The 48,596-nt window shown below is 72.5% G+C and carries 43 protein-coding genes, 1 pseudogene and 1 riboswitch; of the genes and pseudogenes, 34 read left to right on the top strand and 10 right to left on the bottom strand.

Going from position 1 to position 48,596, the window contains the following annotated elements; translation table 11 throughout:
- Both ACZ6SQ_RS35965 and ACZ6SQ_RS35960 read left to right on the top strand, forming a co-directional pair.
- The coding region (locus tag ACZ6SQ_RS35965) for a hypothetical protein (RefSeq protein ID WP_469569789.1) at positions 1-201 on the top strand (201 nt) is incomplete at its 5' end.
- A gap of 177 nt (positions 202-378) precedes the next feature.
- Positions 379-1,692 (top strand): glycoside hydrolase domain-containing protein, encoded by a 1,314-nt coding sequence (locus ACZ6SQ_RS35960; protein WP_469569786.1) that lies wholly within the window; start codon positions 379-381, stop codon positions 1,690-1,692.
- Between the two features lie 13 nt (positions 1,693-1,705).
- Here the strand turns inward: ACZ6SQ_RS35960 and ACZ6SQ_RS35955 are convergent, their stop codons facing one another.
- Positions 1,706-2,410 (bottom strand): MerR family transcriptional regulator, encoded by a 705-nt coding sequence (locus ACZ6SQ_RS35955; protein WP_469569784.1) that lies wholly within the window; start codon positions 2,408-2,410, stop codon positions 1,706-1,708.
- Positions 2,411-2,529: 119 nt separating this feature from the next.
- Here ACZ6SQ_RS35955 and ACZ6SQ_RS35950 point away from each other — a divergent pair, with 119 nt between their 5' ends.
- The 3 genes from ACZ6SQ_RS35950 (at position 2,530) to ACZ6SQ_RS35940 (ending at position 5,880) form a co-directional block, all read left to right on the top strand.
- Entirely contained in the window at positions 2,530-3,009 is a 480-nt protein-coding gene (locus ACZ6SQ_RS35950) for a macro domain-containing protein (protein ID WP_469569781.1), read from the top strand.
- 167 nt (positions 3,010-3,176) lie between these two features.
- A complete protein-coding gene (locus ACZ6SQ_RS35945) occupies positions 3,177-4,226 on the top strand; it encodes an oxidoreductase (RefSeq protein ID WP_469569779.1) in 1,050 nt (349 codons plus the stop codon).
- A 13-nt stretch (positions 4,227-4,239) separates the two neighbouring features.
- The gene (locus ACZ6SQ_RS35940; RefSeq protein WP_469569777.1) at positions 4,240-5,880 is read left to right on the top strand and encodes an ABC-F family ATP-binding cassette domain-containing protein; all 1,641 of its coding nucleotides are present in this window, start codon (positions 4,240-4,242) and stop codon (positions 5,878-5,880) included.
- Positions 5,881-5,898: 18 nt separating this feature from the next.
- On the opposite strand, the gene ACZ6SQ_RS35935 is transcribed toward ACZ6SQ_RS35940, so the two are convergent.
- Positions 5,899-7,086 (bottom strand): serine hydrolase domain-containing protein, encoded by a 1,188-nt coding sequence (locus ACZ6SQ_RS35935; protein ID WP_469569775.1) that lies wholly within the window; start codon positions 7,084-7,086, stop codon positions 5,899-5,901.
- Positions 7,087-7,635: 549 nt separating this feature from the next.
- Positions 7,636-10,008 (bottom strand): Tex family protein, encoded by a 2,373-nt coding sequence (locus ACZ6SQ_RS35930; RefSeq protein ID WP_469569774.1) that lies wholly within the window; start codon positions 10,006-10,008, stop codon positions 7,636-7,638.
- Between the two features lie 153 nt (positions 10,009-10,161).
- Here ACZ6SQ_RS35930 and ACZ6SQ_RS35925 point away from each other — a divergent pair, with 153 nt between their 5' ends.
- Positions 10,162-11,124, top strand: coding sequence for a GlxA family transcriptional regulator (locus ACZ6SQ_RS35925; protein ID WP_469569772.1), 963 nt, complete (start codon positions 10,162-10,164; stop codon positions 11,122-11,124).
- Between the two features lie 44 nt (positions 11,125-11,168).
- Entirely contained in the window at positions 11,169-11,804 is a 636-nt protein-coding gene (locus tag ACZ6SQ_RS35920) for a DJ-1/PfpI family protein (RefSeq protein WP_469569769.1), read from the top strand.
- A gap of 13 nt (positions 11,805-11,817) precedes the next feature.
- Here ACZ6SQ_RS35920 and ACZ6SQ_RS35915 read toward each other — a convergent pair whose 3' ends face one another.
- Positions 11,818-12,567, bottom strand: a complete 750-nt coding sequence (locus ACZ6SQ_RS35915; RefSeq protein WP_469569767.1) for an enoyl-CoA hydratase/isomerase family protein — start codon at positions 12,565-12,567, stop codon at positions 11,818-11,820.
- A gap of 291 nt (positions 12,568-12,858) precedes the next feature.
- On the opposite strand from ACZ6SQ_RS35915, the gene ACZ6SQ_RS35910 reads away from it, so the two are divergent.
- Positions 12,859-13,368: an ATP-binding protein gene (locus ACZ6SQ_RS35910; protein ID WP_469569795.1), complete on the top strand. Its 510-nt coding sequence runs from the start codon at positions 12,859-12,861 to the stop codon at positions 13,366-13,368.
- A 48-nt stretch (positions 13,369-13,416) separates the two neighbouring features.
- Here ACZ6SQ_RS35910 and idi read toward each other — a convergent pair whose 3' ends face one another.
- The 3 genes from idi to galE form a co-directional block, all read right to left on the bottom strand.
- The gene (gene idi / locus ACZ6SQ_RS35905; RefSeq protein WP_469569764.1) at positions 13,417-14,010 is read right to left on the bottom strand and encodes an isopentenyl-diphosphate Delta-isomerase; all 594 of its coding nucleotides are present in this window, start codon (positions 14,008-14,010) and stop codon (positions 13,417-13,419) included.
- A gap of 174 nt (positions 14,011-14,184) precedes the next feature.
- On the bottom strand, positions 14,185-15,123 hold the full coding sequence (locus tag ACZ6SQ_RS35900; protein WP_469569763.1) for a cation diffusion facilitator family transporter: 939 nt from the start codon (positions 15,121-15,123) through the stop codon (positions 14,185-14,187).
- Between the two features lie 188 nt (positions 15,124-15,311).
- Positions 15,312-16,283, bottom strand: coding sequence for a UDP-glucose 4-epimerase GalE (gene galE / locus ACZ6SQ_RS35895; protein ID WP_469569761.1), 972 nt, complete (start codon positions 16,281-16,283; stop codon positions 15,312-15,314).
- A gap of 455 nt (positions 16,284-16,738) precedes the next feature.
- Here galE and ACZ6SQ_RS35890 point away from each other — a divergent pair, with 455 nt between their 5' ends.
- From ACZ6SQ_RS35890 to ACZ6SQ_RS35795, 20 genes are all read left to right on the top strand, one after another.
- Complete coding sequence (locus ACZ6SQ_RS35890; RefSeq protein ID WP_469569759.1) at positions 16,739-18,541, top strand: DUF5941 domain-containing protein; 1,803 nt, start codon at positions 16,739-16,741, stop codon at positions 18,539-18,541.
- Positions 18,538-19,299, top strand: coding sequence for a phosphocholine cytidylyltransferase family protein (locus ACZ6SQ_RS35885; protein ID WP_469569757.1), 762 nt, complete (start codon positions 18,538-18,540; stop codon positions 19,297-19,299). Before ACZ6SQ_RS35890 ends, ACZ6SQ_RS35885 begins: the two co-directional genes overlap by 4 nt.
- Entirely contained in the window at positions 19,287-20,348 is a 1,062-nt protein-coding gene (locus ACZ6SQ_RS35880; RefSeq protein WP_469569755.1) for an iron-containing alcohol dehydrogenase family protein, read from the top strand. Before ACZ6SQ_RS35885 ends, ACZ6SQ_RS35880 begins: the two co-directional genes overlap by 13 nt.
- Positions 20,326-21,105, top strand: coding sequence for a CDP-alcohol phosphatidyltransferase family protein (locus ACZ6SQ_RS35875; RefSeq protein ID WP_469569753.1), 780 nt, complete (start codon positions 20,326-20,328; stop codon positions 21,103-21,105). The genes ACZ6SQ_RS35880 and ACZ6SQ_RS35875 overlap by 23 nt, the downstream gene beginning before the upstream one ends.
- Complete coding sequence (locus ACZ6SQ_RS35870) at positions 21,102-21,986, top strand: glycosyltransferase family 2 protein (protein WP_469569751.1); 885 nt, start codon at positions 21,102-21,104, stop codon at positions 21,984-21,986. The genes ACZ6SQ_RS35875 and ACZ6SQ_RS35870 overlap by 4 nt, the downstream gene beginning before the upstream one ends.
- An 85-nt stretch (positions 21,987-22,071) precedes the next feature.
- The gene (locus ACZ6SQ_RS35865; protein WP_386378306.1) at positions 22,072-23,001 is read left to right on the top strand and encodes an ABC transporter permease; all 930 of its coding nucleotides are present in this window, start codon (positions 22,072-22,074) and stop codon (positions 22,999-23,001) included.
- Complete coding sequence (locus tag ACZ6SQ_RS35860; protein ID WP_386378305.1) at positions 22,994-23,761, top strand: ABC transporter ATP-binding protein; 768 nt, start codon at positions 22,994-22,996, stop codon at positions 23,759-23,761. Before ACZ6SQ_RS35865 ends, ACZ6SQ_RS35860 begins: the two co-directional genes overlap by 8 nt.
- A gap of 341 nt (positions 23,762-24,102) precedes the next feature.
- Positions 24,103-25,035, top strand: coding sequence for a squalene synthase HpnC (gene hpnC / locus ACZ6SQ_RS35855; protein ID WP_469569748.1), 933 nt, complete (start codon positions 24,103-24,105; stop codon positions 25,033-25,035).
- Positions 25,032-25,982, top strand: a complete 951-nt coding sequence (hpnD, locus tag ACZ6SQ_RS35850; protein ID WP_469569746.1) for a presqualene diphosphate synthase HpnD — start codon at positions 25,032-25,034, stop codon at positions 25,980-25,982. The genes hpnC and hpnD overlap by 4 nt, the downstream gene beginning before the upstream one ends.
- Positions 25,982-26,167, top strand: a complete 186-nt coding sequence (locus ACZ6SQ_RS35845; RefSeq protein WP_469569744.1) for a DUF6380 family protein — start codon at positions 25,982-25,984, stop codon at positions 26,165-26,167. The genes hpnD and ACZ6SQ_RS35845 overlap by 1 nt, the downstream gene beginning before the upstream one ends.
- A complete protein-coding gene (hpnE, locus tag ACZ6SQ_RS35840; protein ID WP_469569742.1) occupies positions 26,164-27,600 on the top strand; it encodes a hydroxysqualene dehydroxylase HpnE in 1,437 nt (478 codons plus the stop codon). Before ACZ6SQ_RS35845 ends, hpnE begins: the two co-directional genes overlap by 4 nt.
- A 68-nt stretch (positions 27,601-27,668) precedes the next feature.
- Positions 27,669-28,733: a polyprenyl synthetase family protein gene (locus ACZ6SQ_RS35835; RefSeq protein ID WP_469569792.1), complete on the top strand. Its 1,065-nt coding sequence runs from the start codon at positions 27,669-27,671 to the stop codon at positions 28,731-28,733.
- Between the two features lie 121 nt (positions 28,734-28,854).
- Positions 28,855-30,858 (top strand): squalene--hopene cyclase, encoded by a 2,004-nt coding sequence (gene shc, locus ACZ6SQ_RS35830; protein ID WP_469569740.1) that lies wholly within the window; start codon positions 28,855-28,857, stop codon positions 30,856-30,858.
- Complete coding sequence (locus tag ACZ6SQ_RS35825; RefSeq protein WP_469569739.1) at positions 30,858-31,499, top strand: phosphorylase family protein; 642 nt, start codon at positions 30,858-30,860, stop codon at positions 31,497-31,499. The genes shc and ACZ6SQ_RS35825 overlap by 1 nt, the downstream gene beginning before the upstream one ends.
- A gap of 5 nt (positions 31,500-31,504) precedes the next feature.
- The gene (gene hpnH, locus ACZ6SQ_RS35820; protein WP_469569737.1) at positions 31,505-32,527 is read left to right on the top strand and encodes an adenosyl-hopene transferase HpnH; all 1,023 of its coding nucleotides are present in this window, start codon (positions 31,505-31,507) and stop codon (positions 32,525-32,527) included.
- A 4-nt stretch (positions 32,528-32,531) separates the two neighbouring features.
- Positions 32,532-33,689 carry a flavodoxin-dependent (E)-4-hydroxy-3-methylbut-2-enyl-diphosphate synthase gene (ispG, locus tag ACZ6SQ_RS35815; RefSeq protein WP_469569735.1) on the top strand — a complete coding sequence of 386 codons (1,158 nt, stop codon included), beginning with the start codon at positions 32,532-32,534 and terminating at the stop codon, positions 33,687-33,689.
- A gap of 27 nt (positions 33,690-33,716) precedes the next feature.
- Positions 33,717-35,639, top strand: coding sequence for a 1-deoxy-D-xylulose-5-phosphate synthase (gene dxs, locus ACZ6SQ_RS35810; RefSeq protein ID WP_469569733.1), 1,923 nt, complete (start codon positions 33,717-33,719; stop codon positions 35,637-35,639).
- On the top strand, positions 35,636-37,045 hold the full coding sequence (locus ACZ6SQ_RS35805; protein ID WP_469569730.1) for an aspartate aminotransferase family protein: 1,410 nt from the start codon (positions 35,636-35,638) through the stop codon (positions 37,043-37,045). Before dxs ends, ACZ6SQ_RS35805 begins: the two co-directional genes overlap by 4 nt.
- Before the next feature lie 130 nt (positions 37,046-37,175).
- The gene (locus ACZ6SQ_RS35800; RefSeq protein ID WP_469569728.1) at positions 37,176-37,802 is read left to right on the top strand and encodes a helix-turn-helix domain-containing protein; all 627 of its coding nucleotides are present in this window, start codon (positions 37,176-37,178) and stop codon (positions 37,800-37,802) included.
- Positions 37,799-37,918, top strand: coding sequence for a DUF6126 family protein (locus tag ACZ6SQ_RS35795; RefSeq protein WP_386378290.1), 120 nt, complete (start codon positions 37,799-37,801; stop codon positions 37,916-37,918). The genes ACZ6SQ_RS35800 and ACZ6SQ_RS35795 overlap by 4 nt, the downstream gene beginning before the upstream one ends.
- Before the next feature lie 63 nt (positions 37,919-37,981).
- Here the strand turns inward: ACZ6SQ_RS35795 and ACZ6SQ_RS35790 are convergent, their stop codons facing one another.
- Positions 37,982-38,779 carry a tyrosine-protein phosphatase gene (locus ACZ6SQ_RS35790; RefSeq protein WP_469569726.1) on the bottom strand — a complete coding sequence of 266 codons (798 nt, stop codon included), beginning with the start codon at positions 38,777-38,779 and terminating at the stop codon, positions 37,982-37,984.
- Positions 38,780-39,385: 606 nt separating this feature from the next.
- Positions 39,386-39,545, top strand: a riboswitch (cyclic di-AMP (ydaO/yuaA leader).
- Between the two features lie 4 nt (positions 39,546-39,549).
- Here ACZ6SQ_RS35790 and ACZ6SQ_RS35785 point away from each other — a divergent pair.
- The 3 genes from ACZ6SQ_RS35785 (at position 39,550) to ACZ6SQ_RS35775 (ending at position 42,690) form a co-directional block, all read left to right on the top strand.
- Positions 39,550-40,524 (top strand): peptidoglycan DD-metalloendopeptidase family protein, encoded by a 975-nt coding sequence (locus tag ACZ6SQ_RS35785; RefSeq protein WP_469569724.1) that lies wholly within the window; start codon positions 39,550-39,552, stop codon positions 40,522-40,524.
- 204 nt (positions 40,525-40,728) lie between these two features.
- On the top strand, positions 40,729-41,514 hold the full coding sequence (locus ACZ6SQ_RS35780; RefSeq protein ID WP_469569790.1) for an SGNH/GDSL hydrolase family protein: 786 nt from the start codon (positions 40,729-40,731) through the stop codon (positions 41,512-41,514).
- A 414-nt stretch (positions 41,515-41,928) separates the two neighbouring features.
- Positions 41,929-42,690, top strand: a complete 762-nt coding sequence (locus ACZ6SQ_RS35775) for an SIMPL domain-containing protein (protein ID WP_469569723.1) — start codon at positions 41,929-41,931, stop codon at positions 42,688-42,690.
- A 70-nt stretch (positions 42,691-42,760) separates the two neighbouring features.
- On the opposite strand, the gene ACZ6SQ_RS35770 is transcribed toward ACZ6SQ_RS35775, so the two are convergent.
- Both ACZ6SQ_RS35770 and ACZ6SQ_RS35765 read right to left on the bottom strand, forming a co-directional pair.
- Positions 42,761-43,372, bottom strand: coding sequence for a TetR family transcriptional regulator C-terminal domain-containing protein (locus ACZ6SQ_RS35770; protein WP_469569721.1), 612 nt, complete (start codon positions 43,370-43,372; stop codon positions 42,761-42,763).
- Between the two features lie 96 nt (positions 43,373-43,468).
- A complete protein-coding gene (locus tag ACZ6SQ_RS35765) occupies positions 43,469-44,656 on the bottom strand; it encodes a Glu/Leu/Phe/Val dehydrogenase dimerization domain-containing protein (protein WP_469569719.1) in 1,188 nt (395 codons plus the stop codon).
- A 276-nt stretch (positions 44,657-44,932) separates the two neighbouring features.
- Between ACZ6SQ_RS35765 and ACZ6SQ_RS35760 the strand changes: the two genes are divergently transcribed.
- The 3 genes and pseudogenes from ACZ6SQ_RS35760 to ACZ6SQ_RS35750 all read left to right on the top strand — a co-directional run.
- Positions 44,933-46,153 carry an MBL fold metallo-hydrolase gene (locus ACZ6SQ_RS35760; protein WP_469569717.1) on the top strand — a complete coding sequence of 407 codons (1,221 nt, stop codon included), beginning with the start codon at positions 44,933-44,935 and terminating at the stop codon, positions 46,151-46,153.
- A 180-nt stretch (positions 46,154-46,333) separates the two neighbouring features.
- Positions 46,334-47,737 (top strand): glycoside hydrolase family 5 protein, encoded by a 1,404-nt coding sequence (locus tag ACZ6SQ_RS35755; protein WP_469569715.1) that lies wholly within the window; start codon positions 46,334-46,336, stop codon positions 47,735-47,737.
- 294 nt (positions 47,738-48,031) lie between these two features.
- A pseudogene (locus tag ACZ6SQ_RS35750) lies at positions 48,032-48,517 on the top strand (ATP-binding protein); the annotation flags it as partial.
- Positions 48,518-48,596: the final 79 nt, after the last annotated feature.

The raw sequence follows: 48,596 nt of genomic DNA, 5'->3' as shown, positions 1-48,596 counted from the left end.
AACATCGGCTCCGTCCTCGGCATCGGCTTCCCCGGCTGGACCGGCGGCGTGCTCCAGTACATCAACGGCTACGAAGGCGGCCTGCCCGGCTTCGTGGCCCGCGCACGGGAGCTCGCCGAGCGCTACGGCCACCGCTTCACCCCGCCCGCGCTGCTCGTCGAGAAGGCCGGCAACGGCGAGACCTTCACCGACGCGCGCTGACGCGACGCACCGTCGCGGCCCCGGCGACCACCTCGCCGGGGCCGCAGTGCATCAACTCCGTAATAGGGCTGGAACAGGACGGTACGACCTCTTGCCGCGAGAGGGACAAAGGCCAACTCTGAGGCCAAAATCCATCGCGCGCCCTGGGGGGCCGTCATGTCGCATCTGCGCCCTGCCATGCGAAGACTCACCGCCGTCCTCGCCGTCTGCGTGCTGGGCCCGGCCGCCGTTCTGGTGGCCGCCCCCGCCGCCTCTGCCGAACCGGCAACTCCCGTCACCTATCCGGCGGGCGCGACCGCGACCCGCTACTCGGGCCTCGCCTTCGACGCGTGCACCGCCCAGCCGCTCGACTCGATCAAGGCCTGGAACGCCTCGCCGTACCGCGCCGTCGGCGTCTATGTCTCCGGCGTCAACCGCACTTGCCAACAGCCCGAGTTGACGCCCTCCTGGGTTGCCTCGGTGTCCAAGCTGAGGTGGCGGCTGCTCCCCATCCACAAGGGACTGCAACCGCCCTGCGGAGCCCGCCCGAGCGACGCCAAGATCAGCAGGACCCCGGCCACCGCCCGCTCCCAGGGCATCGCCGCCGCGACCGAGGCCGTCAAGGCGGCCAAGGCCCTCGGCATGCTGCCCGGCAGCGCCCTCTACAACGACATCGAGCACTACAGCCAGACCGACAGCACCTGCCGCACGGCCGTCCTCACCTACGTCTCCGCCTGGACCAGGGAACTGCACCGCGTCGGCTGGGTCTCAGGCGTCTACATGAACCTCAACCTCGGGGCCAAGCAGCTCTCCGACGTCTACACCTCCACCGCCTACGCCCGCCCCGACGCCCTGTGGATCGCCCGCTACGACGGCGTCGACTCCCTCAAGGGCTGGACGAACATCGCCGACTCCAAGTGGGCCCGCCACCAGCGCGCCAAGCAGTTCCGGGGCAGCCACGACGAGACGTACGGCGGTGTCACGATCAACATCGACACCAACCGCCTCGACACACCCGTCGCCACCGTCGCCCACTCCTACAAGGTGACCAGCGCGACCCCGCTCAACGCCCGCACCGGCCCAGGCACCGCCTACCCGGTGGCCGCCACCTACGCCCCGGGCGCCACGGTCAAGGTCGTCTGCCAGACACCCGGCACCAAGGTCGGCACCACCAGCGTCTGGAACAAGCTCAGCAGCGGCCAGTACGTCACCGACCACTACGTCGACACCCCGTCCACCACCGGCTACAGCGCCCCGCTGCCGCGCTGCGCCTACCCCTACCAGGCCACCGCCACGGGAGGCCTGACCGAGCGCAGCGGCCCCGGCAACGGCTACGCGGCCGTCGGCACCCTGCCGAACGGCGGCCTCGCCTGGGTCACCTGCCAGCGGGCCGGCACCCGGGTCGGCACGTCCTCGGTGTGGAACCGCCTGGACAACGGCCACTACGTCGCCGACCACTATGTGGCGACGCCGAGCTCCACCTCGTACAGCAAGCCGGTCCCGCGCTGCTGAACGGGCCGGCCGATCACGCGCGTGGCTCGCTGAGCCACGCGCGCAGCTCCTCCCGCAGCGACCGCTGAAACGTCGTCAGCAGAGCCTGCACGACCAGCGGATGCATGTGCGCGGACAGCGACTTCACCTCCTGCGGGGCGCGTTCGGCGACCGCCTCCCGCAGGAGCCGCGACAGTTCACCTGCCGCCGCCCGCGAGTGGGCGATCAGCGCGGTGCGCGCGGCCAGGATCGTCTCCTGCGACAGCGGTACGTCGAGCATCTCCACGCCGAGCCGCAGCAGCCCGGCGTCCACCCGGAAACGGCCGTCGTCCCCCCGGGCGAGCACATCCAGCGCGATCAGCCGCTCCACGTCCTCGTCGCCGAGCTCCCGGCCGGCCAGCCGCCCCAGCTCCTCCCGGGACACCGACTCCACGGACTCCGGGGCCCAGGAGGCCACGACGGCCCGGTGGATGGCCAGGTCGTGTGCGCTCAGGCCGGGCGGCAGCGTGCTGAGATGGCGCTCGATCGCGGCCAGCGTCATGCCCTGGCGCTGGAGCTCCTCGATCAGCGCCAGCCGCGCCAGATGCTCGGGACCGTAGTGCCCCACCCGGCGCGGACCGATCACCGGGGGCGGCAGCAGGCCCTTGGTGCCGTAGAACCGCACCGTGCGCACCGTGACGCCCGCGCGTGCGGCCAGCTCGTCGATGGTGAGGGCCGGCTCCCCGGCGTCCGTGGTCATGTGGAGCAGTATCGCTGTCACACCGGTCGCTGTGACACCAGTGGCTGTCCCCTCGGCGAGGTGGAGCCCGCGGGCGGCGTACCAGGGTCACTGTCAGTGGCACCCTCTACGGTGGCGTCATGTCGGGGATCACCTACGTCCGAGGCGACGCCACCCTTCCGTCCGTCAAGGGCGTGAAGATCATCGCCCATGTCTGCAACGACATCGGAGGCTGGGGCAAGGGTTTCGTCCTCGCCCTCTCCCGCCGTTGGCCGGAGCCCGAGGCCGCGTACCGCGCCTGGCACCGCGAGCGCGCGGGCAACGACTTCGCCCTCGGCGCGGTCCGACTCGTCCAGGTAGACCGGTATGTGCGGGTGGCCAACATGGTCGGCCAGCGCGGCATCCGCACGGGAAGCAAGGGCGTCCCCGTCCGCTACGAGGCGATAGCCACGGCCCTGGACCGGCTGGCGGCCCACGCCCTCGGACTCGGCGCGTCCGTGCACATGCCGCGGATCGGCTGCGGGCTGGCCGGGGGCAGGTGGTCCCGCGTCGAGCCGCTGATCGAGGACCGGCTGGCCGCACGGGGGATACCGGTCACGGTCTACGACCACGACGGCTGACGCCGTGCGTCGCGGCTTCCGCCCGCGGCCGGGATCAAGCGCCGCCTCGCGGCGTTTCCTTCTCCCGCCCATGCACCGCCCGTAGCTCTCGCTCAGGGACTCCTGCTCGTCGTCCGTCGTCGTCGGCTTTCCGTCTCGGTGGGCCGATTGGTGGGAATACTCCCTCCATGCCCGCCGCCCACGCGACTTTCGCCCTCGCCCCCGCGATCCGCGCCGGTGGGGTTCTGCCCGACGGTGCCTACCAACTGCACAGGGACTTCGTGGACTTCATCGTCGACGGCCGTCCGCTGCTGTTCCAGCTGTCCGACCTGGACGCGGTGTCCCCGCTCGCCTCCGACGTACCGCCCGCGATCTTCACCGCGCAGGTCCGCGCGCTGCTGCTGGAGCCGGAGGCCTCCGCGCCGCTGCCCGGCGGCAGATACGTGATCTACGGCTGCCCCGAGTGCGCGGATCTCGCCTGCGGTGCGGTCACCGCGGTGATCGAGCGCGACGGAGAGGACTACGTGTGGCGGGACTTCGCCTGGCAGACCGAGCCGGAGCCCGACCTGGAGCGCAACGGCTACCACGGCATCGGCCCGTTCCACTTCGCGGGCGAGGAGTACCGCGCGGCACTGGACGCCCTGACGCACACCGGCGACCGCCGCCGCGTCCTGCTCATCGGCGCCCGCGTGGCCGTCCTGGCCAGGCTCGCTGCGGCCCTGCGCGGCATCGGCATCGGTGCCGACATCACCCGGGACGCCGAGCACGTCCCCGACGAGGAACTGAGCGCCTACGGCGCCGTCGCCTTCGGCCGCGCGGTCGGCGAGCCGGAGCGCGCCGCCGTACGCGCCGCCTTCGACCGGGCCGGGGCCGACGTGGCGTACGTCGACGGTCTCGCCCCGGTCGTCCCCCTTCTCGTCGCCCAGATCGAGCAGGCCCTGGACCGCGGCCCGGTCGCCCGGCGGCGCCTGAACCGGCTGGAGGCGGCGGACGGCCACCTCTGCGTCGAGGTCGGCTCCTCCTGCCGGGTCCGCGTCACGGCGTACCGCCTGGACCGGCTCCACCGGACCCACACGCACGAGATCTTCGACGGCGTACTGGAGCCCGGCCCGCACCGCATCCCGCTGGACGCGAGAGCGACGCGCGGCGAGGCCTTCGTGGTGGCCCGCACCGCCGGGAACGTACTGGTCGCGGCGGTGCGGGCCACGGCGGACGGGCGGTCCGGCGCCGCCCATTAGGATCGGCCCCCTGATGACTGCCACCCTCGTCGCCAAGAATCTCGCCGCCGGACACGGCGACCGCGCCCTCTTCACGGACCTCGACCTGGTCGTCGCACCCGGGGACGTGATCGGCCTGGTCGGTGCCAACGGCGCGGGCAAGTCCACCCTGCTGCGCCTGCTCGCCGGGCTCACCGCGCCGGAACAGGGCGAACTGCGCCTCTCCCCGCCCACCGCCACGGTCGGCCACCTCCCGCAGGAGCCGGACCGCCGGCCGGGCGAGACGGTCCGTGCCTTCCTGGCCCGCCGCACGGGCGTCGCCGAGGCCCAGCGCGTGATGGACGAGGCGACGCAGGGCCTGGTCGACGGCACCCCCGGCGCGGACGACGCCTACGCGGCGAGCCTGGAGCGCTGGCTCGACCTCGGCGGCGCCGACCTCGACGAACGCGCGGAGGAAGTCGCCGACTCGCTCGGCCTCGCCGTGGACCTGGACCAGCCGATGACCGCGCTGTCCGGCGGCCAGGCGGCCCGCGCCGGCCTCGCCTCGCTGCTGCTCTCCCGCTACGACGTGTTCCTGCTGGACGAGCCCACCAACGACCTCGACCTGGACGGCCTGGAACGCCTGGAGCGGTTCGTCACCGGCCTGCGCGCGGGCACCGTCGTCGTCAGCCACGACCGGGAGTTCCTCACCCGCACGGTCACCAAGGTCCTCGAACTCGACCTCGCCCAGGGGCAGATCAACCTCTACGGCGGCGGCTACGACGCCTACCTGGAGGAACGCGCGACGGCCCGCCGGCACGCCCGTGAGGACTACGAGGAGTACGCCGACAAGAAGGCCGCCCTCCAGGACCGCGCGCAGATGCAGCGCGGCTGGATGGACAAGGGCGTGAAGAACGCCCGGCGCAAGGCGGGCAACGACAACGACAAGATCGGCCGCAAGTTCCGCAGCGAGGCCAGCGAGAAGCAGGCCGCGAAGGCCCGCCAGACCCAGCGCATGATCGAACGGCTGGACGTCGTCGAGGAGCCCCGCAAGGAGTGGGAGCTGCGTATGGAGATCGCCTCGGCGCCGCGCTCCGGCGCGGTCGTCGCGACGCTGCGGGACGCCGAGGTGCGCCGCGACGGCTTCACCCTCGGCCCGGTCTCCCTCCAGATCGACTGGGCCGACCGCGTCGCCGTGACCGGCGCGAACGGCGCGGGCAAGTCCACCCTGCTCGGCGCGCTGCTGGGCCGCGTCCCCCTCGACGCGGGACACGCGGCCCTCGGCTCGGGCGTCCTGGTCGGCGAGGTGGACCAGGCCCGCAAGCTGTTCCACGGCACCGAGGCCCTGCTGGACGCGTTCTGCGCTGCGGTGCCGGACACCGAGCCGGTGGAGGTCCGCACCCTGCTGGCCAAGTTCGGCCTCAAGGCGGACCACGTGGTGCGCCCGGCCGCCACCCTGTCACCCGGCGAACGCACCCGGGCCGCCCTCGCCCTGCTCCAGGGCCGGGGCGTCAACCTCCTCGTCCTCGACGAGCCCACCAACCACCTCGACCTGCCCGCCATCGAGCAGCTGGAGTCCGCGCTCGACGCCTACGAGGGCACCCTGCTGCTGGTCACCCACGACCGCCGGATGCTCGACGCCGTCCACGTCACCCGCCGCCTGGAGGTCGCCGACGGCAAGGTGACGGAACGTTAGGGCCCTTCCGGACGGTACCTACCGCTTGTCCTTCAGCAGGGCGCAGACGAAATCCTCCTGCACGGACCGCAGCAGCCGGAGCAGGTCCGGGGTCTGCGTCTGGTTGATCTGGCTGGTCGCGGAGAAGGACAGCGACCGGCGCCCGTCCGGCGTGGCCGCGATCAGCTGGGTGTAGCCGGCGGTGTTTCCGGTGTGCCCGAGCACCACGCCGCAGCGGGTGGTGTAGCGGAAGATCGCCAGCCCGGCGTCGTTGCGGCCGGGCCCGGCGGGTTCCGACGCGCCTCCGGGGATCCAGCGCCGCTGCTCGCGTACGACGGCCGGGCCGTACAGCCGCCCGCCCGCGTAGCCCCCTACGAACCGGGCCATGTCGGCGGGTGTCGAGACGATGCCGCCCGAGGCCCAGACGCCGGACATGCCGATCAGCTCACTGACGTCCTCCGGCGGCGGGGGCGGGCTGGTGTCGTAGCCGTGCAGATAGGGCCGCGGCATCCGGAACCCCTGCGGCAGGCTCGTGCGGTGCAGGCTGAGCGGGCGGTACACCAGCTCCGCGAGCAGCCGCTCGTAGCGCGTCCCGGTGACGGCCTCCGCCATCAGCGCGACGGCGATGTTGTCGGAGTTGGAGTACTGGTACCGGCTGCCCGGCGGGAACAGCAGCGGCTGGTCGGCGACGAAGTCGAGCAGTCTGCGCGAGTCGAACCGGTGGTGCGGGTCGGCGAACAGCAGGGAGAGGAAGCCGGGGCTCTTGGAGTAGTCCGGCAGGCCGCTGGTGTGGTTGAGCAGCTGGCGCAGCGTCACCGCGTGCCATGCCCGCGGCAGCCGGGGGAGGCGCTCGCCGATCGTGTCGTCGAGCCGCAGGTCGCCGAGCTGCACGAGGGACAGGGCCACCGCGCCGCTGTACGCCTTGGCCGTGCTGGCGATGCGCATATGGTCCTGCGGCTGGGGCTTGCGTCCCGTCTCCAGGTCCGCCACCCCGGCGCGCACGACCCGGCTGTGCCGGCCGTCCCGCAGTACGGCGATCACCCCGGGCGGCCCGCCCGGCGCCTTGACCAGCTCCTCCAGCCGCTGCTGCAACCCGGCGTCGCCGTACGGCGGTCCGGGGTGCGCGGCGGCTTGCGCGGGAGCGGGGGAGACCAGGGCCAGACAGACCGCGATCAGGGAGACGGCGGCCGGCCGGGACCGGCCACGGGCAGAGCGCTGGAACTGCATCGGTCACTCCGGAGGGGGGACGACGGGGCGTCCAGCTTCACCCGCCCCTCCCCGACCCGTCCGCCGCGACTGCTGCACATGGCTCAACCCCCACGCGGTCGCCTCCGGCGCGGAGGGAACCGGGATCGGGCAGGTCCGCAGCGGTCGCCCGGACCGGTTACCCCGGCCCGGTGCCGCCGGGCGGAAGCCGGAGGCAGCGGGCTCAGCGGTCGTCCCGGTCCGGGAACGCCGTTCGGGAGCCGGGCGCGCGGTCCCGGCCGACTCGGTCACGTCGGCCCGGTCACCCACATCGGGGCCTCCGTCCGGGAGCCGGACGAGCGGGCGCGGTCGCCCCGGCCTGGTCACGTCGGCCCGCTCGTGCGGCCTCGTTCGCCGGCGCCCAGTTGCCCGGCTCGCTCACGCGGGCCCCGGCCCGCTGCCGCCCGGGCGGGAGCCGGAGCAGCGGGCCCGGCAGTCGCCGCAGCCCGGTTCGCCGGGCCCCGGGTCACCTCGGCCCGGCCTGCCCCGGCCCAGGTCACCCCGGCCCGGGGACTCCGTGCGGGCGGCTGATCAGCGCTTGCCCTTCTTCGGGTCCAGCAGTCCCGCCTTGCGCAGTGCGTCCGCCATCGCGCTGTTGGCGGGCGGCGGGGCCTGGCGGGAGCCGCCGCCACCGCCGCCGGCGCGGTTCTGGCGCTGCTGCGGGGGCCGTCCGCCGCCGCGCTGCTGACGGCCGCCGCCGGAGGGCTGGGCGCCCTGCGGCGCGGCCTCGTCGTCCAGCCGCAGCGTCAGGGAGATCCGCTTGCGCGGGATGTCCACGTCGAGGACCTTCACCTTGACGATGTCGCCCGGCTTGACCACGTCCCGCGGGTCCTTCACGAACGTCTTCGACATGGCCGAGACGTGCACCAGCCCGTCCTGGTGGACACCGACGTCGACGAACGCGCCGAACGCGGCGACGTTGGTGACGACGCCCTCCAGCACCATCCCGGAGACGAGGTCGGAGATCTTCTCCACGCCCTCCTTGAAGGCGGCCGTCTTGAAGGCCGGACGCGGGTCGCGCCCCGGCTTCTCCAGCTCCTTCAGGATGTCGCTGACGGTCGGCAGACCGAAGGTCTCGTCGACGAACTCCGTCGGCTTCAGCGAGCGAAGCACCGAGGTGTTGCCGATCAGCGCGGCCACCTCCTGACCGGCGGTCTTCACCATCCGCCGGACCACCGGGTACGCCTCGGGGTGCACGCTGGAGGCGTCCAGCGGGTCGTCGCCGCCCCGGATGCGCAGGAAGCCCGCGCACTGCTCGTACGCCTTGGGGCCGAGCCGCGCCACCTTCTTCAGCTCGGAGCGCGAGCGGAACGGGCCGTTGGCGTCGCGGTGCGCCACGATGTTCTCGGCGAGGCCCGAGGAGATGCCGGACACGCGCGAGAGCAGCGGCGCGGAGGCGGTGTTGACGTCCACCCCGACGCCGTTCACACAGTCCTCGACCACCGCGTCCAGCGAGCGCGACAGCTTCACCTCGGACAGGTCGTGCTGGTACTGGCCGACACCGATCGACTTCGGGTCGATCTTCACCAGCTCGGCCAGCGGGTCCTGGAGCCTGCGGGCGATCGAGACCGCGCCGCGCAGCGACACGTCCATGTCGGGCAGTTCCTGCGAGGCGAAGGCCGAGGCGGAGTACACCGAGGCACCGGCCTCGGACACCATCACCTTGGTCAGCTTCAGCTCGGGGTGCCTGGTGATCAGCTCACCGGCGAGCTTGTCGGTCTCGCGGGACGCCGTGCCGTTGCCGATGGCGACCAGCTCGACCGCGTGCTCCTTGGCCAGCCGTGCCAGCTTGGCGATGGCCTCGTCCCACTTGTTGGCCGGGACGTGCGGGTAGATGACGTCCGTCGCGGTGACCTTGCCGGTGGCGTCGACGACCGCGACCTTCACGCCCGTACGGAAGCCCGGGTCCAGGCCCAGCGTCGCCCGCGTGCCGGCCGGGGCGGCGAGCAGCAGATCGCGCAGGTTGGCGGCGAACACACCGACCGCGTCGTCCTCGGCGGCCGTGCGCAGCCGCAGCCGCAGGTCGATGCCGAGGTGGACCAGGATGCGGGTGCGCCAGGCCCAGCGGACGGTGTCGGTGAGCCACTTGTCGCCGGGGCGGCCGCGCTCGCCGATGCCGAACCGGCCCGCGACGATCCCCTCGTACGAGGAGGGGCCCTCGGTGGCCTCCTCCGGCTCCAGGACGAGATCGAGGACGTCCTCCTTCTCGCCGCGCAGCATCGCCAGGACGCGGTGCGAGGGCAGCTCGGTGAACGGCTCCGCGAAGTCGAAGTAGTCGGCGAACTTCGCGCCCGCCTCCTCCTTGCCCTCGCGCACCTTGGCGGCCAGCCGGCCACGCACCCACATGCGCTCGCGCAGCTCGCCGATCAGGTCGGCGTCCTCGGAGAAGCGCTCGGTGAGGATCGCGCGGGCGCCGTCCAGCGCGGCCTGCGGGTCGGCGACACCCTTGTCGGCGTCGACGAAGGCCGCGGCGGCGGCCAGCGGCTCCACGCCCGGGTCGCCGAGCAGGCCCTCGGCCAGCGGCTCCAGACCGGCCTCGCGGGCGATCTGCGCCTTGGTGCGCCGCTTCGGCTTGTAGGGCAGATAGATGTCCTCCAGGCGCGCCTTGGTCTCGGCACCCCGGATCTGCGTCTCCAGCTCGCCGGTGAGCTTGCCCTGCTCACGCACCGACTCCAGGATCGCCGTGCGGCGCTCCTCCAGCTCCCGCAGATAGCGCAGCCGCTCCTCGATCGTGCGCAGCTGCGCGTCGTCGAGCATCTCGGTGGCTTCCTTGCGGTACCGGGCGATGAAGGGCACCGTCGAACCGCCGTCGAGCAGCTCCACCGCAGCCTTGACCTGCCGCTCCCGTACGCCGAGCTCCTCGGCGATCCTGCCTTCGATGGACGCTGCCAGGGGTGTCGTCACGATCGCGTACCGCCTTCTCCACTTCGGGTTGCGCGGCAATTGTGGCAGGTGGCACCGACAGCGGGGGATGAGGGCACGCCACCGGACCCCATGGCAGGAAAGGTGGGGTGCTCGTCATTGCGGCCATGACGGGGCCGCCGAAGAATCGAGGGCATGGCGCAGCGAACCGTGCTCGTCGTCCTGTTCGACGACGTCCAGAGCCTCGATGTCACCGGCCCCGTGGAGGTTTTCGCGGGCGCCGCGGCCTGTGTGCCGGGCGCGTACACGATCCGTACGGCGTCCCTGGACGGCGGTCCGGTGCGCACCTCCAGCGGGCTGACCCTCGTACCGGACGGGGCGCTGACGGACGCGGAGCAGCCGGATCTGCTGCTGGTGCCGGGCGGCCGGGGCACCCGCGCGGCGGATCCGCGCCTCGTCGGCTGGCTGCGCGGCAGCGGCCCGCGGGCGCGGCGCCTGGTGTCGGTGTGCACGGGCGCGATCCTGCTGGCCGAGGCCGGGCTGCTGGACGGCCGCCGGGCCACCACCCACTGGGCGTACTGCGAGAAGCTGGCCCGCGACCACCCGGAGATCGAGGTGGAATCCGACCCGATCTACGTACGGGACGCACATGTGTGCACCTCCGCCGGGGTCACCGCGGGCATCGACCTGGCCCTCGCCCTGGTGGAGGAGGACCTCGGCCGGGAGGTCGCGCTCACCGTCGCCCGGCACCTGGTGGTGTTCCTGCGCCGGCCGGGCAACCAGGCCCAGTTCAGCGCCCAGCTGGCGGCCCAGACGGCGGCGCGCGAACCGCTGCGCGACGTCCAGCAGTGGATCACCGAGAACCCGCGCGGAGACCTGTCCGTCGAGGCGCTCGCCGGGCGCGCCCGGCTCTCCCCTCGCCACTTCGCCCGCGCCTTCCGCGCCGAGACCGGACTGACGCCCGGCCGTTACGTGGACCGGGTCCGGCTGGAACACGCCCGCCGGCTGCTGGAGGACACCGGCGACGGGGTCGAGGAGATCTCGCGCGCCAGCGGCTACGGCACCCCGGAGGCCATGCGCCGGGCCTTCGTGCGCGCCCTGGGGACCGCGCCCGTGGAGTACCGGCGCCGCTTCCGCCCGGCCCGGGGCGGCCACTGACATCCCGGGACCACCAACCACCGAATCGAGTGAAGGGACACCCCTTGCAGATCGCGATCGTCCTCTACGACCGCTTCACCGCCCTCGACGCCGTCGGCCCCTACGAGACCCTCGGCCGGCTGCCCGACGCCGAAACGGTCTTCGTCGCCGAGCACACCGGCCCGGTCCGCACCGACACCGGGAACCTCGCCCTGGTCGCCGACCGCACGCTCGCCGAGGTACCGGACCCGGACGTCGTCGTCGTACCGGGCGGCCCCGGCCAGACGCCGCAGATGGACAACGCGGCCCTGCTGGACTGGCTGCGCGCGGCCGACGCAGCGAGCACCTGGACGACCTCCGTGTGCACCGGCTCACTGCTGCTGGCCGCCGCCGGGCTGCTGAAGGGCCGCCGGGCGACCTCGCACTGGCTCGCGCTGGAGTACCTCGCGAAGTACGGTGCCGAGTCCACCGGGGAGCGGGTCGTCTTCGACGGCAAGTACGTCACCGCGGCCGGGGTCTCCTCCGGCATCGACATGGGCCTCGCCCTGCTGGGCCGGATCGCGGGCGACGAACACGCCCAGGCGGTACAGCTGCTGACGGAGTACGACCCGCAGCCGCCCTACGACGCGGGCTCCCCGGAGAAGGCGCCCGCCCGTCTGGTCGAGGAGTTCCGCGGCAAGAGCCGTTTCCTGCTGACCTGATGAGGGCGGCCCGTCAGCCCGACGTGGTCCAGGTGAACCGCGGCTTCCTGCGCTCCAGGAACGCGGCGACCCCCTCGGCGGCCTCCGCGCTCTCGTGGGCCCGCGCCGCCCAGTGCTCGTCGCGGTCGGTGCGCCCGTCGGCGAACTCCTTGGCCGCGGCCTGCGTCAGCTGGGAGCGCTGGACGAGGACCTGGGTGAACTCGGCGACCCGCTTGCCGAGTTCGCCCCGGGGCAGCACCTCGTCCACCAGGCCGGTGCGCAGCGCCCGCGCGCTGTCGATCAACTCGCCCGAGAACAGCAGGTACTTGGCGGCGGCGGGCCCGGTCAGCGACACCAGCCGACGGGTGGAGGAGGCCGGGTAGACGATGCCGAGCTTCGCCGGGGTCACCCCGAACAGGGCGCCCTCCTCGGCGAACCGCAGATCGCAGGCGGCGGCCAGCTGCGAGCCGCCGCCCACGCAGTGCCCCTCGACCGCGGCCAGCGTCGGCCGGGGGAAGGAGGCCAGCGCCTCCTCCGCCCGCACCGCGAGCTCCTGCGCCTCGCGGGGCGAACCCTGGAGCGTGGAGATGTCGGCCCCCGCGCAGAATGTGCCGCCCTCGCCGGTCAGCACCAGCGCCCGTACGCCCGGGTCGGCGGCCAGCGTGCCGAGCAGCGGGGGCAGCGCGGCCCACATCGCGGCGGTCATGGCGTTGCGCTTGGCTGGGTGGTGGATGACGACCGTGGCGACGGAATCGGTCACGCTGTGCAGCAGCTGGGGCTCCATGCGCCGGATGCTAACCCGGACCCCCTGGCGTGCCCCTGTGGGGATGATCACCGGCCTCGGAGGAGAACCCCCGGCAAAAAGGGCGAGCGCGCGGTCAAACCCGTACAACCCGAATAGTTCGCGAAGACGGCACTATGGGGGCAGGAGCAGTCCCACAACTGACTGTGTCATACGCCAACGGTCAGAAACGCTCGATAGTCGCTGACTTGTGTTCAGTCATCCGGTCCGGAGCGACTCGTTATCAACACTCGACGTGTGGTGACAATCGAGCGCGAGGGTGGCGACCGGACGATGGAGACCCACGGGCGCGGGCCCGGTCCACGCCCAGCAGGTGACGCGGACGCACCCCTTCAGGCGGGCCCCCCCGACCCGCTGCCGTACGAGGGTGTCTGGCGGTTCACGGCCCCGGCCGTGGAAGCCTCGGTCCCGCAGGCGCGGCACGCCGTGCGGGACTTGCTGTACCGGCAGGGAGTGCCCGCTTCGGACGACCTCGTCCAGGGACTCCTGCTGATCGTCTCGGAGCTGGTGACCAACGCCGTGCGGCACGCGGCCCTGCTGTCACCGGTGCTGGCCGTGGAGGTCGCCGTCGGCGCGGAGTGGGTGCGGGTGTCCGTCGAGGACAACCACCCCTACCGGCCGACCGCCCTGGAGGCCGACCACGGCCAGACGGGCGGCCGGGGACTGCTCCTCGTACGGGAGATCACGCGGGAGGCGGGCGGGGTGTGCGACGTGGAGCACACCGCGAGCGGCGGCAAGGTGATCTGGGCCGCCCTGCCGCTCAAACCCGCGCTGTCGACCTGAGTGCCGTACCCGACGACCGGGAGGCAGGCCCCTGCGCCGGGTCCGGTCTCACCAGCCGGAGGCGTCGCCCGTCAGCTCGCGGATCGCGGGACGGGCGGCGTCCAGCACGGTCATGAACCACGCGGAGAACACGTCCTTCGCGTGCCGCTCCGCGAGCTCCGCGGGCGTCACGAAGGCCGTGTCGCCGACCTCCCGCGCGTCCGGCCGCAGCGGGGCCTGCACTAGGCCGACGAAGAGGTGGTTGTACTCCTGCTCCACGAGACCCGAGGCGGGGTCCGGGTGGTTGTAGCGGACCGTGCCCGCCTCCGCCAGCAGCGCCGGGGAGGCCCCGAGCTCCTCGAAGGTGCGCCGGGCCGCGGCGGCGAAGGGTGCCTCACCGGGGTAGGGGTGGCCGCAGCAGGTGTTGGACCACACGCCGGGGGAGTGGTACTTGCCGAGCGCACGCTGCTGGAGCAGCAGCCGCCCGCGGTCGTCGAACAGGAACACCGAGAACGCGCGGTGCAGCTGTCCCGGCGCCTGATGGGCGGCGAGCTTCTCCGCGGTGCCGATCGTCACGCCGTTCTCGTCGACGAGTTCCAGCAAGATAGCTTCCGCGGTGCCCTGAGACGCCTGCTGCGTCGCGGTGGCAGAGGTGATCGCCATACCCATCCTTCGCTTCGGTTCCCGCGCCCCAGTCTGCCGTACGAAACCGGCACTTCCGGCACTACCGCTCCTCGGTACGCCGGAATGGGGGCCCGAGGGACGATCATGCCCAGGGGTGTGTGCCGCAACCACGTGCCGCAACCACGTGCCCAGCCACCGGACCGGGCCGCCGGGTCAGTGACACAGCCGCGCCTCGTGCTCGGCGTGGCCGCCGGGCTCCAGCTGGAAGGTGCAGTGCTCCACGTCGAAGTGGTCGCCGAGACAGCCCTGGAGCTCGTGCAGCATCTTCTCGTGCCCGATCGCGCTGAGGACGTCCTCGCGCACCACCACGTGCGCCGAGAGCACCGGCATCCCCGAGGTGATCGTCCAGGCGTGCAGGTCGTGGACGTCCTCCACCCCGTCCAGCGCCAGGATGTGCTCGCGCACCTCGGCCATGTCGACGCCCCGGGGGGCCGACTCCAGCAGCACGTCCAGGGTCTCGCGCAGCAGCCGCAGGGTGCGCGGCACGATCATCAGGCCGATCACCAGCGAGGCGATCGGGTCCGCCGCCTCCCAGCCGGTGGTGAGGATCACCGCGGCCGAGATCAGCACCGCGACCGAGCCCAGCGCGTCCGCCGCGACCTCCAGGAACGCGCCGCGCACGTTCAGGCTGTCCTTGCTGCCGCGCATCAGCAGGGTGAGGGAGACCATGTTCGCGGCGAGGCCCACCAGCGCGAACACGATCGTCACCCCGCCCTCGGTGCCGGCCGGCGTGATGAACCGCTGGATCGCCTCGTACAGGACGTAGCCGCCGACGCCGAGCAGCAGCAGACAGTTGGCCAGTGCCGCGAGGATCTCCGCGCGGGCGTAGCCGAAGGTGCGCCGGGCCGTCGGCGGGAGGCCCGCGAAGTGGATCGCCAGCAGAGCCATGCCGAGCCCGAGCGCGTCGGTCGCCATGTGCGCGGCGTCCGCGATCAGTGCCAGCGAGTCGGCCATCACGCCGCCCACGATCTCGGTCACCATCACGCCGAGCGTGATCGCGAGCGCGACCCTCAGCCGTCCGCGGTACGCCGCGGTCGCCGTACCGCCCTCGCCGTGTGCGTGCGTATGCCCGTGGTCATGCCCAGCCCCCATGAGAACCGCCCTCCTGCGATCGGACCGGGATCACAGTGAACTACGGGTGGGGGGTATCCGGCAACGCGGCACTGAACACCGTTGTCATGTGCTCTGACCTGCGGAAACGAAGCGCAGGTCAGAGCGGTGAGGTCACCGGCCGTGGTGTGTTCGCGACCGCGCGGGGCCTCGTCGGCCCCGCCGCCGTCTCACCGGCCGTGGTGCAGCTGCCATCCCTGCCAGGCGGACTCGACCATGTCCGTCAGGCCGTACCGGGCGCTCCAGCCGAGCTCCTTCGCGGCGCGGGCGGCCGAGGCGACCGCGCGGGGCGCGTCACCGGGGCGGCGGTCCTCGACGACGGGCGCGCGGGGGTCGCCCGTCACCTCGCCGATCAGCGTGACCAGCTCGCGTACGGAGACGCCCTGGCCGCGGCCGATGTTCACCGTGAGGTCGCCCGGGGCTCCGGCGGCGTTCAGCTGCCGGGCCGCCGCGAGATGGGCCTCGGCGAGGTCGGCCACATGGATGTAGTCGCGCACACAGGTGCCGTCCGGCGTCGGATAGTCGGCGCCGAAGATCCGCGGCGCGTCGTCGCGGGTGAGCCGGTCGAAGACCATCGGGACGATGTTGAAGACACCCGTGTCGGCCAGCTCGGGCGCCGCCGCCCCCGCCACGTTGAAGTAGCGCAGGCACACCGTCGCGATCCCGTGCGCCCGGCCCGCGGCCCTGACCAGCCACTCTCCGGCCAGCTTGGTCTCGCCGTAGGGGTTCACCGGGGCACACGGGGTGTCCTCGGTGATGAGGTCCACGTCCGGGGTGCCGTAGACGGCCGCGGAGGAGGAGAAGACGAACCGGCCGATCCCGGCCTCGGCGACGACGTCCAGGAGTGCGGCGAGCCCGCCCACGTTCTCCGCGTAGTACCAGGTCGGCCGGGCGACCGACTCGGCCACCTGCTTGCGGGCCGCGAGATGCACCACGCCGGTCACCTCGTGCTCGGCGAACACCTGCCGCAGCAGGGCCGGGTCCGCCGCCGAGCCCGCCACGAGCGGCACGCTCTCCGGCAGCCTCGCCGCGAAGCCCGCCGAGAGGTCGTCCAGCGCCACGACGCGCTCCCCGGCACCGGCCATGGCCCGTGCCACATGCGCCCCGATGTATCCGGCACCGCCGGTGATCAGCCATGTCATGGTCGCCCACCCTAGGGCCTGTCTGACAAATTCCCGCCTGCCGGGCGACGCCTGGCACGCACTCCCCCAGAGGGGCACCCCCAGCCGCGTTGCGATCGCACGCACCAGACGCCGCCCGGCCCGCCCTTCGGGCGGACAACAGGAATTTGTCAGACAGGCCCCAAGCCGCCTCCGCCTAGACGGAGGGCCCCGCCGCGCTCACCCGGACGGCCGTATGTCTCGAATGCCTGTTCTGAGGTCGCGATTTTGTCTGCCCGGCACCCCATCACCGATGATGATCGCGACGGAGGTCACGAGCAGACCGTGTCGACCGGGCCGTGAACGGCCGGTGAACACGGCTTTCCCATCATCCGATAGCCTCTGCCGACATGCCGCCCGCCTGGTCCAGCCAAGGGGCGCCGCCCACATGTACACGACCGGCGCGCAGGCGCCGGCACTCCAGGGAGTGAGTTGGGTTGCCGACCGCCATCCTCACCGGTCAGCCGGTCCCCGGATCGTCGATCGAGGACGATCTGCGGTCCCTCGGCTTCGATGTCCGCGTGGCGTCCGGCGCCGACGACGCCGCGGCCCTCCTGGAGGAGGTCCCGGCCGACCGGCGTGTCGCGGTCGTCGACCCCGCCTTCGTCGGTCACCTGCACGCGCTGCGCCTCGGGCTGACCGACCCGCGCTTCCCGCTCGCCGCGATCCCCGGCGCCGTCACCGCCCAGCCGGACGGCCGCCAGGCCCTCGGCCGGGCCATGTCCGGGGAGAGCGCCCCGGGCGGCGGCCGGATCGCCGTCGCCGGTCTCGCCGACCGGCTGGCCACCGCCCTGGACGCGGACGGCGCCGCCGTGCACCGCCCCGAACTGGGCAGCCTCGTCGCCACCGTCCCGGCCGACCCGCAGGCCCGCAACGAGGCCCGGCAGTCCGTCCTGGCCGTCGACGACGAGGCCGTGCGCCTGAAGTCCGCCGTGAAGGCCCGCGACGGCTTCTTCACCACCTACTGCATCAGCCCCTACTCCCGGTACATCGCCCGCTGGTGCGCCCGCCGAGGTCTGACCCCCAACCAGGTCACCACCGCCTCGCTGCTCACCGCGCTGATCGCGGCCGGCTGCGCCGCCACCGGCACCCGCGGCGGGTTCGTCGCGGCGGGCGTCCTGCTGATCTTCTCCTTCGTGCTGGACTGCACCGACGGCCAGCTCGCCCGCTACTCCCTCCAGTACTCCACGCTCGGCGCCTGGCTGGACGCCACCTTCGACCGGGCCAAGGAGTACGCCTACTACGCGGGCCTCGCCCTCGGCGCGGCCCGCGGCGGCGACGACGTATGGGCCCTCGCGCTCGGCGCGATGATCCTCCAGACCTGCCGGCACGTGGTCGACTTCTCCTTCAACGAGGCCAACCACGACGCCACCGCCAACACCAGCCCCACCGCCGCCCTCTCCGACAAGCTGGACAGCGTCGGCTGGACGGTGTGGATCCGGCGCATGATCGTGCTGCCGATCGGCGAGCGCTGGGCGATGATCGCGGTCCTCACCGCGCTCACCACCCCGCGCATCACCTTCTACGCCCTGCTCATCGGCTGCGCGTTCGCGGCGACGTACACCACGGCCGGCCGCGTGCTGCGCTCGCTGACCCGCAAGGCCGAGCGGACCGACCGGGCGGCCAGGGCGCTGGCGGACCTCGCGGACAACGGCCCGCTCGCGCAGGCGCTGAGCCGTGTCGCGCTGCCGCTGCGCACCCCCGTGGTCTCCGCGCTGCTGGGCACCGCCGCCATCCTGCTCACCGCGTCCCTCGCGCCGTACGGCAGCTGGCTGACCGTCACGAGCGGTGTGGTCTACGTCGCCTTCTCCGCGCTCGCCGTCACCGCCGCCCGCCCGCTCAAGGGCCCTCTCGACTGGCTGGTCCCGCCGCTGTTCCGGGCCGCCGAGTACGTCACCGTCCTCGTCCTGGCGTGCAAAGCCGGGGTGAACGGCGCCCTCCCTGCGGCTTTCGGCCTGGTGGCGGCGGTCGCCTACCATCACTACGACACGGTGTACCGCATCCGCGGAAACGCCGGCGCGCCGCCGGCCTGGCTGGTGCGCGCCATCGGCGGGCAGGAAGGGCGGACGCTGCTCGTCGCCGTGCTGGCCGCGCTGCTCACCGGCGCGCAGTTCACGGTCGCGCTCACGGCACTGGCCGTGGCCGTCGCCCTGGTGGTGCTCGCCGAGAGCATCCGCTTCTGGGTGGCCTCTCATCTGGGAGGCGCGCCCGCCGTACACGACGAAGGAGAACCCGCATGATCGGCCTCGTGCTGGCGGCCGGCGCCGGAAGGCGTCTGCGCCCCTACACCGACACCCTGCCCAAGGCGCTGGTGCCGGTGGGGCCCGCGGGCATAGAGGGTGGACCCGATGCGGTCACAGTCCTGGACCTGACCCTCGGCAACTTCGCCGAGATCGGTCTCACCGAGGTCGCGGTCATCGTCGGCTACCGCAAGGAGGCCGTCTACGCGCGCAAGGCGGCGCTGGAGGCCAAGTACGGCCTCACGCTCACCCTCATCGACAACGACAAGGCCGAGGAGTGGAACAACGCCTACTCCCTGTGGTGCGGCCGTGACGCCCTCAAGGACGGGGTGATCCTCGCCAACGGCGACACCGTCCACCCGGTCTCCGTCGAGAAGACCCTGCTGGCCGCCCGCGGCGAGGGCCGTCGCATCATCCTGGCCCTGGACACCGTGAAGTCCCTCGCGGACGAGGAGATGAAGGTCGTCGTCGGCGCCGACCAGGGCGTTCGGAAGATCACCAAGCTGATGGACCCGGCCGAGGCCACCGGCGAGTACATCGGCGTCACCCTCATCGAGGGCGAGGCCGCCCCCGAACTCGTCGACGCGCTGAAGACCGTCTGGGAGACCGACCCGCAGCAGTTCTACGAGCACGGCTACCAGGAGCTCGTGAACCGCGGATTCAAGATCGACGTCGCGCCGATCGGCCAGGTCGACTGGGTGGAGATCGACAACCACGACGATCTCGCCCGGGGACGGGAGATCGCGTGCCGGTACTGACCAGGCTGATCCCCTCGCCCGTCGTCGTCGACATCCGCCCCGGCGCCCTGGACGACCTCGCCGGGGTGCTCGCCGACGAGCGCATCTCGCACTCCGGCAAGCTCGCGGTCGCCGTCAGCGGCGGTTCCGGCGCCCGGCTGCGCGAGCGGCTCCAGCCCGCCCTGCCCGGCGCCAGCTGGTACGAGGTCGGCGGCGGCACGCTCGACGACGCCGTGCTGCTGGCCGCCGACATCAAGGCCGGCCACTACGACGCGGTCGTCGGGCTCGGCGGTGGCAAGATCATCGACTGCGCCAAGTTCGCCGCGGCGCGCGTCGGCCTGCCGCTGGTCGCCGTACCCACCAACCTCGCCCACGACGGCCTGTGCTCACCGGTCGCGACCCTGGACAACGACGCGGGCCGCGGCTCCTACGGGGTGCCGAACCCGATCGCGGTCGTGATCGACCTGGACGTCATCCGCGAGGCCCCGGTGCGCTTCGTGCGGGCCGGCATCGGCGACGCCGTGTCGAACATCTCGGCGATCGCCGACTGGGAGCTGGCGCACCGGGTCAAGGGCGAGAAGATCGACGGCCTGGCCGCCGCCATCGCCCGGCAGGCCGGCGAGGCCGTGCTGCGTCACCCCGGCACCATCGCGGACACCGGCTTCCTCCAGGTGCTGGCCGAGGCGCTGGTGCTCAGCGGCATCGCCATGTCGGTGTCGGGCGACTCCCGCCCGTCCTCCGGCGCGTGCCACGAGATCAACCACGCGTTCGACCTGCTGTACCCCAAGCGGGCGGCCGCCCACGGCGAGCAGTGCGGCCTGGGCGCGGCCTTCGCGATGTACCTGCGCGGGGCCCAGGAGGAGTCGGCCTACATGGCCGCCGTCCTGCGCCGGCACGGGCTTCCCGTGCTGCCGGAGGAGATCGGCTTCACGCCCGAGGAGTTCGTCCGGGCCGTGGAGTACGCCCCCCGGACCCGGCCCGGCCGCTACACGATCCTCGAACATCTCGACCTCACAACCGACCAGATCAAGGACATCTACGCCGACTATGTCAAGGCCATCGGTAGCTGAACTCCGTCCGGTCGTCCACCCCGCTGGGGTCAAGGACCGGCGCAGCGGTGAGCACTGGATGGGACGCCTCTACATGCGTGAGGTGTCCCTGCGGGTCGACCGCTACCTGGTGAACACCAGGGTCACGCCCAACCAGCTCACGTACCTGATGACCGTCTTCGGCGTGCTCGCGGCCCCGGCCCTGCTGGTGCCGGGCATCGCGGGCGCGGTCCTCGGCGTGCTGTGCGTCCAGATGTACCTGCTGCTGGACTGCGTCGACGGCGAGATCGCGCGCTGGAAGAAGATGTACTCGCTCAACGGCGTCTACCTCGACCGGGTCGGCGCCTACCTCACCGACGCCGCCGTGCTGGTCGGCTTCGGCCTGCGCGCCGCCGATCTGTGGGGCGAGGGCCGAGTCGACTGGCTGTGGGCCTTCCTCGGCACCCTGGCCGCGCTCGGCGCGATCCTGATCAAGGCCGAGACCGACCTGGTCGGCGTCGCCCGCCACCAGGCCGGCAAGCCGCCCGTGCAGGAGGCGGCCGCCGAGATGCGCTCCTCCGGCATGGCGCTGGCCCGCCGGGCCGCCGCCGCGCTGAAGTTCCACCGCCTGATCCTGGGCATCGAGGCCTCGCTGGTGATCCTGGTCCTGGCGGTCGCCGACCAGATGCGCGGCGACCTGTTCTTCACCCGGCTCGGCGTCGCGGTCATGGCCGGCATCGCGCTGCTCCAGACGCTGCTGCACCTGGTGTCCATCCTCGCCTCCAGCAGGCTGAAGTGAGCGCCCCGATGAAGGTCGGCGCGGTGATCATCACCATGGGCAACCGCCCCGACGAACTGCGCGCCCTGCTCGACTCGGTCGCGGGGCAGGAGGGCGGCCCGGTCGACGTCGTCGTGGTCGGCAACGGCTCGCCCGTCCCGGACGTCCCCGCGGGCGTGCGCACGGTGGAGCTGCCCGAGAACCTCGGCATCCCCGGCGGCCGCAACGTGGGCATCGAGGCCTTCGGGCCCGGCGGCCGCGATGTCGACATATTGCTCTTCCTCGACGACGACGGCCTGCTCGCCCGCACCGACACCGCCGAACTGTGCCGCCGCGCCTTCGCCGACGACGACCGCCTCGGCATCGTGAGCTTCCGCATCGCCGACCCGGAGACCGGGGTCACCCAGCGCCGCCACGTCCCCCGGCTGCGCGCCTCCGACCCGATGCGCTCCTCCCAGGTCACCACCTTCCTGGGCGGCGCCAACGCCGTCCGCACCCGGGTGTTCGCCGAGGTCGGCGGGCTGCCCGACGAGTTCTTCTACGCCCATGAGGAGACCGATCTGGCCTGGCGCGCGCTCGACGCCGGCTGGATGATCGACTACCGCGCCGACATGGTGCTGTACCACCCGACGACGGCTCCCTCCCGGCACGCGGTCTACCACCGCATGGTCGCCCGCAACCGCGTCTGGCTGGCCCGCCGCAATCTGCCCGCCCCCCTGGTCCCGGTGTACCTCGGGGTGTGGCTGCTGCTCACCCTCGTACGCCGTCCGTCGCGGCCCGCGCTCCAGGCGTGGTTCGGCGGGTTCCGGGAAGGCTGGACCACGGCCTGCGGGCCCCGCCGTCCGATGAAGTGGCGTACCGTGTGGCGGCTGACCCGGCTGGGCCGGCCCCCGGTGATCTGACAAGCTCGACCCTGGGAGCGCCGGTGAAGGGCCAGGCCCCGGCCGGCCCGAACCGGCCGCACATCGAAGACGAAAGTTTCCACTAGTGAGTGAGACCACGCAGGACGGAGGACTCGCGGTGACCGCGCCCCCGTCCCCCGACGAGTCCATGACGGCGGCCCAGCTCGCCGAGAAGTACGGGCTGGCCGTCAGCGGCGCCCGGCCCTCGCTCGTCGAGTACGTCCGCCGGCTCTGGGGCCGTCGCCACTTCATCCTGGCGTTCTCCCAGGCCAAGCTGACCGCCCAGTACAGCCAGGCCAAGCTCGGCCAGCTGTGGCAGGTGGTCACACCGCTGCTGAACGCGGCCGTCTACTTCTTCATCTTCGGTGTCATCCTGGAGGCCGACCGGGGCATGTCCCGGGACGTCTACATCCCCTTCCTGGTCACCGGCGTGTTCGTGTTCACCTTCACGCAGAGCTCGGTGATGGCGGGCGTGCGGGCGATCTCCGGGAACCTCGGCCTGGTGCGGGCGCTGCACTTCCCGCGTGCCTCGCTGCCCGTCTCCTTCTCGCTCCAGCAGCTCCAGCAGCTGCTGTTCTCGATGATCGTGCTGGTCGCGGTGACCACCGCGTTCGGCAGCTACCCGGACCTGTCCTGGCTGCTGATCTTCCCGGTGCTGGCGCTGCAGTTCCTCTTCAACACCGGCCTCGCCCTGATCGTGGCCCGGGCCGGCGCGAAGACCCCCGACCTCGCGCAGCTGATGCCGTTCGTGATGCGGACGTGGATGTACGCCTCCGGCGTCATGTACTCCATCCCGATCATGCTGGCCGACAAGCCGCAGTGGATCGCCACGGTGCTCCAGTGGAACCCGGCCGCGATCTACATGGACCTGATGCGCTTCGCGCTGATCGACGACTACGGCTCGAAGAACCTGCCCGACCACGTCTGGGCGGCCGCGGCCGGCTGGGCCGTGCTGTTCGCGGTGGGCGGCTTCGTGTACTTCTGGAAGGCTGAGGAGAGGTACGGCCGTGGCTGAGCCCCGCATCCCCACCGTCATCGCCGACGAGCTGCACATCGTCTACCGCGTCAACGGCGCCAAGACCGGCAAGGGCAGCGCCACCTCGGCCCTGAGCCGGATAGTCAAGCGCGGCGAGGAGCGCGGCGTGCGCAAGGTGCACGCGGTCAAGGGCGTGTCCTTCGTCGCCTACCGGGGCGAGGCCGTCGGCCTCATCGGCTCCAACGGCTCCGGCAAGTCCACCCTGCTGCGGGCCATCGCCGGCCTGCTGCCCGCGGAGAGCGGCAAGGTCTACACCGACGGCCAGCCCTCCCTGCTCGGTGTGAACGCGGCCCTGATGAACGACCTCACCGGCGAGCGCAACGTCATCCTCGGCGGTCTCGCCATGGGCATGTCCCGGGAGCAGATCAAGGAGCGCTACCAGGAGATCGTCGACTTCTCCGGCATCAACGAGAAGGGCGACTTCATCACCCTGCCGATGCGGACGTACTCCTCCGGCATGGCGGCCCGGCTGCGGTTCTCCATCGCGGCGGCCAAGGACCACGACGTCCTCATGATCGACGAGGCGCTCGCCACGGGTGACCGCTCCTTCCAGAAGCGCTCCGAGGCCCGTATCCGCGAGCTGCGCGGACAGGCCGGCACGGTCTTCCTGGTCAGCCACAACAACAAGTCGATCCGTGACACCTGCGACCGTGTGCTGTGGCTGGAGCGCGGTGAGCTGCGCATGGACGGCCCCACCGAAGAGGTGCTCAAGGAGTACGAGAAGTTCACCGGCAAGTGACCTGCCGGCACCGGGCCCCGCTGGACTCGCTCCGGCGGGGCCCCGGTCTGTGCGGGCGACCTGCAGGAGAACTGTCAACTCCGCCTTCCGGCGGGAGTCTTGGACGTCAATCGGTGTTGTCTTGTGATGTGCCGGACACCCCCACGGTCCGGGCCGCGTTGTACAACGTAAGCTGTACCGGTGCCCAATCGCGGCAAGTGGGGCGATAATGCGCGACACCGCCCCTCGGGGCGCCGCGCCGAGCGCCCGGCGGCGTGTCCGAAATAGTGTGTATTGGGTCGGCAGTGTAGAACGGGAGATGTGACGGCAATGGCTACGGAAACTCCCCGGCTCCGCGAGGCATGCGCCGTCCCCGCCCAGGGCAGCGAGCGGTGACGGGAACCCACACGACACGCCTCGGCGACCCCGAGCGCGACACGCTCGGCAAGGCCGCGGCCGAGAACTTCCCCGTGGCCCCGTTCTTCCTGCCCCGCGCCTGGCGCACCGACCTCATGGCCGTGTACGGCTTCGCCCGCCTCGTCGACGACATCGGCGACGGCGACCTCGCCCCCGGCGGCGCCGACGCCCGCCTGCTCGGCGTGGCCCCGGACCGCGCCGGCGACCGCATGGCCATGCTGGACGCCTTCGAGGCCGACCTGCGCCGCGTCTTCGACGGCGAACCCCGGCACCCGCTGCTGCGCCGCCTGCAGCCGACCGTCCGCCGCCGCGCGCTCACCCCCGAGCCCTTCCTCGGCCTGATCGCCGCGAACCGCCAGGACCAGCTGATCAGCCGGTACGAGACCTACGACGACCTGCTCGCCTACTGCGAACTGTCGGCCAACCCCGTCGGCCGGCTCGTGCTCGCCGTCACCGGCACCTCCACCCCCGAGCGCGTCCGCCGCTCCGACGAGATCTGCACCGCCCTCCAGATCGTCGAACACCTCCAGGACGTGGCCGAGGACCTCGGCCGCGACCGGATCTATCTGCCCGCCGAGGACATGAAGCGCTTCCACGTCCAGGAGTCCGACCTCGCCGCGGCGTCCGCGGGCGCCTCGGTGCGCGCACTGATCGCGTTCGAGAGCGGGCGTGCCCGTGACCTGCTGCGCGAGGGCGCACCCCTCGTGGGCAGCGTCCACGGCAGGCTCAGACTGCTGCTCGCGGGGTTCGTGGCGGGGGGCGCGGCGGCCCTCGACGCCATCGCCGCCGCCGAGTACGACGTACTTCCCGGCCCACCCAGGCCCGGCAAGCTCCGGCGGCTGCGTCAGGTGGGCGCCACACTGCGAGGAGAGGGGTGATCCGGTCCGTGGAGTCTCCACCACCCGTGTCCGCGCCGGTACTCGCCGCCTACAGCTACTGCGAGACCGTCACCGGACAGCAGGCCCGCAACTTCGCGTACGGCATCCGGCTGCTGCCCATGTCCAAGCGCCGGGCGATGTCCGCGCTGTACGCGTTCTCGCGCCGCGTCGACGACATCGGGGACGGGGCGCTCGCCCCCGACGTCAAGGCGGCCCGGCTGGAGGACACCCGCGCCATGCTGGCCCGGGTGCGCGCAGGCACGGTCGACGAGGACGACACCGACCCCGTCGCGGTCGCGCTCACCCACGCCGCGCGGGTCTTCCCGATCCCGCTCACCGGCCTCGACGAGCTGATCGACGGCGTGCTGATGGACGTACGCGGCGAGACCTACGAGACCTGGGACGATCTGAAGGTGTACTGCCGCTGTGTGGCGGGCGCCATCGGACGGCTCTCGCTCGGCGTGTTCGGCACCGAACGGGGAGCGCGCGGCGCCGAGCGCGCGTCCGAGTACGCCGACACCCTCGGGCTCGCGCTGCAGCTCACCAACATCCTGCGGGACGTCCGTGAGGACGCCGCGGACGGGCGCACCTATCTGCCCGCCGACGACCTCGCCAAGTTCGGCTGCTCGGCCGGCTTCGACGGCGGGCCTGTGCCGCCCGAGGGCTCCGACTTCGCCGGTCTCGTGCACTTCGAGGTGCGCCGGGCCCGCGCCCTGTTCGCCGAGGGCTACCGGCTGCTGCCCCTGCTCGACCGGCGCAGCGGCGCCTGTGTCGCGGCCATGGCCGGCATCTACCGCCGGCTGCTGGACCGGATCGAGCGCGACCCCGGGGCCGTGCTGCGCGGCCGTGTCTCCCTGCCCGGCCGCGAGAAGGCCTACGTCGCCGTGCGCGGACTGTCCGGACTGGACACCCGCCATGTGACGCGGACCGGCAGGAGGCGGATCTGATGGACAGCCCCGCAGGCTCCGAGAGCACGGGCCGAGGTGACGCCGCAGGCATCCACAGAGAGGCCCGTCGCACGGGCCGCAAACGGTGCGCAACCCTCCGCCGACGGACGGCGTCCCTGAGTGCAGCGGCCCGCCGTGCAGCGTTCAACCGTCATGGCGGCTTTGCGGGGGAGGGCACACGATGACCGACGGCCAGCGGCCGCACGAGCCGCTCACCGGCCTCGCCGAGGCCTCCGGGACGTCCGGGAGGGACGCCGTCGTGGTCGGCGGCGGGCTCGCCGGAGTGACCGCCGCGCTCGCGCTCGCCGACGCGGGAATGCGCGTCACCCTGCTCGAGGGCAGACCGAGACTGGGCGGCCTGGCCTTCTCCTTCCGGCGCGGCGACCTCACCGTCGACAACGGCCAGCACGTCTATCTGCGCTGCTGCACCGCCTACCGGTGGTTCCTCGACCGGATCGAGGGCAGCGCCCTCGCCCCGCTCCAGAAGCGGCTCGACGTACCCGTCGTCGACGTGGCCCGGCCCGCGGGCCGAAGGCTCGGCAGACTGCGGCGCGACGCGCTGCCCGTCCCCCTCCACCTGGGGCGCAGCCTCGCCACCTATCCGCATCTCTCCCTCGCCGAACGCGCCGCGGTCGGCCGCGCCGCACTCGCGCTCCAGGGCCTCGACCTCACCGATCCGGGCCTGGACGCACAGGACTTCGGCAGCTGGCTGACCGCGCACGGTCAGTCGGCGCGTGCCGTCGAGGCCCTGTGGGACCTGGTCGGGGTCGCCACCCTCAACGCGGTCGCGGGCGAGGCCTCCCTGGGGCTCGCCGCGATGGTGTTCAAGACCGGTCTGCTGTCCGACCCCGGCGCCGCCGACATCGGCTGGGCACACGTCCCGCTCGGCGAACTGCACGACCGGCTGGCCCGCAAGGCGCTCGACTCCGCGGGCGTGCGTACCGAGGTCCGTACACGAGTCACCTCCGTCTCCCGTCACGAGAACGGACGCTGGAGCGTCCAGGTTCCCGGCGAGACCGTCGAGGCGGACGCCGTCGTCCTCGCCGTACCGCAGCGCGAGGCGTACGACCTGCTGCCCGCCGGCGCCCTCGACGCCCCCGAGCGGCTGCTGGAGATCGGCACCGCGCCGATCCTCAACGTCCATGTCGTCTACGACCGCAAGGTGCTCGACGCGCCGTTCGTCGCCGCCCTCGGCACCCCCGTGCAGTGGGTGTTCGACCGCACCGACGCCTCCGGGCTGCGCCGCGGCCAGTACCTCGCGGTCTCCCAGTCGGCCGCGCAGCGGGACATCGAGGAGCCGGTGGCCGTGCTGCGCGAGCGCTATCTGCCCGAGCTGGAGCGACTGCTGCCGCTCGCCCGCGATGCCGAGGTGCTGGACTTCTTCGTGACCCGGGAGCGCACCGCCACGTTCGCCCCCGCCCCTGGCGTCGGACGGCTCAGGCCCGGCGTCCGCACCAAGGCTCCCGGCCTGTACCTGGCCGGATCGTGGACCGCCACTGGGTGGCCCGCGACGATGGAGAGTGCGGTCCGCAGCGGTGTCGGCGCGGCGGACGCCGCGCTGAGCGCCCTGGGCCGGCCCCGCCCCCGCCACCTCTTCGAGTTCGAGGCGGCGGCATGAGACTCGATGAGCGCGCGGCAGGTCCCCGCACCTCCGGCACCGCAACAAGAGGAGAACCTGTGCCCACTGTGCCCCCGGCCTCGACGGCCGAACGCGAGACCGCGGTGGACGTGACCACCCTCCTGGAGCGCGGCCGGACCCTGACCACCCCCGTGCTGCGGGCGGCCATCGACCGCCTGGCGCCGCCCATGGACACCGTGTCCGCCTACCACTTCGGCTGGATCGACGCCGAGGGCAGGCCGAGCGCGGGTGACGGCGGCAAGGCCGTACGCCCCGCCCTGGCCGTGCTGTCCGCCGAGGTCACCGGCGCCCGGCCCGAGATCGGCGTCCCCGGTGCCGTCGCCGTGGAACTGGTCCACAACTTCTCGCTGCTGCACGACGACCTGATGGACGGTGACGAGCGGCGCCGCCACCGCGAGACCGTCTGGAAGGTGCACGGCCCCGCCCAGGCCATCCTGGTCGGCGACGCCATGTTCGCCCTCGCCAACGAGGTCCTGCTGGAGCTGGGCACCGCCGAGGCCGCCCGCGCCACCCGCCGGCTGACCTCCGCCTCCCGCGCCCTCATCGACGGCCAGGCCCAGGACATCTCCTACGAGCACCGCGACCGCGTCAGCGTCGAGGAGTGCCTGGAGATGGAGGGCAACAAGACCGGCGCCCTGCTCGCCTGCGCCAGCTCCATCGGCGCCGTGCTGGGCGGCGCCGACGACCACACCGCCGACCATCTGGAGAAGTACGGCCACCACCTCGGCCTCGCCTTCCAGGCAGTCGACGATCTCCTCGGAATCTGGGGCGACCCCCAGTCCACCGGCAAGCAGACCTGGAGCGACCTGCGCCAGCGCAAGAAGTCCCTGCCGGTCGTCGCCGCCCTCGCGGCCGGCGGCCCCGCCTCCGAGCGGCTCGGTGAGCTGCTCGCCGCCGACGCCAGGAGCAGCGACTTCGCGAACTTCTCCGAGGCTGAGTTCGCCGCCCGCGCCGCCCTCATCGAGGAGGCGGGCGGCCGCGAGTGGACCGCCGCCGAGGCCCGCCACCAGCACACCCTCGCCCTGAAGGCCCTGGACGCCGTCGACATGCCCGAACGGGTCCGGGCGCAGTTCTCGGCGCTCGCCGACTTCGTCGTCGTACGAAAGAGATGATCACTATGGGCCGGACGAACCTCGCTTAGTCGCCGGCCGCGGGCGCACCCGGTGCGCCCGTCGGCCGACGGCGGACCCACGGCAGACGCACCACCAGCACGACTGCAGTGAAGGGGAAGCCATGACAGCGACGACCGACGGAAGCGCCGGGGCGGTGCCGCCCCACGCTGCCGCGGCCACACGGAGACACAGCACCGCCCCCGGGGCGGCCGGGGTGCTCGACGCCGCCGAACGCGCGATGCGGCGCGCGACCGACCACCTGCTGGCCCGGCAGAACGCGCAGGGCTGGTGGAAGGGCGACCTGGAGACGAACGTCACCATGGACGCCGAGGATCTGCTGCTGCGCCAGTTCCTGGGCATCCTCGACGAGCCCACCACCCGGGCGGCCGCCCTGTTCATCCGCGGTGAACAGCGCGAGGACGGCACCTGGGCCACCTTCTACGGCGGACCGGGCGAACTGTCCGCCACCATCGAGGCGTACGTCGCCCTGCGGCTGGCCGGGGACGACCCCGGCGCACCCCATATGGCGAAGGCCTCCGCCTGGGTCCGCGAGCGCGGCGGGATCGCCGGGGCCCGGGTCTTCACCCGGATCTGGCTCGCCCTGTTCGGCTGGTGGAAGTGGGAGGACCTGCCCGAACTCCCGCCGGAGATCATCTACTTGCCGCCGTGGGTGCCGCTCAACATCTACGACTTCGGCTGCTGGGCCCGGCAGACGATCGTCCCGCTGACCGTCGTCTCGGCCAAGCGCCCGGTGCGCCCCGCGCCCTTCCCGCTCGACGAGCTGCACACCGACCCCGCGCGGCCCAACCCGCCCAAGCCCCTGGCTCCGCCGGTCAGTTGGGACGGCGCCTTCCAGCGTCTGGACCGCACGCTGCACGCGCTGCGCAAGGTCGCCCCGCACCGGCTGCGCAAGGCCGCGATGAACACCGCCGCCCGCTGGATCATCGAGCGGCAGGAGAACGACGGCTGCTGGGGAGGCATCCAGCCGCCGGCCGTGTACTCGCTGATCGCGCTGCATCTGCTCGGCTACGACCTGAAGCATCCGGTGATGCGCGAGGGCCTGGCCTCGCTGGACCGTTTCGCCGTGTGGCGCGCGGACGGCGCCCGCATGATCGAGGCCTGTCAGTCGCCGGTGTGGGACACCTGCCTCGCGACGATCGCGCTGGCCGACGCCGGGGTGCCCGCCGACCATCCCCAACTCGTCAAGGCCGCCGACTGGATGCTCGGCGAGGAGATCGTCCGCCCCGGCGACTGGGCGGTCAAGCGTCCCGGACTCCAGCCGGGCGGCTGGGCGTTCGAGTTCCACAACGACAACTACCCCGACATCGACGACACCGCCGAGGTCGTCCTCGCGCTGCGCCGGGTCCGCCACCACGACTCCGAGCGGCTGGACCGGGCCGTCGGACGGGCCGTGCGCTGGAACCTCGGCATGCAGTCCCGCAACGGCGCGTGGGGCGCCTTCGACGTCGACAACACCAGTCAGCTCCCCAACCGGCTGCCGTTCTGCGACTTCGGCGAGGTCATCGACCCGCCCTCGGCCGACGTCACCGCGCACGTCGTCGAGATGCTCGCCGTCGAGGGCCTCGCCCACGACCCGCGCACCCTGCGCGGCATCCGGTGGCTGCTGGCCGAACAGGAGCCGGACGGCTCGTGGTTCGGGCGCTGGGGCGTCAACTACATCTACGGCACCGGCTCGGTGGTGCCCGCCCTGACCGCGGCCGGCCTGCCCGGCTCCCACCCGTCGATCCGGCGGGCGGTGACCTGGCTGGAGACCGTACAGAACGACGACGGCGGCTGGGGCGAGGACCTGCGCTCCTACCGGGACACCCGCGGCTGGGGCGGGCGCGGCGAGTCCACGCCCTCACAGACCGCCTGGGCGCTGCTCGCCCTGCTGGCCGCCGGGGACGACGACTCCAAGGCCGTCCGGCGCGGCATCGAGTGGCTCACGGCCCGCCAGCGCGAGGACGGCTCCTGGGACGAGCCCCACTTCACCGGCACCGGCTTCCCCTGGGACTTCTCCATCAACTACCACCTGTACCGGCTGGTCTTCCCGCTGACCGCGCTCGGCCGGTACGTCAACGGCGACCCCTTCGCCGGACCCCGCACCGAGGCCGAGGGGGGCTGATGACGGCCAAGCCCGCCCCGGCTCCGCTGCTGATCGCCTGCGCGCTCGGCATCGAGCACCTCGCCCTGCGCATGGGCGACCGAGGCGGCGCGGACGGGCCGGTCACGGTGGTGCGCACCGGGATGGGGCCGAGGGCGGCGGAACGGTCCGTCACCCGGGTGCTGGCCGGCCCGGTGCTCGCCGACGCCGCGGTGCTCGCCACCGGCTTCTGCGCGGGCCTGGCCCCCGGTATGCACCCCGGCGACCTCGTCGTCGCCGAGGAGACCCGGGACCCGCACGGCAGCACCCCGTGCGTGGGCACCGATTTGCTGGTCAAGGAGCTGACACGGGCCGTTCCCGGCCGCACCGTGCACACCGGCCCGCTCATCGGCTCCGACCACGTGGTACGCGGCGCCGAGCGTGCCGCGCTGCGCGCCACCGGAGCCATCGCGGTCGACATGGAGTCGGCCGCCACGCTCCTGAGTGCCGTCCGGGCGGGCGAGCGCCCGGTTGCGGCCGTCCGGGTGGTCGTGGACGCTCCAGAACATGAACTCGTCCGGATCGGTACGTTGCGCGGTGGAATATCAGCTTTCCGCGTTCTTCGCTGTGTTCTTCCCGCTTTCTTCGAATGGCACCGTTCTTTGCTGCTCCCCCGGAGGTGAGCCAGATGGCCATGCCGCTGCGACAGTCCATCAAGGTTGCTACATACCTGGCCGAACAGAAGCTCCGCAGGCGTGACAAGTTCCCGCTCATCGTCGAGCTGGAGCCGCTGTTCGCCTGCAATCTCAAGTGCGAGGGCTGCGGGAAGATCCAGCACCCGGCGGGCGTGCTCAAGCAGCGCATGCCGGTGGCCCAGGCGGTGGGCGCGGTGCTGGAGTCCGGCGCGCCGATGGTGTCGATCGCCGGCGGGGAACCGCTGATGCACCCTCAGATCGACGAGATCGTCCGGCAGTTGGTGGCCAGGCGCAAGTACGTCTTCCTCTGCACCAACGCCATGCTGCTCCGCAAGAAGATCGACAAGTTCACCCCCTCCCCGTACTTCGCCTTCGCGGTGCACATCGACGGACTGCGGGAGCGGCACGACGAGTCGGTGGCCAAGGAAGGCGTCTTCGACGAGGCGGTGGAGGCGATCAAGGAGGCCCAGCGGCGCGGCTTCCGGGTCACCACCAACTCCACCTTCTTCAACACCGACACCCCGCAGACCGTCGTGGAGGTGCTCAACTTCCTCAACGACGAGCTGAAGGTCGACGAGATGATGATCTCGCCCGCCTACGCCTACGAGAAGGCACCCGACCAGGAGCACTTCCTCGGGGTGGAGCAGACCCGCGAACTGTTCAGGAAGGCCTTCTCCGGCGGCAACCGGAGCCGCTGGCGGCTCAACCACTCCCCGCTCTTCCTGGACTTCCTGGAGGGCAAGGTCGACTTCCCCTGCACCGCCTGGGCGATCCCCAACTACTCCCTCTTCGGCTGGCAGCGCCCCTGCTACCTGATGAGCGACGGCTACGTCCCGACGTACCGCGAGCTGATCGAGGACACCGACTGGGACAAGTACGGCCGCGGCAAGGACCCGCGCTGCGCCAACTGCATGGCGCACTGCGGCTACGAACCCACCGCCGTGCTGGCCACCATGGGCTCGCTGAAGGAGTCCCTGCGGGCCATGCGCGAGACGGTCGGCGGGAACCGGGAGTGAGGCCATGACCGCCGTCCCCTTGGGCGTCCCCGCCGTACCGGCCCGGCCGATCGCCGAGCGGCGCCCGTCACGGCAGATCCAGGTCGGGCCGGTGCCGGTCGGCGGCGGTGCCCCCGTCTCGGTGCAGTCGATGACGACGACCCGCACCTCGGACATCGGGGCCACGCTCCAGCAGATCGCCGAGCTGACCGCGTCCGGCTGCCAGATCGTCCGGGTCGCGTGTCCCACCCAGGACGACGCGGACGCCCTCGCGACGATCGCCCGCAAGTCGCAGATCCCGGTGATCGCCGACATCCACTTCCAGCCCAAGTACGTGTTCGCCGCGATCGAGGCGGGCTGCGCGGCCGTTCGCGTGAACCCTGGCAACATCAAGAAGTTCGACGACCAGGTCAGGGAGATCGCGCGGACCGCGAAGGACCACGGCACCCCGATCCGGATCGGCGTGAACGCGGGCTCGCTGGACCGGCGGCTGCTGGAGAAGTACGGCAGGGCCACCCCGGAGGCCCTGGTCGAGTCGGCGCTGTGGGAGGCCTCCCTCTTCGAGGAGCACGGCTTCCGCGACATCAAGATCTCGGTCAAGCACAACGACCCGGTCGTGATGGTCGAGGCCTACCGGCAGCTCGCCGACGCCTGCGACTACCCGCTGCACCTGGGCGTCACCGAGGCGGGCCCCGCCTTCCAGGGCACGATCAAGTCGGCCGTCGCCTTCGGCGCGCTGCTCTCGCGCGGCATCGGCGACACCATCCGGGTCTCGCTGAGCGCGCCGCCGGCCGAGGAGGTCAAGGTCGGCATCCAGATCCTCCAGTCGCTGGGCCTCAGGGAGCGACGGCTGGAGATCGTCTCCTGCCCGTCCTGCGGCCGCGCCCAGGTCGACGTCTACAAGCTCGCCGACGAGGTCACCGCCGGTCTCGACGGGATGGAGGTGCCGCTGCGGGTCGCGGTGATGGGCTGCGTCGTCAACGGGCCCGGCGAGGCGCGGGAGGCCGACCTCGGTGTCGCCTCCGGCAACGGAAAGGGACAGATCTTCGTCAAGGGCGAGGTGATCAAGACGGTCCCCGAGTCCAGGATCGTGGAGACCCTCATCGAAGAGGCGATGAAGATCGCCGAGCAGATGGAACAGGACGGCGCAGCCCCGGGGGAGCCGGCCGTCACCGTGAGTTGAACAGCACGGACCGAAGGGGGCCCGAGCGTGACGATTCTTGAGAACATCCGGCAACCACGCGATCTGAAGGCGCTGTCCGAGGCGCAGCTTCGCGAACTGTCCGGAGAGATCAGGGAGTTCCTGGTGCACGCGGTCGCCAGGACCGGCGGCCACCTCGGCCCCAACCTGGGCGTGGTGGAACTGACCATCGCGCTGCACCGGGTCTTCGAGTCACCGGCCGACCGCATCCTGTGGGACACCGGACACCAGAGCTATGTGCACAAACTGCTGACCGGGCGCCAGGACTTCTCCAAGCTGCGCGGCAAGGGCGGCCTGTCCGGCTACCCCTCCCGCGAGGAGTCCGAGCACGACGTCATCGAGAACAGCCACGCCTCCACCGCGCTCGGCTGGGCCGACGGCCTCGCCAAGGCCCACCAGGTGCAGGGGGAGAAGGGACATGTCGTCGCGGTCGCCGGCGACGGCGCCCTGACCGGAGGCATGGCCTGGGAGGCACTGAACAACATCGCGGCCGCCAAGGACCGGCCGCTGATCATCGTCGTCAACGACAACGAACGCTCCTACGCGCCCACCATCGGCGGCCTCGCCAACCATCTGGCCACCCTGCGCACCACCGACGGCTACGAGAAGTTCCTCGCCTGGGGCAAGGACGTCCTGCTGCGCACCCCGGTCATCGGCCACCCCCTCTACGAGGCCCTGCACGGCGCCAAGAAGGGCTTCAAGGACGCCTTCGCCCCGCAGGGCATGTTCGAGGACCTGGGCCTGAAGTACGTCGGCCCCATCGACGGGCACGACATCGGCGCGGTCGAGTCCGCGCTGCGCCGCGCCAAGCGCTTCCACGGGCCGGTCCTCGTGCACTGCCTCACGGTCAAGGGCCGCGGCTACGAACCCGCCCTCGCCCACGAGGAGGACCACTTCCACACCGTCGGTGTGATGGACCCGCTCACCTGCGAGCCGCTCGCCCCCTCGGGCGGCCCGTCCTGGACCTCCGTGTTCGGCGAGGAGATCGTCAGGATCGGCGAGGAGCGCGAGGACGTCGTCGCCATCACCGCGGCCATGCTGCACCCGGTCGGACTCGGCCGGTTCGCCGAGCGCTTCCCGGACCGGGTCTGGGACGTCGGAATCGCCGAGCAGCACGCCACCGTCTCCGCGGCCGGCCTCGCCACCGGGGGACTGCACCCGGTCGTCGCCGTCTACGCCACCTTCCTCAACCGCGCCTTCGACCAGCTGCTGATGGACGTCGCCCTGCACCGCTGCGGAGTGACCTTCGTGCTGGACCGGGCCGGGGTGACGGGCGTCGACGGGGCCTCGCACAACGGCATGTGGGACATGTCGGTGCTCCAGGTGGTGCCGCGGCTGCGGATCGCCGCGCCGCGCGACGCCGCCCAGCTGCGGGCCCAGCTGCGCGAGGCCGTCGCCGTGGACGACGCGCCGACGCTGGTCCGCTTCCCCAAGGAGAGCGTGGGGGAGGACGTCCCGGCGGTGGACCGGGTCGGCGGCATGGACGTGCTGCTGCGCGACGAACACCCCGAGGTGCTGCTGGTGGCCGTCGGTGTGATGGCGCCCGTGTGCCTCCAGGCGGCCGAACTGCTCCAGGCCCGCGGCATCGGCTGCACGGTCGTGGACCCCCGCTGGGTCAAACCCGTCGACCCCGCCCTGCCCGGCCTCGCCGCCAAGCACCGGATGGTGGCGGTGGTGGAGGACAACAGCCGCGCCGCCGGGGTCGGTTCGGCCGTCGCCCTGGCCCTCGGCGACGCGGGCGTGGACGTGCCGGTACGGCGGTTCGGCATCCCCGAGCAGTTCCTCGCCCACGCCAAGCGCGCCGAGGTACTGGCCGACATCGGGCTGACCCCGGTCGAGATCGCCGGGGCGATCAGCGGGAGTCTCGCCGTGCACAAGGCCGGCGAGGACGGCCCCGCGGGCCTCGGCCGCGCAGTCGGGGAGGCGCAATGACCGACGCCGAACCCGCCGCGGGAACCGGGCAGTTCGATCTCGCCGGGCTCCTCGCCGAGCGCGGCGCCGAACGCTACGAGCTGCACACCAGGTACCTCAACCACCAGCTCCCGCGCATGCTGCACACCATCGGCTTCGACAAGGTCTACGAGCGGGCCGAGGGCGCCTACTTCTGGGACGCCGACGGCGACGACTACCTCGACATGCTCGCCGGGTTCGGGGTGATGGGCCTCGGACGCCACCACCCCGTCGTCCGCAAGGCGCTGCACGACGTCCTCGACGCGGACCTCGCCGACCTCACCCGCTTCGACTGCCAGCCGCTGCCCGGCCTGCTCGCCGAGCAGCTGCTCACCCACAGCCCGCACCTGGACCGGGTGTTCTTCGGCAACAGCGGCACCGAGGCCGTGGAGACCGCGCTGAAGTTCGCCCGCCGCGCCACCGGCAGACCGCGCGTCCTCTACTGCGACCACGCCTTCCACGGTCTGACCACCGGCTCCCTCTCCGTCAACGGCGAGGACGGCTTCCGGGACGGCTTCGCCCCGCTGCTGCCCGACACCGCCGTACCGCTCGGCGATCTGGACGCGCTGGCAAGGGAGTTGAAGAAGGGGGACGTCGCGGCTCTCATCGTCGAGCCGATCCAGGGCAAGGGCGTGCACGAGGCCCCGCCCGGCTATCTGCGCGCCGCGCAGGAACTGCTGCACCGGCACAAGGCGCTGCTCATCGCCGACGAGGTGCAGACCGGCCTCGGCCGGACCGGCGACTTCTACGCCTACCAGCACGAGGACGGGGTGGAGCCGGACCTGGTGTGCGTGGCCAAGGCACTGTCCGGCGGGTACGTGCCCGTCGGCGCGACGCTCGGCAAGGACTGGATCTTCAAGAAGGTCTACTCGTCCATGGACCGGGTCCTCGTCCACTCGGCGAGCTTCGGCTCCAACGCCCAGGCCATGGCGGCGGGCCTCGCCGTGCTGTCCGTCATGGAGAACGAGCAGATCGTCGCGGGCGCGCGGGTCACCGGTGACCTGCTGAGGTCACGGCTCGCGGCCCTCGTCGACAAGTACGAGCTGCTCGCCGACGTACGCGGCCGGGGGCTGATGATCGGCATCGAGTTCGGGCGGCCCAGGTCCCTGAAACTGCGCAGCCGCTGGACCATGCTCCAGGCCGCCCGCAAGGGCCTGTTCGCGCAGATGGTGGTCGTCCCGCTGCTCCAGCGGCACCGCATCCTCACCCAGGTCTCCGGCGACCACCTGGAAGTGATCAAGCTGATCCCGCCGCTGATCGTCGGGGAACGGGAGGTGGACCGGTTCGTCGGGGCGTTCACCGAGGTGATGGACGACGCGCACACCGGTGGCGGACTGATGTGGGACTTCGGGAAGACCCTGGTGAAGCAGGCGGTGGCCAACCGCTGAGCCGCGGCGCAGGGGCCCACTGTGCCGGAGGCTCCGGAGGCTTTCGCCGGACGAGCCGTCCTGGGAGAGTCCCTTTGCCTCTGAGGCAAGAGATTTGCCGCAGAGGCAATAATGCGGCTGAATGGAGGGCATGAGCTCTCCCGAGACCGGGCCCGTCCCTGAGGAGGCGGCGGCCGAGCTGCCCGCCGTCGCGCCCCAGCTGCGCGCCCTGCGCCGCCGTGCCTCCCTCACTCTGGAGGCCGCGGCGCGATCCGCCGGGCTCTCGCCCGCGCACCTGTCCCGCCTGGAGACCGGGCAGCGCCAGCCCTCGCTGCCGATGCTGCTCGCCCTCGCCCGGGTCTACGGTACGACCGTCTCCGAGCTGCTCGGTGAGACGGTCGCCGACCGGGACGCCGTCGTGCGCGCCACGGACATGGAACCGACCCGGGCGGGCGGCTGGACCTACTGGCAGGCCGGGGCACCCGGACGCGGCATGCAGGCGCTGCGGGTGCATGTGCCGCACGGCTCCCAGGGCGACATCGTGCGCGTCCACCCCGGCGAGGAGTGGCTGCACGTCCTCCAGGGGCGGCTGCGGCTGCGCCTCGGCGACACCACGCATCTGCTCGGCCCCGGTGACAGCGCGCACTTCGACTCGCTGACCCCGCACCGCATCGCCGCCGAGGACGCGGGCGGTGTCGACCTCCTCTTCGTCCACACGCTGCTTCAGAGCCCCACGGCCGCGCTGTGCCTGGGACCCATGACAGGAGACACGCCATGAGCGACATCGAGCAGAAGTTTCCCCGCACCCTCTGGGTGCGGCTGTTCATCTACATCGCGGCCGGCCATGTCTTCGCCGGGTTCCTGTATCTGCTGTTCGCGGTGGGCGCGAAGTAGGAGCGGGCCGCGGCGTCCGTCCCCGGGCCGGGCTCAGCGTCAGGCGCCGAGCCCGGCACCGCGTCAGTCGACGAGCCGGTCCCGCAGCCGCTCGCGGGTCTCGGGCGTGATGCCGAGGCCCCGCTCCAGATAGGCGTCGACCCCGCCCCAGGTCTCCTCGATGGTCTCCATCGCCGCCGTGAGGTACTCGGCGCGCGCGTCGAACAGAGGGCTCAGCAGGTCCATGATCTCGGGCGAGTACGCGGAGACGGCGTCGCCGTTGCGGCGCACCTTGTAGCGGCGGTGCTTGGCGTTGGACTCCAGGTAGTCGGTGAGGATGGCGTCGCGCTCGACCCCGACGGCCAGCAGGGTCACGGCCACGGACAGGCCCGCGCGGTCCTTGCCCGCCGCGCAGTGCATCAGCGCGGGGACGCTGTCCTCGGCGAGGGCGTGCAGCACGCGCGAGTGCTCGGCGGTGCGCTCACGAATGATCATGCGGTAGGAGGCGATCATCCGGCCCGCCGCCTTGCCGTCCGCGAGGATCGAGCGCAGCTGGTCCAGGTCGCCGTCGCGGACCATCTTCCAGAACTCGGCGCCGTCGGCCGGGTCGCTCAGCGGCAGGTTGACGTTGCGCACACCCGGCAGGTCGACGTCCGGGCCCTCCAGCTGCTGGTCGGCGGCGTTGCGGAAGTCGAAGATCGTGTGCAGGCCGAGGGAGGAGAGGAAGACGGCGTCCTCCGCGGTCGCGTGCGCGAGGTGGCCGCTGCGGTAGAGCGCGCCGTGGCGCACCCGGCGTCCGTCGACGGTCGGCAGTCCGCCCACGTCACGGAAATTACGCACGCCGGCCAGCTCGGGCTCGGTGGACGGGACCTGCTGCGTCACGGGGGCTCCCTCCCGGTCGGACCCTTCGGCGCGGCTCGTCGACGGGCGTGCTGTCGACGATACGACATGGCTTCCTGAGGCAACGAGTTGGCGCCCGGGGGTCTCGGCGGGGTGGTGTGTTGCTCCGGCGCGCGCGGTCGCCCGGCCGCCCCCTCCGGGTGGGGGAGGGTCATCCGGAGCCGGGCGAGCGGGACTCGGGGTGCGAATGGATCGAAACGGACTAATCCGCCAAGGTGTCCCATTGATGGCGATATCAGGGCAGTCTCGATGCGGCAGTTCTCCTGCTCCGCCACTTCTGGGCTTTCTGTCCGAATTAGCGCCTTCATTCCAACTCGCTCTGGAATAAAGGAACCTGGAGACATGTCACGTGAGGAGCGTCATATCGGTGACGGTGAGTCGTTCGTCATGCTCACGTAATCAAAGGGGTTTTCAAGGGCATTTGAGCAACCCGACAAGGTCATATTGCACGGAGTGTGACCGGGAAATTCCCGAAGGGATCAAGAACTCATGCTTCGGGCGGAACCTCTTGCTTGTCCGTTTGCGCCTTGCTCGCTTACGTTCGCCACCGATCCGGACGGACGCCTAATCCTGCCGCCGACCGGAGCCCGCACCGACCCACCCGTGCACGGCAGGAGCGGGGGACCCACAGGTACATCAGCCTGTTCCGGTCTCCGGATTCAGGCTTGGGGTAAAGCCGCGCCTCGGCGCGGCCGGACATCTCCAGTCCGCACCCGACAGCTCACCTCGCAGGCGCCGGAGAGGAATTCGCCATGCCCGCGAAGGGTAAGCACCGTCGTCCCAAGGCCCTGCGCCTGACCCGTACTCTCGCCGTCGCCGGAACCGGCGGAGCGGCTCTCGCCCTCCCGCTGCTCGGGGCCGGTGGCGCCAACGCCGCCACCGGACAGACCGTTTCCCACCAGGCCGCCCAGTCGGCCGTCACGGTCCAGAAGTCCGCCGTGGCCACGAAGGCCGCCACCAAGGCCGCCGCCGTGAACTCGGTCCCGCGCACCTACTCCGTGAAGTCCGGCGACTATCTGTCGAAGATCGCCGCGCAGCAGAAGGTCAGCGGTGGCTGGCAGAAGCTCTACCAGGACAACCGTGAGGCCGTCGGCGGCGACCCGTCGCTGATCCACCCGGGCCTGAAGCTCACGCTCGGCAAGAAGGCGGCCGAGGCCCGGTCCGAGGCTCCGGCCGCGCCGCGCCAGTCCTCCTCCGGGTCCGCCGGGACGTCCAAGCCCTCCGCGGCCTCGAAGTCCTCCGCTGCCTCGAAGTCCTCCGCGCAGCAGTCCTCCTCCGGCGCGTCCACCGCCTCCCAGACGGCCACCACCACGGCCAACGGCTTCAGCGCCCCGGTCTCCGGCGCGGGCGTCGGCACGGCCTACCGCGTGGCGGGCGGCATGTGGGCCAGCGGCTACCACACGGGCGCCGACTTCGTCGTCCCGACCGGCACCTCGCTGAAGGCCGTGGGCGCGGGCACCGTCGTCTCCGCGGGCTGGGCCGGCGCGTACGGCAACCAGGTCGTCATCCAGCTCGCCGACGGCCACTACGCCCAGTACGCCCACCTGTCCTCCCTCTCCGTCTCCGCCGGTCAGTCCGTGACCGGCGGGCAGCAGGTCGGCCTCTCCGGCACCACCGGCAACTCCACCGGCCCGCACCTGCACTTCGAGATCCGCACCACCCCGAACTACGGCTCGGACGTGGACCCGATCGCGTACCTGCGCTCGCACGGTGTGTCCATCGGCTGACGCCCCCGCTCCACCCCCGCCGAAGGCCGGACCCCGATCCCCGGGTCCGGCCTTCGCCGTGCCCGGAGTTATTCCGCGGATGCCAAGACTTGACCAGTGGCTTATGTCACCGCCCGTCAACCCCTGCCTACGGTCGCGTAGGTCACATTCGAGGGGGAATCATGGGCCGACGTGGCAGACGATTCGAAGAACGACAGCAGATCAGTGATCGGGTCGTACGTGGCGGTGGGGGACAGCTTCACCGAGGGCGTCGGCGACCCCGGCCCCGACGGGGCGTTCGTGGGGTGGGCGGACCGGTTCGCGGTGCTTCTCGCCGACCGGCGGCCCGAGGGCGATTTCGACTACACCAACCTGGCCGTGCGCGGGAAGCTGCTCGACCAGATCGTGGAGGACCAGTTGCCGCGGGCGGCTGAGCTCGCCCCCGACCTGGTCTCCTTCTGCGCGGGCGGCAACGACATCCTCCGGCCCGGCACCGACCCCGACGACGTCGCCGAGCGGTTCGAGCGGGCGATCGCCGCGCTGACCGGCGCGGTCGGCACGGTGCTGGTGACGACCGGGTTCGACACCCGTGGCGTGCCGCTGCTCAAGCATCTGCGCGGCAAGATCGCCACGTACAACGGGCATGTGCGGGCCGTCGCGGACCGGTACGGGTGCCCGGTGCTCGACCTGTGGTCCCTCAGGTCCGTCCAGGACCGCCGGGCCTGGGACGACGACCGGCTGCATCTCTCGCCCGAGGGTCACACCCGCGTGGCCCTGCGCGCCGGGCAGGCCCTCGGGGTCGAGGTCCCCGCCGACCCCGAGCAGCCCTGGCCGGCGTTGCCGCCGCGCGGCACCCTCGAGGTTCGCCGGGACGACGTGCAGTGGGCCCGTGAGTACCTCGTGCCCTGGATCGGGCGCCGTCTGCGGGGAGAGTCGTCCGGGGATCATGTCACCGCCAAGGGTGCGTTGAGTGCGGACGATATTCGGCATCGGATCGGGAAGGTGGCCTGACGGCCGACGCGGGGTGGCGCCTGCCGGGTGGCGCCTGCCGGGTGGCGCCTGCCGGGTGGGGTGTTCCGCGGGCCCGGGGGTGTGGGGACGTGGGGGCTCGGTCGGCGTGGGGGTGCGGGTTGGCTGTGGCTTTGCGCAGTTCCCCGCGCCCCTGAGGTGGGTGGGTGGCTCGGTTGGCGTCGGGGCGGGGGGTGGTTGGGGGTTTTGCGCAGTTCCTCGCGCCCCTTTGAGGTGGGTGGGTGGTTTGGTTGGTGTCGGGGTGCGGGGTGGTTGAGGGGTTTGTGCAGATCCCCGCGTCTCTCGAGGGCTGAGGCGGCCAGAGAGGTGACCGCGCTGGAGTGGTGCGCGGCGTCGGGGTGGGCGTGGTGCTGGGATGACCGCGATATCCCAGCGCACCCGAAAGGACCGGCCCGTATGCCCCCCACAGCACCACCCCGCACGACCGCCGCCCTCGCGGTCATCCTGCTCGCCCTCGGCCTGCCGACCGCCGCCGCCACCGCGGCCACCGCGCTCCCGGGGCCGACGCCGGCCCCCGCGGCCACCGCCCCGCACGCCTCGACCGTCACCGTCACCGGTGAGGGCAGCGCCACCACCGAACCCGACCTCGCGGTCGTCGGGGCCGGTGTCGAGTCCGTCGCCGAGACACCCCGGACGGCCCTGGACGCGCAGAGCGAGGCGGCCACGGCGCTGCTTCGGGCCGCCAGGGGACAAGGCATCTCCGAGGGCGACATCCGCACCGAGAGCGTGTCCCTCACCCCGGTCTACGAGTACCAGGAGGGAACCTCGCAGCTGAAGGGCTACCAGGCCGCGCAGTCCTTCACCCTGAAGGTGCGCGACGTGGACCGCACGGGCGCCATCCTCCAGGCTGTCACGGACGCCACCGGCACTGCGGGCCGTATCCACTCCGTCGCCTTCGACGTGGCCGACCCCGGCCCGCTGCGGGCGCGCGCCCGGCAGGCGGCGTACGAGGACGCGCACACCAAGGCCGAGCAGTACGCCCACCTCGGGGGCCGGAGCCTGGGGCGGCTGATCTCCCTGACCGAGGACACCACCAGCACCCCGCGTCCCTTCCCGCCGACGGCCGACGCGCCCGACGGCACCACCGTGGGCGTACCGATCGCCCCGGGCGAGATCCGCGCGACCTCCACGGTCACGGCGGTCTACGAACTGGAGTGACCCCCGAGCGGGGCCCCGCGCGGGCGTCGGGCCGGGCCGAGGGGTTCCGGCCGTCGTGCCCGGCGACGTCCTACGCCGTCAACGCCTCGCGCTCCAGGCCGAGTTCCCGTGCGAGTGCCTCCTCCGCCCAGTCCGTCGCCCGGGTCCGGGACATCGCGCCCGGGTAGGACGTCAGCTGGACCGCGAGACCGTCCAGGAGGGCGGTCAGCCGCAGCGCGCTGGCGGCGGGGTCGGGGCAGCGGAACTCGCCCGCCGCGACGCCTTCGGCGATCACCTCGGTGAGCGCGGCCTTCCACTGCCGGTCGAGATCACGGGTGACGTCCCGCAGCACCGGCTCGCGCAGGGCGGCCGCCCAGCCCTCGATCCACAGCCGCCAGCCCTTGGCCTGCCCGGTCGGGGCGTACCAGCGAACGGCGGCGCGCAGCCGGCGCACCGCGGTGGTACGACGGCCGAGCAGCTTGCGCAGCCGGACCAGGTCGCCCTCGGCGGCGTGGGCGAAGGCCGCGGCGACCAGCTTCTCCTTGGTCGAGAAGTGATACAGCACCAGCGCGTTGCTCACGCCCAGCGCGGAGGCGACGTCGGCGATCCGCACGGCGGCCACACCCCGTGCCTCGATCTGCCCGATGGCGGCCCGCAGCAACTCCTCGCGCCGCTCCGCCACGCTCAACCGCACTCTCGCCACGCGGATCACCCTACACAGCGGCCCCCACCCGCCCGCCGGGCCGGGGCGGCCGGGTGAGGGCGCTCCGTGACACCGCGTCCCGCCCCCGGCGACCGCTCAGCCGGCCGTCCCGTACCAGCCGAACCGCTCCGCGATCACCGGGAGCCGTTCCGCCACGATCGCGTGCGCGGCGGCCCGCGGGGTCGTTCCGTCGGCCTCGGCGCGCTCGAGCATCTGCCCGACCAGGGCGCGCATCGAGCGGCGCGTGTACGCGAACGCCTCGTCCGCGTCGGCGCCGATGTCGCCGAACAGGGTCCACCACCACCAGGCGTTCGTCCCGGAGTTGACCACCACGTCCGGCAGCACGCTCACCCCGCGCGCGGCGAGCAGTGCCTCCGCCTCGGCCACGACCGGCATGTTGGCCGCCTCCACGATCCAGCGCGCCCGTACGCGTTCCTGGTTCGCCGCGTCGATCGTGTAAGACACCGCGGCCGGGACCAGGATCTCCGCGTCGGCCGACAGCCAGGCGTCGCCCGGCAGTTCGCGGTCGCCGGGCCGCAGCGCGGACCGGTCCACGGTGCCGTAGGAGTCGCGCGCCGCGAGCAGGGCCTCCACGTCGAGCCCGGCCGGGTTGGCGACGGTGCCCTTGACGTCGGCGACCGCCACCACGGTCAGCCCCGCGCGCGAGAGGAAGCGGGCGGTGGCCCCGCCCATGGTGCCGAGCCCCTGCACGGCGACCCGGGTGCCGGTGTACGGGGCACCGGCCCGGTCCAGGGCCGTGAGCGCGGCCTCGGCCACCCCGCAGCCGCCCGCCAGCTCGTCGAGCCCGATGCCGTCCACCTCCACCGCGAAGGCGTCGGCGAGCCGGGCGCGGGCGGCCGCCTCGTCGTCCAGCAGCGGGTACACCGCCTGGATCGAGGAGACGAGCCCCGCCTCGGCGGCGGCCCGGTCGACCAGGTCCTGGGTCAGCCCGAGGTCCTCACCGGTGGTCCAGCAGTGCTTGACGTACGGCCGCATGGCCCGCAGGTACCGCACCAGCAGGCCGTACGCCTCCGGGTCCCGCGGGTCGCAGTCGATGCCGCCCTTCGCGCCGCCGAGCGGGACGTAGCGGCCCAGCGGGTTGTAGTGCAGGGCCTCCTTCATGGTCATGCCCCGGGCGAGCCCGGTGACCTCGTCGAGGGTGCAGCCCGGCCGCATCCGCAGTCCGCCGCTGGAGACGCCGCGCACCAGCCGGTCGACGACCAGGAAGCCCTGCCGTCCGGTGATGTGATCGGTCCAGGTGAGCGACAGCAGGGGGGTGGTCATGGAGACTCCTCGGGGACGGTGATCGGGGTGGGCCGACCGTGGCGAGGTCCACCGTGACCGGACGCGCCCCGGGCCGCCCGCCCGGGGGCGGGGCGGGGTCACCGGAACGCATTTACTGAATCAGCGGTCAGTATCGAAACGCGGCCGGGGGACTGTCAACGTGACGGCCCGGTCATGGCCGCCACCCGCTGTCACGGCGCTGTGACTGGACGGACCCGGCGTTGTCGGAGGGGCGGACCATAATGGAAAGCCTCACCGACTCCACCTGGAGGTACCGTGGCCGGTTTCCGTCCCCTGAGCGCCGGGCTCAGCGCGCTTCAGCCCGAGGCCTTCGGCGTGGACCCGAGCGGTGAGCGCATGGCCCGGATCCGTAGATCGCCGCACTTCAAGGACGGTGTCTTCCAGAATCCCGGCGGTCCCGCCCGTACCCGGCCCTCCGGCTCCGCCCTGGACTTCGCCAAGATCTACTTCGACAAGGACGCCCGCGCCCGCCGGGGCCCGCGCGGCCCGATCCCGGTCCACGCGACGACCCTCGCAGACATCTCCCGGCCGCCTTCCACCGGCCTGCGCCTGACCTGGATGGGGCACTCCAGCGTCCTCGCGGAGATCGACGGCAGGCGGGTGCTCTTCGACCCGGTCTGGGGCACGCGCTGCTCCCCGTTCGCCTTCGCCGGACCCAAGCGTCTGCACCCCGCGCCGCTGCCGCTGGCCGCGCTCGGCCCGGTCGACGTCGTCGTGATCTCCCACGACCACTACGACCATCTGGACCTGCCCACGATCAAGGCCCTGGCGGACACGGACACGGTCTTCGCCGTGCCGCTCGGCGTCGGCGCGCACCTGGAGCACTGGGGCGTCTCCGCCGACCGGCTGCGCGAGCTGGACTGGCACGAGGCCACCCGTATAGGCGGACTCACCCTCACCGCGACGCCGGCCCGCCACTTCTGCGGCCGGGGCCTGCGCAACACCCAGCACACCCTGTGGGCGTCCTGGGTCGTCGCCGGCGAGGAGCACCGCGTCTACCACAGCGGCGACACCGGCTACTTCGAGGGCTTCCAGGAGATCGGCGCCGAGCACGGCCCGTTCGACGCGACGATGATCCAGCTCGGCGCGTACAGCGAGTTCTGGCCCGACATCCACATGACCCCGGCCGAGGCGCTGCGCGCCCACCTCGACCTCCAGGGCGGTGCCCCCGCGGGCGTGCTGCTGCCGATCCACTGGGCCACCTTCAACCTCGCCCCGCACGCCTGGGCCGAGCCGGGCGAGTGGACCAAGGACGCGGCCGACGAGGCCGGCCAGACAGCGGCCTTCCCCCGCCCCGGCCAGCCCTTCGAGCCCGGCGGCAAGGTGCCGGGTGAGGCCTGGTGGCGCGTCCTGTCGGCCCCGCTCCCGGCCACCTGGCGCCGCTCCGGACAGTCGACCCCCCTGGCCCAGACCCCCTCAGGCTCCGGCCCGGCCGCGGACGCCCGACCCGACCTGGACCTCGCGGGCGACCGCTGACGGGACTACGGGACTACGGGACACCGGCGAAGGCCTGGGCCGAGGGTGCCGTGCCGACTGCCGTCGTCGTACCGCGATGCACAGGCGAACGACACGTTCTGTCGCACCTCTTGATGGACCGTCAGATCTGCTGATGGGATCTCCGGCACCAGTCGACCCGACCGTGCCGGAGGTCCGCCCGTGTACCGACGACTGTTCGCCGCGCTCGTCTGCGCCGCCCTGCTCGGGGCCGGGACCGCTGCCCGGGCGGGTGCCCAGGTCGCCCCCGTGCACACCGTGCCCGGCGAGGACGTGCCCCGGCTCACCGACGACCGCGGCCGGGTGCTCACCCTGCGCGGCTGGAACGTCGAGGACAAGGTCCACCGCGGTGACCAGGCCCTGTCCGCCGTCACCGAACGGCACTTCAGGGATCTGCGCGACCACGGTTTCAACTTCGCCCGGCTGCTGGTGTTCTGGGACGACCTGGAGCCCGAGCGGGGCCGGTACAGCGAGGACTACCTGCGGCGCGTCGAGCGCGTCCTCGACTGGGCGCACCGGTACCGGATCAAGGTGCTGGTCGACGCCCATCAGGACGTCTTCGGGCCCGCGTTCGGCCATCGCGGCATTCCGGCGTGGGCCACCAGGACCGACGGGCTGCCGTTCACCCCGCGACCCGGCGACTGGTTCTCCGAGTACTTCGAGCCCGCCGTCCAGCGCGCCTTCACCCATCTCTACGAGGACCCCGACCTGCGGCGCGCCCAGGCCGCCATGTGGCGGGTGCTGGCCGGGCGGTTCGCCCACCACCCGGCCGTGTTCGGCTACGACCTGATCAACGAGCCGATGGGCGAGCTGCGCGAGGGCGAGGACCTGGCGACGGCGGCCGGGCGGATCGAGGCAGAACAGCTCACCCCGATGTACAACCGGCTGGCCGACGCCGTGCGCGCCGCCGACCGCGACGCCTGGATCTTCTTCGAGCCCACCCCGATCGTGGGCGAGGGCGTACCCACCGGACTCGGCCGGGTGGACGACCCCAAGGCCGTGTACGCTCCGCACTTCTACAACACGGCGATGGAGGCGGGCGCCGACTACGACCCGGCCGCGCGCTGGATCGAGTCGTACGAGGCGGCCGTCACCGTGTATCCGCGGCGCCACCGCGTCCCGGTGGTCGTGGGGGAGTGGGGGCCGCTGAACAACTCGCTCCCCAACATGAGCCGCTTCTACCGCGACGCGCTCGCCTCGCTGGAGCGCTACGGCTCCGGCTGGGCGGGCTACGTCTGGTGCTACGGCGGCGGCTACTGCGCCCTGGACGGGCAAGGGGTGCTGCAACCCAACAAGGACCTGACCGCCGCGCCGTACGCCCCGGCCGTGGCGGGCAGCGGGCTCATCGAGACCCGTGACCCCGCCACCGGCGCCTACCGCCTCGACTACCGCGCCGCCCCCGGTGTCACCGAGATCCGGGTGCCGTCCCGGCCGGGCGGCTGGCGGGTCGCCGTGAGCGGCGCCGGGCGGACCGCGACGCCGGTGCTCCCCGCGGACCGGTCGGCCACGGCCCGCGTGCACGCCCGGCCGGGCGGCCGGGTGACGGTGGTGGTCACGCCGAGGTGACCCGTCGGGACGGAAGCGAGTGTCACCGCCTGTGATCGCTTTCGATCGGCTCGGACCGGTTCGGTGCGCTTCACGACCGGCGTGTCCGGGCGGTTATCGGTCTGACGTGCGAAAGCTCATACCAGAGCGGGACGGATGGCGGAGGAGTTTGTCAACTGCCCACCGGACCTCATGCGTTGGCGACTACCGTGAGTGCCCGTCGAGCGACGCAGGGCCGGTTTCGGCCGGCCAGTGCCCGGGCACCGACGGGCAGCCCTGAGACGGATCAGTAGACGGACCAGTACGAGGACACCGATGTCTCACCTCCGCGCACCGGCCGCACGCGCAGACCGCCGCGAGGGCGGGCGGCACGGACGGCCGGTCGCCCGTACCGCACCCGCACTGCCCGAGGCCCCCATACGACCGCAGCTGCTGAGGCTGGCCGTGCTGCCCCCCACCGCGGTCGCCCTCAGCGCCAGCGCGGCCGTGCTGTTCACCGTCCGCTCCACGGGCGTCCGCAACAGCGTCACCCTGTGGGCCGTACTCGCCGGAGCCGTCGGCGTGACGCTCGTCGGCATCGCCATCGCGGCCGTGGCCGCCGACCGGGCCGCGCGGTCCGTGCACGAGCGGGTCGGCGCGCTGCGCCGCGGCAGCGCCCGCCGCGAGGCCGATCTGCGCACCCTCGTGGAGGCCCTGCGCCGGGGCGAGACCCCGCCCCGGCGGGGACCGCGCTCCGGGCCGCCCGAGGACGCCGACGACTTCGAACTGCTCTCCGCCGACCTGGCCCGGGGGGGGGGGGGGGGGGGGGGGGGGGGGGGGGGGGGGGGGGGGGGGGGGGGGGGGGGGGGGGGGGGGGGGGGGGGGGGGGGGGGGGGGGGGG

The organism is Streptomyces sp. NPDC048600 (genome assembly GCF_055587025.1).
This window is presented reverse-complemented; position numbering and strand designations above follow the sequence as displayed.

What these genes read in the sequence shown, in the direction of transcription:
- ACZ6SQ_RS35960 (WP_469569786.1), top strand. Translation starts at nt 379, where the DNA reads ATGCGAAGACTCACCGCCGTCCTCGCCGTCTGCGTGCTGGGCCCGGCC.
- ACZ6SQ_RS35955 (WP_469569784.1), bottom strand. Translation starts at nt 2,410, where the DNA reads ATGACCACGGACGCCGGGGAGCCGGCCCTCACCATCGACGAGCTGGCC.
- ACZ6SQ_RS35950 (WP_469569781.1), top strand. Translation starts at nt 2,530, where the DNA reads ATGTCGGGGATCACCTACGTCCGAGGCGACGCCACCCTTCCGTCCGTC.
- ACZ6SQ_RS35945 (WP_469569779.1), top strand. Translation starts at nt 3,177, where the DNA reads ATGCCCGCCGCCCACGCGACTTTCGCCCTCGCCCCCGCGATCCGCGCC.
- ACZ6SQ_RS35940 (WP_469569777.1), top strand. Translation starts at nt 4,240, where the DNA reads ATGACTGCCACCCTCGTCGCCAAGAATCTCGCCGCCGGACACGGCGAC.
- ACZ6SQ_RS35935 (WP_469569775.1), bottom strand. Translation starts at nt 7,086, where the DNA reads ATGCAGTTCCAGCGCTCTGCCCGTGGCCGGTCCCGGCCGGCCGCCGTC.
- ACZ6SQ_RS35925 (WP_469569772.1), top strand. Translation starts at nt 10,162, where the DNA reads ATGGCGCAGCGAACCGTGCTCGTCGTCCTGTTCGACGACGTCCAGAGC.
- ACZ6SQ_RS35915 (WP_469569767.1), bottom strand. Translation starts at nt 12,567, where the DNA reads ATGGAGCCCCAGCTGCTGCACAGCGTGACCGATTCCGTCGCCACGGTC.
- ACZ6SQ_RS35910 (WP_469569795.1), top strand. Translation starts at nt 12,859, where the DNA reads ATGGAGACCCACGGGCGCGGGCCCGGTCCACGCCCAGCAGGTGACGCG.
- idi (WP_469569764.1), bottom strand. Translation starts at nt 14,010, where the DNA reads ATGGCGATCACCTCTGCCACCGCGACGCAGCAGGCGTCTCAGGGCACC.
- ACZ6SQ_RS35900 (WP_469569763.1), bottom strand. Translation starts at nt 15,123, where the DNA reads ATGGGGGCTGGGCATGACCACGGGCATACGCACGCACACGGCGAGGGC.
- galE (WP_469569761.1), bottom strand. Translation starts at nt 16,283, where the DNA reads ATGACATGGCTGATCACCGGCGGTGCCGGATACATCGGGGCGCATGTG.
- ACZ6SQ_RS35885 (WP_469569757.1), top strand. Translation starts at nt 18,538, where the DNA reads ATGATCGGCCTCGTGCTGGCGGCCGGCGCCGGAAGGCGTCTGCGCCCC.
- ACZ6SQ_RS35875 (WP_469569753.1), top strand. Translation starts at nt 20,326, where the DNA reads ATGTCAAGGCCATCGGTAGCTGAACTCCGTCCGGTCGTCCACCCCGCT.
- hpnC (WP_469569748.1), top strand. Translation starts at nt 24,103, where the DNA reads ATGCGCCGTCCCCGCCCAGGGCAGCGAGCGGTGACGGGAACCCACACG.
- ACZ6SQ_RS35845 (WP_469569744.1), top strand. Translation starts at nt 25,982, where the DNA reads ATGGACAGCCCCGCAGGCTCCGAGAGCACGGGCCGAGGTGACGCCGCA.
- hpnE (WP_469569742.1), top strand. Translation starts at nt 26,164, where the DNA reads ATGACCGACGGCCAGCGGCCGCACGAGCCGCTCACCGGCCTCGCCGAG.
- shc (WP_469569740.1), top strand. Translation starts at nt 28,855, where the DNA reads ATGACAGCGACGACCGACGGAAGCGCCGGGGCGGTGCCGCCCCACGCT.
- ACZ6SQ_RS35825 (WP_469569739.1), top strand. Translation starts at nt 30,858, where the DNA reads ATGACGGCCAAGCCCGCCCCGGCTCCGCTGCTGATCGCCTGCGCGCTC.
- hpnH (WP_469569737.1), top strand. Translation starts at nt 31,505, where the DNA reads ATGGCCATGCCGCTGCGACAGTCCATCAAGGTTGCTACATACCTGGCC.
- ispG (WP_469569735.1), top strand. Translation starts at nt 32,532, where the DNA reads ATGACCGCCGTCCCCTTGGGCGTCCCCGCCGTACCGGCCCGGCCGATC.
- ACZ6SQ_RS35805 (WP_469569730.1), top strand. Translation starts at nt 35,636, where the DNA reads ATGACCGACGCCGAACCCGCCGCGGGAACCGGGCAGTTCGATCTCGCC.
- ACZ6SQ_RS35800 (WP_469569728.1), top strand. Translation starts at nt 37,176, where the DNA reads ATGAGCTCTCCCGAGACCGGGCCCGTCCCTGAGGAGGCGGCGGCCGAG.
- ACZ6SQ_RS35795 (WP_386378290.1), top strand. Translation starts at nt 37,799, where the DNA reads ATGAGCGACATCGAGCAGAAGTTTCCCCGCACCCTCTGGGTGCGGCTG.
- ACZ6SQ_RS35785 (WP_469569724.1), top strand. Translation starts at nt 39,550, where the DNA reads ATGCCCGCGAAGGGTAAGCACCGTCGTCCCAAGGCCCTGCGCCTGACC.
- ACZ6SQ_RS35775 (WP_469569723.1), top strand. Translation starts at nt 41,929, where the DNA reads ATGCCCCCCACAGCACCACCCCGCACGACCGCCGCCCTCGCGGTCATC.
- ACZ6SQ_RS35765 (WP_469569719.1), bottom strand. Translation starts at nt 44,656, where the DNA reads ATGACCACCCCCCTGCTGTCGCTCACCTGGACCGATCACATCACCGGA.